The organism is Thalassolituus sp. ST750PaO-4 (assembly GCF_020320405.1).
Taxonomy (GTDB): Bacteria; Pseudomonadota; Gammaproteobacteria; order Pseudomonadales; family Oceanobacteraceae; genus Venatoribacter; species Venatoribacter alkanivorans.
Window position 1 is genome coordinate 791803 of the sequence record NZ_JABVCB010000013.1, and the last position, 57671, is coordinate 849473.

General features: G+C 50.7%; 48 protein-coding genes (2 of these 48 only partly in view). 45 read left to right on the plus strand and 3 right to left on the minus strand.

Annotated elements, in window-relative coordinates; genetic code table 11:
* From HUF18_RS19060 to HUF18_RS19145, 18 genes are all read left to right on the plus strand, one after another.
* A protein-coding gene (locus tag HUF18_RS19060) for a flagellar hook-basal body complex protein (RefSeq protein ID WP_225693474.1) crosses the window boundary here: on the plus strand, nt 1-2207 show its 3' portion. Its footprint begins 1429 nt before the window's first position; only the last 2207 of its 3636 coding nucleotides appear in the window; its start codon lies beyond the left edge, outside the window; it ends in the stop codon at nt 2205-2207.
* A 204-nt stretch (nt 2208-2411) separates the two neighbouring features.
* The gene (flgF, locus tag HUF18_RS19065) at nt 2412-3158 is read left to right on the plus strand and encodes a flagellar basal-body rod protein FlgF (RefSeq protein WP_145465833.1); all 747 of its coding nucleotides are present in this window, start codon (nt 2412-2414) and stop codon (nt 3156-3158) included.
* A gap of 13 nt (nt 3159-3171) precedes the next feature.
* Entirely contained in the window at nt 3172-3957 is a 786-nt protein-coding gene (gene flgG / locus HUF18_RS19070; RefSeq protein WP_225693476.1) for a flagellar basal-body rod protein FlgG, read from the plus strand.
* Between the two features lie 10 nt (nt 3958-3967).
* On the plus strand, nt 3968-4666 hold the full coding sequence (gene flgH / locus HUF18_RS19075) for a flagellar basal body L-ring protein FlgH (RefSeq protein ID WP_225693478.1): 699 nt from the start codon (nt 3968-3970) through the stop codon (nt 4664-4666).
* 20 nt (nt 4667-4686) lie between these two features.
* Nucleotides 4687-5784: a flagellar basal body P-ring protein FlgI gene (locus HUF18_RS19080; RefSeq protein ID WP_225693480.1), complete on the plus strand. Its 1098-nt coding sequence runs from the start codon at nt 4687-4689 to the stop codon at nt 5782-5784.
* 28 nt (nt 5785-5812) lie between these two features.
* The gene (locus HUF18_RS19085) at nt 5813-6112 is read left to right on the plus strand and encodes a hypothetical protein (protein WP_145465829.1); all 300 of its coding nucleotides are present in this window, start codon (nt 5813-5815) and stop codon (nt 6110-6112) included.
* A 291-nt stretch (nt 6113-6403) separates the two neighbouring features.
* A complete protein-coding gene (gene flgJ / locus HUF18_RS19090; protein WP_225693482.1) occupies nt 6404-7486 on the plus strand; it encodes a flagellar assembly peptidoglycan hydrolase FlgJ in 1083 nt (360 codons plus the stop codon).
* Entirely contained in the window at nt 7479-10460 is a 2982-nt protein-coding gene (gene flgK, locus HUF18_RS19095) for a flagellar hook-associated protein FlgK (RefSeq protein WP_225693484.1), read from the plus strand. Before flgJ ends, flgK begins: the two co-directional genes overlap by 8 nt.
* A 21-nt stretch (nt 10461-10481) precedes the next feature.
* The gene (gene flgL / locus HUF18_RS19100; protein ID WP_225693486.1) at nt 10482-11720 is read left to right on the plus strand and encodes a flagellar hook-associated protein FlgL; all 1239 of its coding nucleotides are present in this window, start codon (nt 10482-10484) and stop codon (nt 11718-11720) included.
* A gap of 53 nt (nt 11721-11773) precedes the next feature.
* Nucleotides 11774-12772, plus strand: coding sequence for a UDP-N-acetylglucosamine 4,6-dehydratase (inverting) (pseB, locus tag HUF18_RS19105; protein WP_225693488.1), 999 nt, complete (start codon nt 11774-11776; stop codon nt 12770-12772).
* Between the two features lie 2 nt (nt 12773-12774).
* Entirely contained in the window at nt 12775-13932 is a 1158-nt protein-coding gene (gene pseC, locus HUF18_RS19110) for a UDP-4-amino-4,6-dideoxy-N-acetyl-beta-L-altrosamine transaminase (protein ID WP_225693571.1), read from the plus strand.
* Complete coding sequence (gene pseF, locus HUF18_RS19115; protein ID WP_225693490.1) at nt 13929-14642, plus strand: pseudaminic acid cytidylyltransferase; 714 nt, start codon at nt 13929-13931, stop codon at nt 14640-14642. The genes pseC and pseF overlap by 4 nt, the downstream gene beginning before the upstream one ends.
* Nucleotides 14643-14686: 44 nt before the next feature.
* The gene (pseG, locus tag HUF18_RS19120; protein ID WP_225693573.1) at nt 14687-16171 is read left to right on the plus strand and encodes a UDP-2,4-diacetamido-2,4,6-trideoxy-beta-L-altropyranose hydrolase; all 1485 of its coding nucleotides are present in this window, start codon (nt 14687-14689) and stop codon (nt 16169-16171) included.
* Nucleotides 16155-17069, plus strand: a complete 915-nt coding sequence (locus HUF18_RS19125) for an ATP-grasp domain-containing protein (RefSeq protein WP_225693492.1) — start codon at nt 16155-16157, stop codon at nt 17067-17069. The genes pseG and HUF18_RS19125 overlap by 17 nt, the downstream gene beginning before the upstream one ends.
* Entirely contained in the window at nt 17059-17694 is a 636-nt protein-coding gene (locus HUF18_RS19130) for an HAD family hydrolase (RefSeq protein WP_225693494.1), read from the plus strand. The genes HUF18_RS19125 and HUF18_RS19130 overlap by 11 nt, the downstream gene beginning before the upstream one ends.
* A complete protein-coding gene (gene pseI / locus HUF18_RS19135) occupies nt 17684-18715 on the plus strand; it encodes a pseudaminic acid synthase (RefSeq protein WP_225693495.1) in 1032 nt (343 codons plus the stop codon). Before HUF18_RS19130 ends, pseI begins: the two co-directional genes overlap by 11 nt.
* Before the next feature lie 5 nt (nt 18716-18720).
* Nucleotides 18721-19389, plus strand: a complete 669-nt coding sequence (locus HUF18_RS19140) for a PIG-L deacetylase family protein (protein WP_225693497.1) — start codon at nt 18721-18723, stop codon at nt 19387-19389.
* Between the two features lie 2 nt (nt 19390-19391).
* On the plus strand, nt 19392-20561 hold the full coding sequence (locus tag HUF18_RS19145; protein ID WP_225693499.1) for a class I SAM-dependent methyltransferase: 1170 nt from the start codon (nt 19392-19394) through the stop codon (nt 20559-20561).
* Between the two features lie 43 nt (nt 20562-20604).
* Here the strand turns inward: HUF18_RS19145 and HUF18_RS19150 are convergent, their stop codons facing one another.
* Entirely contained in the window at nt 20605-22635 is a 2031-nt protein-coding gene (locus HUF18_RS19150) for a motility associated factor glycosyltransferase family protein (RefSeq protein WP_225693501.1), read from the minus strand.
* Nucleotides 22636-22954: 319 nt separating this feature from the next.
* Between HUF18_RS19150 and HUF18_RS19155 the strand changes: the two genes are divergently transcribed.
* From HUF18_RS19155 to HUF18_RS19170, 4 genes are all read left to right on the plus strand, one after another.
* Nucleotides 22955-25828: a flagellin N-terminal helical domain-containing protein gene (locus tag HUF18_RS19155; protein ID WP_145465815.1), complete on the plus strand. Its 2874-nt coding sequence runs from the start codon at nt 22955-22957 to the stop codon at nt 25826-25828.
* A gap of 65 nt (nt 25829-25893) precedes the next feature.
* The gene (locus tag HUF18_RS19160) at nt 25894-26277 is read left to right on the plus strand and encodes a flagellar protein FlaG (protein WP_145465814.1); all 384 of its coding nucleotides are present in this window, start codon (nt 25894-25896) and stop codon (nt 26275-26277) included.
* 137 nt (nt 26278-26414) lie between these two features.
* Nucleotides 26415-30365: a flagellar filament capping protein FliD gene (gene fliD, locus HUF18_RS19165; RefSeq protein WP_225693503.1), complete on the plus strand. Its 3951-nt coding sequence runs from the start codon at nt 26415-26417 to the stop codon at nt 30363-30365.
* A gap of 166 nt (nt 30366-30531) precedes the next feature.
* Entirely contained in the window at nt 30532-30969 is a 438-nt protein-coding gene (locus HUF18_RS19170) for an ester cyclase (RefSeq protein ID WP_225693505.1), read from the plus strand.
* Nucleotides 30970-31057: 88 nt separating this feature from the next.
* Here HUF18_RS19170 and HUF18_RS19175 read toward each other — a convergent pair whose 3' ends face one another.
* The gene (locus tag HUF18_RS19175) at nt 31058-31252 is read right to left on the minus strand and encodes a (2Fe-2S)-binding protein (RefSeq protein WP_145465811.1); all 195 of its coding nucleotides are present in this window, start codon (nt 31250-31252) and stop codon (nt 31058-31060) included.
* Nucleotides 31253-31576: 324 nt separating this feature from the next.
* On the opposite strand from HUF18_RS19175, the gene prfB reads away from it, so the two are divergent.
* The 3 genes from prfB (at nt 31577) to ung (ending at nt 35028) form a co-directional block, all read left to right on the plus strand.
* Nucleotides 31577-32672 (plus strand): peptide chain release factor 2 gene (gene prfB, locus HUF18_RS19180; protein ID WP_145465810.1). Its coding sequence is split into 2 segments (ribosomal slippage): nt 31577-31648 and nt 31650-32672, totalling 1095 coding nucleotides; the frame shifts between segments, so codons are not numbered across the junction.
* Between the two features lie 38 nt (nt 32673-32710).
* Nucleotides 32711-34243 (plus strand): lysine--tRNA ligase, encoded by a 1533-nt coding sequence (gene lysS, locus HUF18_RS19185; protein WP_225693507.1) that lies wholly within the window; start codon nt 32711-32713, stop codon nt 34241-34243.
* Nucleotides 34244-34350: 107 nt separating this feature from the next.
* Entirely contained in the window at nt 34351-35028 is a 678-nt protein-coding gene (ung, locus tag HUF18_RS19190; protein WP_145465809.1) for a uracil-DNA glycosylase, read from the plus strand.
* 76 nt (nt 35029-35104) lie between these two features.
* Here ung and HUF18_RS19195 read toward each other — a convergent pair whose 3' ends face one another.
* Nucleotides 35105-37123: a class I SAM-dependent methyltransferase gene (locus tag HUF18_RS19195; RefSeq protein ID WP_225693509.1), complete on the minus strand. Its 2019-nt coding sequence runs from the start codon at nt 37121-37123 to the stop codon at nt 35105-35107.
* Between the two features lie 266 nt (nt 37124-37389).
* Between HUF18_RS19195 and fliS the strand changes: the two genes are divergently transcribed.
* The 20 genes from fliS to HUF18_RS19300 all read left to right on the plus strand — a co-directional run.
* On the plus strand, nt 37390-37854 hold the full coding sequence (gene fliS / locus HUF18_RS19200) for a flagellar export chaperone FliS (protein WP_145465807.1): 465 nt from the start codon (nt 37390-37392) through the stop codon (nt 37852-37854).
* Between the two features lie 250 nt (nt 37855-38104).
* A complete protein-coding gene (locus tag HUF18_RS19205; protein WP_145465806.1) occupies nt 38105-39565 on the plus strand; it encodes a sigma-54 dependent transcriptional regulator in 1461 nt (486 codons plus the stop codon).
* Between the two features lie 203 nt (nt 39566-39768).
* Nucleotides 39769-40971 carry a sensor histidine kinase gene (locus tag HUF18_RS19210; RefSeq protein WP_225693511.1) on the plus strand — a complete coding sequence of 401 codons (1203 nt, stop codon included), beginning with the start codon at nt 39769-39771 and terminating at the stop codon, nt 40969-40971.
* A 24-nt stretch (nt 40972-40995) separates the two neighbouring features.
* Nucleotides 40996-42360 carry a sigma-54-dependent transcriptional regulator gene (locus HUF18_RS19215; RefSeq protein WP_274704276.1) on the plus strand — a complete coding sequence of 455 codons (1365 nt, stop codon included), beginning with the start codon at nt 40996-40998 and terminating at the stop codon, nt 42358-42360.
* A gap of 121 nt (nt 42361-42481) precedes the next feature.
* Nucleotides 42482-42880 carry a flagellar hook-basal body complex protein FliE gene (gene fliE / locus HUF18_RS19220; RefSeq protein ID WP_225693512.1) on the plus strand — a complete coding sequence of 133 codons (399 nt, stop codon included), beginning with the start codon at nt 42482-42484 and terminating at the stop codon, nt 42878-42880.
* Nucleotides 42881-42895: 15 nt separating this feature from the next.
* Complete coding sequence (fliF, locus tag HUF18_RS19225; protein ID WP_225693514.1) at nt 42896-44584, plus strand: flagellar basal-body MS-ring/collar protein FliF; 1689 nt, start codon at nt 42896-42898, stop codon at nt 44582-44584.
* A complete protein-coding gene (gene fliG / locus HUF18_RS19230; RefSeq protein WP_145465801.1) occupies nt 44574-45608 on the plus strand; it encodes a flagellar motor switch protein FliG in 1035 nt (344 codons plus the stop codon). Before fliF ends, fliG begins: the two co-directional genes overlap by 11 nt.
* A 1-nt stretch (nt 45609) precedes the next feature.
* A complete protein-coding gene (locus HUF18_RS19235) occupies nt 45610-46644 on the plus strand; it encodes a FliH/SctL family protein (protein ID WP_225693516.1) in 1035 nt (344 codons plus the stop codon).
* Nucleotides 46631-47968 carry a flagellar protein export ATPase FliI gene (fliI, locus tag HUF18_RS19240; RefSeq protein ID WP_225693518.1) on the plus strand — a complete coding sequence of 446 codons (1338 nt, stop codon included), beginning with the start codon at nt 46631-46633 and terminating at the stop codon, nt 47966-47968. Before HUF18_RS19235 ends, fliI begins: the two co-directional genes overlap by 14 nt.
* A complete protein-coding gene (gene fliJ / locus HUF18_RS19245) occupies nt 47965-48429 on the plus strand; it encodes a flagellar export protein FliJ (RefSeq protein WP_145465798.1) in 465 nt (154 codons plus the stop codon). Before fliI ends, fliJ begins: the two co-directional genes overlap by 4 nt.
* 250 nt (nt 48430-48679) lie before the next feature.
* Nucleotides 48680-48967 carry an STAS domain-containing protein gene (locus HUF18_RS19250; RefSeq protein ID WP_145465797.1) on the plus strand — a complete coding sequence of 96 codons (288 nt, stop codon included), beginning with the start codon at nt 48680-48682 and terminating at the stop codon, nt 48965-48967.
* Nucleotides 48968-49010: 43 nt separating this feature from the next.
* A complete protein-coding gene (locus HUF18_RS19255) occupies nt 49011-49373 on the plus strand; it encodes a response regulator (protein WP_145465796.1) in 363 nt (120 codons plus the stop codon).
* A 5-nt stretch (nt 49374-49378) separates the two neighbouring features.
* Nucleotides 49379-51481, plus strand: coding sequence for a chemotaxis protein CheA (locus HUF18_RS19260; RefSeq protein WP_225693520.1), 2103 nt, complete (start codon nt 49379-49381; stop codon nt 51479-51481).
* Nucleotides 51482-51489: 8 nt separating this feature from the next.
* The gene (locus HUF18_RS19265; RefSeq protein ID WP_145465794.1) at nt 51490-52017 is read left to right on the plus strand and encodes a chemotaxis protein CheW; all 528 of its coding nucleotides are present in this window, start codon (nt 51490-51492) and stop codon (nt 52015-52017) included.
* Between the two features lie 126 nt (nt 52018-52143).
* Nucleotides 52144-54444: a methyl-accepting chemotaxis protein gene (locus HUF18_RS19735; protein WP_274704277.1), complete on the plus strand. Its 2301-nt coding sequence runs from the start codon at nt 52144-52146 to the stop codon at nt 54442-54444.
* Complete coding sequence (locus HUF18_RS19280) at nt 54429-55313, plus strand: CheR family methyltransferase (RefSeq protein WP_225693522.1); 885 nt, start codon at nt 54429-54431, stop codon at nt 55311-55313. Before HUF18_RS19735 ends, HUF18_RS19280 begins: the two co-directional genes overlap by 16 nt.
* Nucleotides 55310-55963 carry a chemoreceptor glutamine deamidase CheD gene (cheD, locus tag HUF18_RS19285; RefSeq protein ID WP_145465792.1) on the plus strand — a complete coding sequence of 218 codons (654 nt, stop codon included), beginning with the start codon at nt 55310-55312 and terminating at the stop codon, nt 55961-55963. Before HUF18_RS19280 ends, cheD begins: the two co-directional genes overlap by 4 nt.
* A gap of 8 nt (nt 55964-55971) precedes the next feature.
* Complete coding sequence (locus HUF18_RS19290) at nt 55972-57009, plus strand: protein-glutamate methylesterase/protein-glutamine glutaminase (protein ID WP_225693523.1); 1038 nt, start codon at nt 55972-55974, stop codon at nt 57007-57009.
* A gap of 212 nt (nt 57010-57221) precedes the next feature.
* Nucleotides 57222-57527 (plus strand): STAS domain-containing protein, encoded by a 306-nt coding sequence (locus HUF18_RS19295; RefSeq protein ID WP_145465790.1) that lies wholly within the window; start codon nt 57222-57224, stop codon nt 57525-57527.
* Between the two features lie 11 nt (nt 57528-57538).
* Nucleotides 57539-57671 carry the beginning of an ATP-binding SpoIIE family protein phosphatase gene (locus tag HUF18_RS19300; RefSeq protein ID WP_145465789.1) on the plus strand. Its footprint extends 1586 nt past the window's final position, so 133 of the gene's 1719 nt are visible here — the first part of the coding sequence; the start codon lies at nt 57539-57541; its stop codon lies off the right edge, out of view.

The window sequence follows — 57671 nt, forward strand, 5'->3', positions numbered from 1 at the left end:
CCAATAACTCGGTGTCTTCTGTGGGTCTGAGTCTGGACAGCATTGGCTTCCTGACAGGTAACCGCTTCGACAATGGCGTTGAACCGGTTCAGGCCAATAACGTTTTCCAATTGGAAGTCACCAGTACAACCGGTAATGGTGGCGGTCCGTTCAACATTACCATTCCGCCGGCGAATTATGCTTCGCTGGACGATCTGGCAGTGGCCATTCAGCAACAGATTGATGTGTATATCGGTGCCGCGGGTATCGCCGGTAAGGTTACCGTGGATGCGGTGGGCGGTCAGCTGGTGTTCACTAACACCAATGTGGGCTCCGGTGAAGGTATCTCGGTGACACCAACCGTAGCTGAACCGCAGGCGGTTGCAGCACTGGGCTTTGACAGCCTGTTTGTGGTTACCGGTGAAGACGAGGTGGATAAATCCAACAGCTTCCGCATTAACCTGACAGTACCGGCTCCGGATAACGAAAACCGCAGTGGCTCTGTGCTGATTACGCTGGATGAAGAATATCGTTCGGTGCAGCAACTGGCGGCCAGTATTAACCGCCAGCTGAACAGTCAGGATGCCGATGGTTACATCGGTGTGCAGGCGGCTGCGGTCGAAATTGAACCGAATGTGGTGCCGCCACAGTATCAGCTGGAACTTCGTGCCACTGAAGCCGGTGAAGCGTCGATTATTTCGATCAGTAATATCAGTGCCTCAGGCCCGGATATTACCGCCGCCGATCTCTATGGTCTGCTGCAGGCTAACCCGTCTGACGGTACGCTGCTGACTACCGGTATTGAGGGTGTGAATAATGAATATCCGCGTCAGACGGTCGTGCTGACTGATCCGGACGGTGAAGAAACTGAAATCGTTATTCCTGAACGCAGTGAGGCCAATGCCATTGTTGCTCTGTTCAACAAGCAGCCAGGGGTCACGGCATCGGCACTGACCACCATGAATATTCCGCTGTCGGGTTATAACAGCCCTGGCAATGATATGAAGCTGACGCTGAATGGTCAGGTATTAACCTCTACCTCGCTGGAAGATATTGCCGACGAAATTAACTCCTACCGCGGCACGACATTGCCGGGTTTCAACGCCGAAATTACCGCTGCCGGTGATCTGGTCATCACCAATGAAATTGGCCGCGATATCAAGCTCAGTATTTCCAGTCCGGTCACTTCCGATTCGCTGGTGGTGCAGGGCGCCGATAACACCGGTCCGGTGGTACTGGGCGGCAGTACCAGTGCTGACCTGTCTGCGGCAGTGGGTGGTGTGGTGACCTTTATCCTGAACGAGAACTACACCCTGAGTCAGCCTGATCCGGTGGTATCCGGTATTTTCGGTGCGCTGACACCGGATGAGTTTACCCCTTACACCCTGAATGCTTTTGATCCGAAAGATCAGGACACCTACAACCATGCCACCTCAATGAATATCTATGACAGTCTGGGTAATACCCATGTCATGACACAGTATTTCGTTAAGGAGCCGGTTGATCCGAGCCGTCCGAACGAGGCCAACCTGTGGGCAATGTATGTTCAGGTGGATGGCTTCGATGTGGGGGATCCTGATCCGACTCTGCCATTCCCGCAGAATCTGGAGCCAACGCCGGCACGTTTTGAACTGTTCTTTAATCAGGACGGCGGCTTTGATCCGGTATCGACAGGTGATATCTACATCACCAACTGGGACCCTAAGGATGCTGATGGTAATCCGACCGGTGCCCTGAGTTCGGTGAACGTGCTGGAAGGTGGTCTGCCTCTGTCCGATCCGCCAAGCAACTCCAACTTCCAGATTGACCTGAGTGGCTCTACTCAGTTCGGCAGTGCCTTTGCGGTTAACGAAGTGAGCCAGAATGGTTACACCACTGGCCGTCTGACCGGACTGGAAGTGGATCAGGAAGGGATTATCTTCGCCCGCTTTACCAACGGTCAGGCACAGACACTGGGGCAGGTGGCTCTGGCCAACTTCCGCAACCCGGAAGGTCTGACCCCGCTGGGCGACACATCCTGGGCCGAGTCTTTTGAATCGGGTGATCCGACGGTTGGCTCTCCACGTACGGCTTCCTTTGGTCAGGTGCGCTCATCGGCACTGGAAGACTCTAACGTGGATTTATCGGAAGAGCTGGTTGGGCTGATCATTGCCCAGCGTAACTTCCAGGCCAGTGCCAAAACCATTGAAACTACCGATCAGGTCACTCAGACCATTCTGAATATCTGATGACTGCCTGGCGGCAAGCCTCTTCCCCTCTGGCGGAAGAGGCTGCCGTTTTTTCCGCGCTTTTTCCCGTCTGATACCGTCAAAAAATCATAAGTTATTGAAAATAATGACTTTTATGGTTTTGGCACGTCCTCTGCAATGTTTCCTGTAACTCATTCGGTAAGGTGGATTTTCCGTCTTACCCGCAAGAACAGAGGCAGAATTATGGACCGCGCTTTATACATTGCCATGTCAGGTGCCAAGCAAAATACGCTGGGGCAGGCCGCACACGCCAACAACCTGGCCAATGCCAGTACCACAGGCTTCCGCTCCGATTACACCCAGAGCCGGGCGATGGGCGTATTTGGCGATCATTTTCCAACCCGTGCTTATGCCATGACTGAACGCCCGGCCAGTGATTTCCGTCAGGGCCCTCTGATGGAAACCGGCAACCGTATGGACGTGACCATTGAAGGTGATGGCTGGTTTGCGGTGCAGGGACCCGACGGCCAGGAAGCATACACCCGTGCCGGCGATCTGAGCGTCGATGCCGATGGTCGTCTGGTGAATGGCAGTGGTCTGCAGTTGATTGGCGATGGCGGGCCTGTGGTGCTGCCAGAGTTTCAGAGTATTGAAGTCAGCCGCGCCGGTATCGTGACGATCCAGCCTTTGGGGGAAAACCCGGCAGCGGTCGCCGAACCGGTGCAGCTTAAGCTGGTGCGCCCGGATCTGCAGGCGCTGGAAAAAGGCGAAGACGGCCTGTTCCGTTTCCGTGATCCGGCCACACCGCCAGCGGTTGCCGACCCCAATATCACACTGGTTAACGGTTTTGTTGAAGGCAGTAACGTCAATGCGGTGAGCGAGCTGACCAGTTTGATCGCCCTTAACCGCCAGTACGAAATGCAGGTAAAGCTGATGAAACGGGTGGATGAAAATACCGCCGCAACCACACAAATTCTGGCCAACCAGTAACAGGAGCTGACCTATGTTAAATGCACTTTGGGTAAGTAAAACCGGACTGGAAGCACAGGATCTGGCGTTAACCACGGTTTCTAACAACCTGGCCAACGTATCCACCACCGGCTTTAAAAAGGACCGCGCGGTATTCGAAGACCTGCTGTATCAGATCCAGCGCCAGCCCGGTGCCAACTCCTCGGCTGACAGCCGTTTGCCGTCGGGTCTGCAGCTGGGTACCGGTGTACGTACTGCGGGTACGCAAAAGATTTTCACCACAGGTTCCCTGCAGCTGACCGATCAGCCACTGGATATGGCCATTAACGGCCGTGGTTTTTTCCAGATCGCGATGCCGGACGGCACCATCGGTTATACCCGTGACGGTACCTTTCATATCAATAATGAAGGGGTGGTGGTGAACGTGAACGGCTATCCGCTGGAGCCGCAGATAACCATTCCTGAGCAGACCAATAAGCTCACCGTCAGTAAAGACGGGATTGTGCAGGCCACCCTGTTTGGTGATCCGACGCCGCAGGAGCTGGGCCAGATTGAAACCGTCGACTTTATTAATCCGGCCGGTCTGCAGGCAGTGGGTGGTAACGTGTTCTATGAAACCGCCGCCAGTGGTGCACCGCAGGTAGGCGTACCGAATGAAGAAGGCTTTGGTACGGTAGAGCAGGGAGCACTGGAAAACTCTAACGTTGAAGTGGTGGAAGAGCTGGTAAAAATGATTACCGTGCAACGTTCCTACGAAATGAATTCGAAGGTTGTATCCGCCGCCGATCAGATGCTGCAGTTCCTGACGCAGAACGTGTAAGGAGGTTGTTATGAATACGCTGTTTTCATCCCGTTTATCTCTGGCCGCGCTGATGCTTATAACATTGCAGGCCTGTACTTCAGTACCTTTGGAGCCTGAGGTGTATCCGGATGATCCGGATTACGCGCCGGTATCCGCCGAAAGCCTGCAGCCACCACCAATGGCCAATGGTTCTTTATTTCAGGCGCGCTACAGTTTTGGTTTGTACACCGATCAGCAGGCGCGTCGTGTCGGCGATATTATTACGGTGATTTTTGATGAGCAGTATCAGTCATCAAAATCGGCGCAAACCAAGTCGGATAAAACCTCCACCAACAGTATTGTGCCTAACAGTGTGATGGGTACGGTGCCAGGCTGGAAAAATCTGGGTCTGGATTCCGATACCTCGGCTGACCGTAAATTTAACGGCAAGGGTGAAGCTGATCGCTCTAACAGTCTGAGTGGCCAGATATCGGTATCGGTTGCGGAAATTATGCCTAACGGTATTTTACGTATCCGCGGTGAAAAATGGCTGACCCTGAGTGAAGGGGAAGAATATATCCGCATCAGTGGTCTGATCCGCCCGCAGGATATAACGCCGGACAATACCGTTTCATCAAGTAAAGTGGCCGATGCCCGTATTTCCTTCGGTGGTCGCGGTAATCTGAATAATGCGACCAAGCAGGGTTGGTTTGACCGTATTCTTAATTCGCCCTGGTGGCCACTGTAAGCCGGCCGAGGAGAAAAACCATGTTACGTTTTCTGAGTTGTCTGTTTGTGGTGTCGGTTTTTCTGGCACCGGCCGTACAGGCTGAACGGATTAAAGACATCACCAGTATTTCCGGTGTGCGTACCAACCAGCTGGTGGGGTATGGTCTGGTGGTGGGGCTGGATGGTACCGGTGATAAAGCACCGTTCACCACTCAGACTTTCCGCAACATGATGGCCGAATTCGGCATTACCCTGCCGGCCGGTGTCGATCCGAAATTAAAAAATGTGGCGGCGGTATCGGTTACTGCAGAATTACCGGCCTTTGCCAAGCCCGGACAACGGGTGGATGTCACCGTTGCCTCATTAGGTAATGCCAAAAGCCTGCGTGGTGGCGCGCTGATGTTTACTCCGCTCAAAGGTGCCGACGGAAATATTTACGCGGTTGCCCAGGGTAATCTGGTGGTTGGTGGTTTTGGCGCTGAAGGTAATGATGGTTCAAAAATTACCGTGAATGTACCCAGTGTCGGCCGTATTCCTAACGGTGCTTCTGTGGAGCAAACCGTACCCAGCAATTTTTCCCGTGGTGACAGCCTGATTTTTAACCTCGACCAGCCGGACTTTACCACCGCCCGTGCGATGGTTGAGCGCATCAATACCTTACTCGGACCGGGAACCGCTGAAGCGCTGGACGCAACGTCGATCCGCGTCAGTGCACCGCGTGATACCAGTCAGCGCGTCAGTTATTTATCCATTATTGAAAATCTGGAAATTGAAACCGGAAAAGAACGGGCCAAAGTTATTATCAACTCCCGCACCGGTACTATTGTGATCGGGCAGAATGTAATGATTGAGCCGGTGGCGGTTACCCACGGCAGCCTGGTCGTAACCATTACCGAAGATTTTCAGGTTTCCCAGCCCAATGCCCTTGCCGATGGCGAAACCGTCGTCGTACCGCAGACCAATATTAATATCGATAACGGTGGCGATAGCCGCATGTTTAAATTTGGTCCTGGCGTATCCCTCGACAGTATTGTTAAAGCCGTTAACGAAGTAGGGGCTGCGCCCGGTGATTTAATGGCTATTCTTGAAGCAATGAAGCAGGCCGGTGCGTTAAAGGCTGAATTGATTGTTATCTGATACGAATAAACATAAAGAGAACACGAATATGAGTGCTGAATTGTTTGAGCAGGTAAAAAACCTGTCCCTGGAACTCCGCTCGCTGATTCGTCAGGGGGTTCGTGAGGGTGTCGATGAACGGATTCAGCGGCGCAACGAATTACTGCAGCAGTGGTTTGCCCAGATCAGTGAGCTGATTGATATGACCAATGAGCAGCAGGAGTTTCTGGAAGGTTTGCTGCAGGAAGAGCAGCAGTTGCTGGCCGATCTGCAGCAGGAGCAGAAAAGCATTGCCAGCCGTCAGAGCGGCAAGAAAAAGCTTTCCCAATACGAACAGTTGCCGCATTGAAAGCGTACATCTGGCTCCCACGCTCTGCGTGGTAGTCTTTGCTGACACCGTTGCATTCCCACGCAGAGCTTGGGAACGAGAAAAAGAAAAAACCTTCTGAATACGAACAATTGTCACACTGAGGCAATGCCTGTTCAGCTCATCAGACTTTACTGGCAGAAATGGCTCAGATGCTGATGTTATTCAAACTCAAAATCCGGGCTTTTGTCCGGATTTTTTCTTCTCTCTTTACACTCGCTTAATCAGTCAATTGGCAAACATCTTGCAGTTTCCCTAACAAAGGAGATTGCTATGATCCAGACACAACCACAGAGCGCCCAGATTTATACCGACCTGAATGCCCTACAGGGTATTCGTTCGTTGGGAAAAGACGATAAAAACGCCGCACTGATGGAAGTTGCCAAGCAGTTTGAATCGATGTTTCTGAACATGATGATGTCGTCCATGCGTGACGCCAACAAGGTGTTCGAAGAAGACTCGATGTTCAATTCTCCGGAAACCGATTTCTACCGCAAAATGTATGACGATCAGATGGCGCTGTCGCTCTCCGGCCAGCAGGGCATGGGGCTTTCTCAGGTTATCTATCGCCAGCTGATGTCCAGCTACGGTGACAACAATAACGAAGCCAAAGAGCTGGATCAGGGCAAATTATTTGACCGTCGCGCACGTTCACCGCTACCGATGGTTTCTCCCTCTCATGTTACTGCTCTCAATGCGACGATGGATGCCGTTGATACTGAACTGCATCAGCTTCGTCCTCGGCCTCAGGCAGCGGTCACAGCCAGTGAACATTCTGTTGCTGCGGATACAACACCGCTTGTGTCAGCCAGCGGCAGCGGTAATAAAGGGCAACAGTTTGCCACTCCGGCAGAGTTCGTTGCCGCTCTTTATCCGCTGGCAGAAAAAGTCGGCGCTGAGTTGGGGGTCGAACCAAAAGCCATCGTTGCCCAAGCTGCGCTCGAAACGGGCTGGGGAAAATATATGATCAGCGATGATCAGGGCCGTAACAGTTTTAATTTTTTTGGTATTAAAGCCGACAGCCGCTGGCAGGGTGAGCGGGTCGACGTGGTTACCCACGAATACCGCGACGGTCTGGCAGTAAAGGAACGGGCGCCGTTCCGCTCTTACTCGTCGATGGAAGAAGGTGTGCGCGACTATGCCGACTTCCTGCAGGGCGCCGAGCGTTATCAGCAGGCCATTGGTCAGAATCTGGGCGCCGGACACTATGGTTATGCCCTGCAGCAGGCCGGCTATGCCACCGATCCACAATATGGAGCAAAAATTCAGCGTATTTCACAAAGTACAACCCTGAATTCTGCACTGGAGCAACTGCGTTCGTCAGCGCCGCTGACCGGAGATCGCAACGATGGCTAGTATTCTTGAAATTGGTATTTCCGGCCTGCGCGCCAGCCAGACGGCATTAACCATTACCGGCCACAATATTACTAATGCCGGCACAGAGGGTTACAGCCGTCAGGTGATTGGCCAGAGTGCAGTCAGTCCGCAGAATAAAGGCGGTGTCTGGGTAGGTTCAGGCGTTAATGTCGATACCGTTAATCGTGTTTATGATCAGTTTCTGACTGAACAACTCTGGCGTGATACCTCAACCTTTAATGGCTTCGATACGCTGGCTTTAAACGCAGAACAGATTGACAGTTTACTGGCCGATTCCGGCACTGGTGTGCAGCCGGGTCTGGAGCGTATGTTTTCATCCCTGCAGGCGGTGGTGGATGATCCGGCTTCATTGCCGGCACGGGCAGTATTAATTTCAGAGAGTAATGGTCTGGTTGATCGTTTTACCTCGATCAGTGACCGCCTGTACGCACAGAACGATATTATTAATGGCCAGATGGATGTCATGGCCGGGCAGATTACCACCATTGCAGAAGGCATCGCTGAGCTGAATGAGCAGATTCAGTTTGCCACCGCATCGGCCAATGGTATCGAACCCAGCGATTTACTGGATGCCCGTGATAAATTAGTGAAAGACCTTTCCGAGCTGGTAAAAGTAAATGTTGTAGAACAAGACGATTCGGTCTGGAACGTTTTTATCGGCAATGGCCAGGCATTGGTTATTGGTAATGACTACAACGAAGTATTTGCTGATGCCGGTGGCTCTGATCCATCCCGCTCCGATCTGTACTTCCGTAAAGGCGATGTGATTCAGAATGTCACCGACGAAATTGTTGGTGGTCAGCTGGGGGGAACACTGGAGTTCCGTAATGAAGTTCTGGATCCGGTACTCAGTGGGCTGGGACGTCTGGCGCTGGTCATAAATCAGACCTTTAACGAACAGCACAAGCTGGGCATTGATTACGACGGTAAAATGGGCGAGAACTTTTTTACCGATATTAACGCACCGGAAAAAACCTACACACGTGTTCTTGGTGATAGTCAGAATGCCCGCCCGAATGACCGCTTGTTGAGTGTTCATATTAAAGATGCCGGAGCATTAACCACCAGTGAGTATCAGGTGGAATTTCCCGGCCCGGATGATTACACCTACCGTATTAAACGCCTGGATGACGATAAAATCGTCAGCAGCGGAGCATTGACCGGCAGTTTTCCGGATTCCGTAGAGGTCGATGGATTTGAAATCCGCTTTGAAGCCGGTAGTTTTCAGGCGGGCGATGACTTCCGCATCATGCCGACGCGTAATGAGTCGACTAAGGTTCAGGTTAATATCACCCGTCCCGAGCAGGTTGCCGTTGCTTCTCCGATTGTGACCGATTCCGCTATTGGTAATCAGGGAAATGCAGCGATATCTCAGGGTGGTGTTTATGACATTAATACGCCTTATTTTTCCCGTGAAGGTGAACTGACACCACCGCTGTTGATCCGCTTCACTTCGCCAACCACTTACGATGTGCTGGATAACACCGATCCGGGGAAACCTATTCCGCTGTTTCCGCCGCTGATGAATCAGACTTACGTGCCGGGTATCAGTAATTCGATTCTGCCAGCTGATGAAGGTAAAACAGCCTTTACCAGCTTTGGTGGTTATCTGCCGGTTAATACAACCTATCAGGCGCCACCACCGGCCACTAATGTGACACCGAAGAATGGCTTTTTCCCGGAACGCATTGTCATCAGCCATACCGACCCGGTCAGTGGCAAGGTGACTACACAGCCAACATTAATTACCAAGGCAAATGCCTCGGCAAAAGAAATTGCAGAGCAATTGAGCAAGCGTGAAGGGATTGAAGCTCTGGCACGGACAACGGTTGAGCTGAGTGATTTCAGCAGCGATGCGAATCCTTTTCAGCCTATGACGTTCAGCCTGAACGGAATTGTTCTGACCGATACCCTTGGCCCGAATCAGACGAAATACGATGCCAATTACCCGGAAGAAGTACCCGACCCGGTAACGCCGGATTTTATTGCCGACCGTATTAACAGCAATCGTGATTTGCAGGATTTGGGGATCGTTGCGCGCAGTGATGGCAGCAGAGTCGTGATCACCGCACTGAATGGTGACGATATTAATCTGGAAATATCCGGTGACAATGGCGACGGGTTCAACGTCAGTAATGGTCAGGACATTATTCTGCGTGAAACCGGCGAAGCGCCATTTACGCCACTGACTGAGTACGATGGCTATGACTTCAGTGAGGGTGGCCCTTACACCTACGAATTTGATGTACCGGGACAGGGCACCTTTAATATCGAGCTGAATGATACCTATGCAACGGGAGCCGAGGTTGTCGATGCTATCCGTACCCAGCTGGAAAATTCTGGTTTTACTTTTTCCGGCAATCTGGATGTGGATATTGATGAGCGTGGCACCATCAGTTTTCAGCCGCGCCTGCCGATGAATGCCACCGGTGTGCATGGCTCATCCAAAATATCCATGGGCGGACAGATCAAAGTGATTGCCGACCCCGGTTACAGTCTGGATATCGAACCGCCGGGTAATAATTTGTTCGCCGAGAATCCGGTGGGCGAACCAGTACACTTTGGTTTTGATGTTGAAATCAGTGGTCTGGCACAAAGAGGTGACGAATTCACCGTTGGATTTAATACCGATGGTACTTCAGACAGCCGTAATGGTGTGGCTCTGGCGGCACTGCAGAATGAAGACACGGTGGCCGGAAATACCAGTTATTCGGAATCCTACTCCCGGTTGGTCGAAGAAATTGGCTCTGTAACCAGTCGCGCTCAGATTAACCGTGATTCCAGCGAGGTATTGTTACGGAACTCTGAGGGTGCAGTAACCAGCCTGTCTGGCGTTAACCTCGATGAAGAAGCGGCAGCCTTGATTAAATATGAACTGGCCTATAACGCCAGTGCTCAGGTAATTCAGGTTGCACGCAGTATTTTTGATACCTTGATTTCGACCTTCCGTTAAGGCTTTGGCAGGAGATTACTGATGCGTATAGCAACATTGCAGAGTTTTAATACCGGTCTTAATGGCATTCTGGATAACCAGTCTTCGGTTAATAAAACCCAGCAGCAGGTTTCCAGTGGCCGGCGCGTACTGACACCGGCCGACGATCCTATTGCTGCTACAAAAATTCTTCAACTGCAGCAGGACCAGGCATTGCGGGATCAGTATGACCGCAACATGACGGCGGCCGATAACCGCCTGAAACTGGAAGATGCAACTCTTGGGTCTATTACCGATAACCTGACCCGCCTGAAAGAACTCACGGTTAAAGCCGGTGGCGGCTCTCTGACCCTGACTGACCGTCAGGCGATTGCCGCTGAGGTTTATCAGATTCAGGAAGGCCTGGTCGATTTATTCAATACCCGTGATGCCAATGGTGAATTTGTGTTTGCTGGTTTTAAAGGCGGCAATGCGCCTTTTGTTAAAAACGACAGTGGACGCTATGACTACAAAGGTGATGAAGGACAACGCTTTCTGACCATTGGCGCTTCTACCAATGTTGCAACCGGGGATAACGGTAAAAGTCTTTTTGTCGATGTGGAAGCAGCTAAAAATACCTTTACTGCTGAGCTGAATCCGCTCAATAAGGGCACCATGCGCATCAGTCCCGGATTTGTGATTGATGAAGAAAAATATGCCGAGTTTTATCCTGATGACCTGATCATCACTTTTAATCCGGAGTCTGCTGTTACCCCAGCGGGTCCCAATTACACCGTGCGCCGCGCTTCTGATAACCGGGTTGTCGAAGGTATGAGTAATCAGGCATACAGCCCGGGTACCGATGTGGTGGTTGCCGGCCTCACCATTACCCTGAATGGTGACCCGGAACCGGGTGATGAAGTGCTGGCTAATTCGACGCCCAAACAGAGTATCACTGACACTATCTTCCGTCTGACCGCTGGTCTGAATACGCTGGAAGATAATGTGGTGGATTCGGAAACCCTGGATATTCTGATTGAAGATACACTGACCAACCTGGCATTTGCCCAGTCATCGGTGTCAGAAATCCGCAGTCAGGTCGGCGCCCGGCTGAATGTTGTGGATAACACCCGTAACCTGTCGGCGGATGTTGGTCTGGTTAACAAAGAAGTACTGTCAAAACTGTCGGATGTTGATTTTGCTGAGGCGGTAAGCCGCCTGTCGCTGCAGAGCTTTCTGTTGGAAGCGGCGCAGCAAAGCTATACCACTATCTCAAGGTTGTCATTGTTCAATCAGCTGTAGTAGCTTGGTACTTATAGTCACCGGTTCCGCTATAGCGTTCCAGGAGAGTCATAATGTTTGATAACAAGGTATTGCTTGTCACCGGAGGAACGGGGTCGTTTGGCCATGCTTTTGTGCCGATGACTCTGGAAAAATATAACCCGAAAAAGATCATCATCTTTTCCCGTGATGAAATGAAACAATGGGAAATGGCAAAGATGTTTGCCGGTGACAAGCGGGTACGGTTTTTTATCGGTGATGTGCGGGATAAAGACCGGTTATACCGGGCGCTGGATGGTGTTGATTATGTGATTCATGCCGCTGCGACGAAAATTGTACCAACCGCTGAATACAACCCCTTTGAATGCATCAAGACCAATATTAATGGCGCAATGAATGTCATTGATGCCTGTATCGATCATGATATTAAAGGCTGTGTTGCTCTGTCGACTGATAAAGCCAGTTCTCCGATTAATTTATACGGTGCGACCAAACTGGCATCCGATAAATTGTTTGTCGCATCCAATTCCTACTCTGGTGAGCATGGCACGCGGTTTTCCGTGGTCCGGTATGGCAACGTAATGGGGTCCCGTGGCTCAGTGATTCCATTCTTTATGTCTATACGTGATAAGGGAACGCTGCCGGTTACCGACGAACGCATGACACGTTTTATGATTTCTCTGGATGAAGCGGTAAAGCTGGTTTGGCATGCATTCGAAGACATGATTGGTGGTGAAATTTACGTTAAAAAAATTCCGTCAATGAAAGTCACTGATATTGCCAGAGTAGTAGCACCGGAAGCCGATATTGAGTTCGTTGGCATTCGTCCGGGTGAGAAACTGCATGAACAGATGATTGGTGTTGAAGATTCTTACCATACCTATGAGTATGATGAGCACTTTAAAATTTTACCGGCAATCAACGACTGGGATCACTGCCCAAGCCGGATTAAAAATGGCGTTAAAGTGCCTGAAGGTTTTGTCTATGCCAGCGATAATAATCAGGAATGGATGACGGATGAGGAACTCTCCGACTGGATTGATAAACACCGGGATAAAATCGGAAACCTTTGATAATGATTCCATATGGCCGTCAGGATATTAACCAGCAGGACATAGATGCTGTTGTTGATGTTTTACAATCAGATTTTCTGACCCAGGGGCCTAAGGTGCCTCTGTTTGAAAAAGCATTAACTGATTATACCGGTGCTGCTTATGCAGTGGCAGTTAACAGTGCGACTTCGGCGTTGCATCTTGCTTGTCTTGCACTGGATGTTGGCCCAGGGGACTATGTCTGGACATCGCCGGTTACCTTCGTTGCTTCGGCCAACTGTGCTTTATATTGCGGCGCTCAGGTTGATTTTGTCGATATCGATGAAAAAACATACAACCTGTGTCCGCTCGCGCTTGAACAGAAACTGATTCAGGCAGAGCAAAAGGGCATGCTGCCCAAAGCAGTGGTGGCTGTTCATCTCTGTGGTCAACCCTGTGATATGGCTGCAATAAGCCGGCTGGCCGAACGTTATGGCTTCCGGGTAATTGAAGATGCTTCCCATGCCATTGGTGGGCAATACCAGAATCAGCCAATCGGCAGTGGCCGTTACAGTGATATTACGGTTTTCAGTTTCCATCCGGTAAAAATCATTACAACCGCAGAAGGCGGTGCGGCGCTGACCAATTCATCTGTACTGGCAGAAAAATTAATGTTGCTGCGCAGTCACGGTATTACCCGTGATCCGGCGCAAATGACCAGAGAACCGGATGGCCCCTGGTATTATCAGCAGATAGCACTCGGTTTTAACTATCGCATGACTGAGTTGCAGGCTGCTTTGGGAGTCAGCCAGATGCAGCGGCTGAACCAGTTCGTTGCGCGCCGGCACGAACTGGCAAATCGTTACAACGAATTATTGGCTGACCTGCCGCTAACAACGCCCTGGCAAAACCCCGACGGTTATTCCGGGCTGCACCTGTACGTTATTCGATTGCAGTTGGAAAATATCAATAAGACTCATCGACAGATATTTGAAGCATTGCGCGAGCAGGGTATAGGAGTGAACCTGCACTATATACCGGTGCATTTGCAGCCGTTTTATCAGGCCATGGGATTTTGCAACGGAGATTTTCCTCAGGCGGAGCGCTATTATCAGGAGGCGATCAGCCTGCCTATGTATCATACACTGACCGAAGAACAGCAGGATTCTGTTGTTCAGGCCGTTACGGATGCATTGCTATGAAAGTAGCTGTAATTCCTGCCCGTGGTGGCAGCAAGCGGATTGCTAAAAAAAATATCCGGCCATTTTTCGGTAAACCGGTAATGGCCTGGTCTGTTGAGGCGGCGCGTGCCAGTGGCTGCTTTGATCGTATTATTGTGTCGACCGATGATGCAGAAATCGCTGCTGTTGCCAGGGCTCTTGGCGCCGAAGTGCCTTTTACCCGCCCGGAGGAATTGGCAACGGATCAGGCGGCGACCATTCCGGTAGTGGCTCATGCTATTAACTGGCTTAAGCAACAGGGTGAAGAGCCGGAACAGGTTTGCTGTATTTATGCTACCGCGCCTTTTATTTCTGCCACTGACATTCAGCAGGCGGAGAATATTTTACGCGACAGCAGCGTCAGCTATGTGTTTCCTGTTGCCAGTTTTTCCTCTCCGGTACAGCGTGCTCTCCGAATTCTGCCTTCCGGGCGGGGTGAGATGTTTAACCCGGAGTTGTTTGTTAAGCGCTCGCAGGAACTTGAAGAGGCTTATCATGATGCCGCTCAGTTTTACTGGGGAAAAGCAGAAGCCTGGCTGCAGGAAAAAATGATTTTTTCCACCGATTCTGTGCCACTGGTTATTCCCCGCTACCGGGTACAGGACATTGATACCGAGGAAGACTGGCAGAGAGCGGAGTACCTGTTCCGTGCTATGCAGGAAATGCAGACTTTTTCCGGAACGCAGGGTTGAATACGCTGATGAATCCGCCGATGAGTACGCCTGTTACGAGCCGTATGAGAGTATTAATCAGGGCCGATGCTTCTGAGGCCATAGGCCATGGTCACATCATGCGCTGTCTGACTCTGGCCGCTGCTTTAGCCAAAGCCGGAGCTGAATGCCGTTTTATCTGCCGCGAACTACCGGGGCATGCTCAGGCGTTAATCAGCCGCTATGGCTTCCCGGTTAATCTGATTCCGGGTTCTGAGCTTTCTTCTGCTGAAGCCATTGCAGAAGATGCAAAGCTTACACTGCAGTCCGCAGGATTATGGCAACCCCATTGGGTCGTTGTTGATCATTATGAACTGAATACCGAGTGGCAGTCTGCGCTTAAAAGCACTGGTTGTCGTTTGCTGGCTCTGGATGACTGGCCGCACCGGCAGCACCAGAGTGATCTTTTACTGGATCAGAATCTGGCCGCCGATGCAGAGGCTTATTCAGCCTGGACTGACAGCAGTTGCCGGATCTTAACCGGCGCCAGTTTCTCTTTGCTGCGCCCGGAATTTATGCGCAAAAAAGTAAACCGTATTTATTCAGAGAATAATAAGCTGACAATCCTGATTAACCTTGGTGGTGCTGATTTGCCGGGTTACAGCGCCGATATCGTTGAGCAATTGATGCCTCTGGCGCAACGCCTGAATCTGCAGCTGGTTGTTCTGGTCAATCAGCGCTCGGTCTCCTATACGCAGATCGCAGAAAAAATAACCACAGGGTATTACCCCTTCACAGTGCAATTGCAATCTTATTGTCAGGATATGTGTTCGCTCTATGACAGCGTCGATCTGGCGATTGGTGCCGGCGGCAGTTCAACCTGGGAGAGAGCAAGCCGTGGTTTACCAACAGCGCTGGTTGTCATCGCGGATAATCAGCAGGCAACGGCACAGGCTGCGGTCAGTGCGGGAATGGCTGTCAACATCGGTGATTTTACCTGTTCAGCAAAGCTTGACCTTTTTGCACTGGCTGACGTTCTGAAAAATCCGCAGCAGTTACAGCATATGAGTCAGTGTGCAGCTGCATTATTTGATGGCTGTGGGCCAGAGCGCATTGTGCGGGAAATGTTGCGTAAAAGCCGCCAGGATTTGCAATTAACAGCAGCACAACCACAGGATTGCACTCTGTTTTATCAGTGGCAGAAAGAGCCTGGTGCCAGACGCTTTTTCCGTAATCCACAGGTACCGGTCTGGTCTGATCACCGTTCATGGTATCTGAAGGTTTTACGCAGCCGCGCCGTTATTCTTTATAAAATCATGCTGTGCGGAATGGCGGCGGGTTATATCCGTCTGGATATTCATAATCGCCGGGATGCTGAAATATCGGTACTTGTAACGCGCAGGTTTCAGGGACTTGGTCTGGCAGCAATCGCCCTGAATCTTTGTGCCTCTATGCATTCAGAACGCCGTTTATATGCGGCTATAAAAAATGGCAATTATGCATCGCGCCGCAGTTTTCGCCGTGCCGGATTCCGGCCATCAGGAAATGAAATGTATGTCAGACATCAGTAATAAACCCCGTATTCTGATCAGTGCTGCCGCCTCACCTGCCGCCGCCTCGCTGGTGCAGCATCTGCGCTCAAAGGGTTATTACATTATCGGAATGGATGCCAATGAGTATGCTGCGCCTTTGGGGGTTGCTATGTGCGATGATTTTGTACTTTCGCCCATGGCGACAGACAGTGGTTATCTGCCATTTCTGGTAAAGCAGCTTGATCACTGTGATCTTTTCCTGCCGTTTATCGATGAAGAGCTTCTGGCGATTGTCAATGCCGGCGCCGGACGGATTCAGAAGAGCAAAATAATGCTGTCTGCCGATCAGAGCATGAACATTTGTCTGGATAAACTGAATTTTCAGACCTTCTGTGAGAATAATGATTTAGCCATTGCTCCGCGGGCCATTGGTGTTCCGGCGATATATAAGCCACGTAACGGTCGTGGCGGAAAAGGTGTGATGCTGGTTGATGATGAGGCTGTTTTTGCACTTCTTTCTGCAAAAGAGCAGGGTATTCTGCAGCAGCAGCTTAAAGGCGTTGAGTACACTGTTGATTGTCTGTTCGGCAAGGACTCGGCACTGTTGTCTGCGGTTGCCCGCCAGCGTCTTCTGGCTGCTGGCGTGTCGACCATTGGCCGTATTGATCAGAATCCACAGGTACTTGAATTAGTGACCGCTGTCAGTAAGAAGCTGAATTTCCGTGGGCTGGTGAATATTCAGATTATGCTGACAGATGCAGGACCTAAGCTGATCGAAATTAATCCGCGCTTATCCGGAAGTCTGATGTTTACCATACTGGCCGGCGCTGATTTGGCAGATGCCGCTATCCGTCTCTGGCTGAATGATGAACAACCACCGGCATTTACTCTCTCCGAAAAAACCTTCTGCCGTTACTGGAGTGAGTATGTCTACTGATCTTGCCGATAATATCAGGCAGTTATTTATACATTTGGAGCCTTATCAGGAATGGTTGTTTGATCTTGATAATACCCTGTACGCGCAGGCGGAGTACGACCATTGCATCTTTACTGCGCTGGAGCACTGGCTCAGGCAACAGGGAGAGGTGGTTTCCGGACTGGCCAGAAAAATGTCCGCCGAAAAATTACGATTAGGGCCGAGCTACCCGCATCTTTTCGATGACGTTTTCGCCGGTTTTAATCTCAGTCCGGATATTGTCAGCCGGGCGATTGAGTTTTACCGTGATGAGCGACCGGCCTTCGTCAGCAAACATAACCTGATTGCACAGATCAGGGCTAACTTACAGGGGCGGCCTTTGTTTATCGTAACCAACGGACACACGGCACTACAGCAGCATAAAGTGAAGTGTCTTGGTCTGGATTCTCTGGCCAGCAAAGTTGTTTATTGTGATAAACACAGTCCGGAGCAACTGAAGCCTTCCCGCTGGGCCTGGGACAGGCTGCTTGCGGATTACCAGTTCAGCCATCCGCTGTACGTCGGAGATTCTCCGGCCATAGACGGTGGTTTTGCCCGTAATGCGGGCATCGACTATTACCGCTTTGAGTATTCCTATGAACATTAATAATCAGATCATCGGTGCAGATCATCCGCCCTATATCATTGCGGAAATGTCCAATAATCATATGCAGGATATGGATCGTGCCAAAGCCATCATTGACGCGGCGATGAATGCCGGTGCCGATGCGGTAAAAATTCAGACCTATGATGCCGACAGCCTGACCATCGAGTGTGATCTGGATGATTTTATTATTAAAGATCCGCTTTGGGCCGGGCAGAGTTATTATCAGCTTTATAAAAATATTGCTGCGCCGAAATCCTGGACGCAGGAGTTATTCCGTTACGCCCGCCAGCAGGGCGTAACCCTGTTCAGTTCACCTTTTGATAAAGAAGCCGTGCGGATTCTTGAAGAGGTTAACTGCCCAGCTTATAAAATTGCCTCATTTGAAGCGCAGGACCCTGAGCTGCTTGGGCATGTCGCCAGAACCGGAAAACCGGTGCTGGTATCGACCGGGGTCAGCAACTGGAATGAAATTCAGGAAACGCTGCTTTGGCTCAGGCAGGCCGGGGCGCAGGATCTGGTATTTCTGCACTGCATCAGCAGTTACCCGGCCAGCGAAGCGGATATGAACCTGAATGTTCTTAAGCGCCTGGCCACTTTACCGGTTATTACCGGTTTATCTGACCACAGTTTGGGTAATACTGCGGTACTCGGTGCTGTTGCTTTAGGGGCGAGAGTCATTGAAAAGCACTTTACCCTGCAGCGCAGCGATGGCGGCCCGGATGCGGAGTTTTCTCTTGAGCCAGAGGAATTTAAATCGATGGCAGTGCAGGCGCGGGCATTATTTCAGGCGCTGGGCAGCGACCGTATTATTGATGCCCCATCCCGTCAGGGCAATCAGCATTCACGTTCGGTTTATTGTGTTAAAGATATTAAAGCCGGTGAGTATATAAGCGCGGATAATGTGCGCGTCATTCGCCCGGGTTTTGGCCTTAAGCCAAAACATTTACCTGATGTGATCGGTAAAAAAGCCCGCGCCGATATTGCGCGTGGTACGGCTATGAGCTGGGAGCTTCTGGAATGACTGGAATGAAACGGATACTGATTATCGCCGCCCATGCCGATGATGAAGTGCTGGGTGCCGGAGGAATAATCCATCGCTGGGTCAGAGAAGGTAAAGACGTTGCCTGTTTATTTCTGGCTGATGGTGAGACATCGCGTGCCGGTGGCGAAGAGCGCATCGGCCAGCGGACCTGTGGTGCAGAGGCGGCCGCTGCTGTACTGGGTCATCAGATTCTGGCAACGCTGAACTTTCCCGATAACCGGCTTGATCAGGTTCCTTTGCTGGATATTGTGCAGGCAATTGAACCTCATATTGCTGCTTATGCACCGGATACGGTACTGACCCATTCTGCCGCCGATCTTAATGCTGATCACCGCCGGGCGCTGGAGGCAACGCTGACAGCTTGTCGGCCTTTACCTGGCCATCCGGTACGGCGAATTGCCAGCTTTGAGGTGGTGAGCGCAACCGGCTGGAATCCGGCCAGTGCTGCTTTTAACCCTAATTGCTATATCTCGCTGAGTGAGCAGGACTGGAATAAAAAACAGGAAGCTCTGCAGTGTTACGATGCGGAAATGCGGGCTTATCCTCATTATCGTTCCTATCAGGCGATCGATGCACTGGCGCAGATGCGCGGAGCCAGTGCGGGGGTTGAACGGGCAGAGGCATTAACTATTTTACGTTGGCTGGAGAACTGAGTATGACGGATCAAAAAACTATCTGCCCGGTGTGTTCCGGCGAACAGTCAGAAACTCTGTTAACGCTGAAAAAATTTCCGGTGTATCAGCATCCGGTTCCGGCAGGGGCGGCGCTGGAGCCTCCTTTTGAGGTCGATATTGAATATGGCTTATGCCGTGATTGCGGTCAGGCTTATCAGCGGCATTATGACAAATCTGTGCTGGAAAACCTGTATAAACAGCATTACTACACGCCACGACCAGGCCATATAGGAACAAAATTTACTCAGGATTTTGTCGGCTTTTTCAAGGAATGTGTCGCCGGGCAGGAGCAACGCTTTCAGAGCGTGCTGGAAATCGGCTGTTCTGCTGCAGAGGTGCTGGGTGAGATTCGCACACTGTATCCGCAGATGGAGTATCTGGGCATCGAGCCAAATGATGAAACACGGGAGCAAGCCGAGGGGCAGGGGTTCTGCGTTTATAACAGTTTTTTCAACCGCTCATTTGCAGAAGCACTGGGGCGGAAAGTGGATATTATTTACAGCCGCCATGTGATTGAACACGTCTTTGACTTTGATGAATATATTGCTTCAGCATCCATGCTGTTGAATCCCGACGGGGCAATGTTTATTGAAACTCCGGGTCTGGATTGGGCAATCGAACATGAAAGCCGGGCGCCTTTTCATGTTGAACATGTAAGCCTGTTTTGCAAGCATTCGCTGCAGGTTCTGCTGGCCCGGCATGGCTGGTTTATTCAGAAATATCAGGTTTCCGATGTTGGTAACCTGATTGCATTCTGTACCCGTGACCGTGAGCAGGCACTGAGTTTTTCGGTGCCAGAGAATATTGGTCATTTTCAGCAGGGGATTGATGCACAGAAGCAACGGCTGGCGGAGCAGATTTCCGGACGGAAGATTGCAATGTGGGGAGCGGGTGCCGGTGGCCGGGCATTAATGAGTTTTCTGGACTTTGTCCCGGACGTTATTCTTGATGGTAACCCGAATAAATCAGAAAGAATTTTTGCCGGTTATGAGCAGTGCCGGATTCAATCAGCCGAAGAATGGATCGCTCAGAACAAAGACGACGCCAGCCAGTGGATTATGGTGGTCGCGTCGTCCTTCTATGATGAAATTGCACAGTCATTACAGGCTTATGGCTGGCATGGCGATGCAACTTATCCTTATCGTTATTAATACTTATGCTGGAATAGTTCATCTGTGAACCATAGCCCGGTGGCTATGGTTCATATTCCGGACAATCCGGATCATCAATCGCGGTATGAATCCATGGATCTGAGTCGTTAAATTCTTTGCTGACGACGTTGTGTACATGATCCGGTACGGTATTAATAAAGTGACGGAAATTGGTTTCCCAGCGCTCTATATATTCAGCCATTTTTTCCGGTGAATTCTGCAGTTTAAGGGCAACAGAGGCACCGGCATGCAGGTAATGCCATATGGCTCCGCGGATTAAGAACTGCAGAGCACCATAGCGGCTCAGGCCAAAGGACAGATACTGACCGACGATATGCAGATTCTGATAATGCTGCGTCAGGGTTTTCTGGCCACTGCCCATCATGTTCAGAATATCATCGGCGATCTTTCTCAGATTACTTTCCAGTTCATCAGTCCGTTGCTGCAGGAATTCCGGTGAAAAGACGGCCCTTCTCCTGCCTGACATAAGCTGAAGATCGTTTTCCTTTTTCGCGGCCGATGACTCCATCAGCGAACAGAATCGGGACTGCTCCATGTGCTCAGCGTTTTCGATTTTTGCACCATTAGCGCAGTTATAAACTTCAATCGCCCTGTTTTTCAGGAAATAACTGATGTCTGATTCAAGCCGGCGTCTCGAGGCGTTATAAATCATGGTTGTCTGCATTGGTAAGCCATCAACCGATTCAATCTCAATCAGATCCTGCTGCTGGTAATTGGTGGATTGCTTCACCAGATCAGAGCGCTGCTCACTGTAATAAATCGAATTCTTGGAGTGGTGTGAACCGGTATTACGGAAACCGTAGTCCGTACCAAACAGGAATACCTGTTGGTGGTTCAGGTGATAGCAGATAGCCAGCGCGGCGTTGGTGCAGGTCGGGGTTGTGCCACGGATCTGGTCGGTTAAGTCTTTGCTCAGCTCGTGAATGGCAGTGGAGTCTTTGGTAAAAAGCATTACCCTGCCAAACATCGGCGGAATTTTCGGCGTTGTCTGCGCCGAGCAGATCAGGGTGATATCCTGCAGATATTCCGGGTCATTAATTTCACTGATCACCCGGAAAGGCTCATAGTGTGATTCAATTTCGATATGGAAATCCGGCTTAATGCCCTGTTTGTATAATGCGCGCAGTGCTGTCCCGGCCGAATAGAGTACGGCTTTGCCCTGATATTTGCGGATATCTTCGATGCGGTCATCGAGGGATGGCCCAGAACCTATGATAAAAGCCGGGCAGTTCATGGCTTGTTTATCGGCCAGTGGCAGCAGTTCGTTCCCTGCGCGGAAATTATGCAGGGCGTTATTCATCTGATTGATTTCGTCGTCGTAATACCCCCAGAGCGAGAGATACACCTTCAGATCTTTCTGGATTTTTTTGATGACCTTGCGGTACTTATCCTGGTTGCGGTGATTATATAAATAGGTACACAGGGAAAAGCTGGGCGGATGATCAATCAGCTGATTCCAGAGCACCGCATACTGATCGGTGGCCAGCTTAAAGTCACCAATGACCAGCTGGATGGATTTTCCGCGCTCGCTGAATTTCAGGAAAATGGCTTCCCAGTCGATGCAGTACAGAGAGGTGACAAATTCTTCCGGATCGGTTTCGTAAATAATCAGGGCGAGTATTTCCCGCCGGTTGACCAGCTCTTCTATATGGAAACCGGCGCCAATCCCCATGATGGCCACCAGAGCGAGGAAGTCCGGGATCTGGTAATCCTCGCTCTGATCAACCTGTGTGTCCTGGTACAGGCGGGTGATTGAGCGGGAGAAATAGCGTTGTGCCTTAAAGGCGTTCGCGCCATGGGGCCTGAGACCATGGATGGCATTACCCGGAGCGACGATAGTGTTGAACTGTTCGGCCTCTTGCCGGGCGAACGCTCTGGCATCACCGTTATAAAAGTAAGCATTACCGCTGTGAATATCGACCCGGCCATGATCGTCCATATCCAGCGTCAGCTTCCGCAGGGGCGTGTTCTGCGCCAGATTGTAGAGATAGGGGTAGTGCTGCTGCAGGTAAGCGATGTTCTTGTTGAATCTGATTTCGGCAGGGTGCGTCATAAAAGCCTCTCTTTTCATTGAACAAAGCAATATACATGCCTGTGAAGCCCCGGGAGCCATCGTTGCGGGAGTGATGTGTCGCTGTTTTTATTCTGGCTGATTTTTTGTCGTTTTTTTGACATTCAGAATAATTTCCAATGGTTTCAAGCGTTTAAGAATTCCGTGTTGATTGGAATTGTGTCGTGATATTGGCGCAAAAAAAATTCTAAAGATCCTGCCGGGTGTGCCGTTAAAAGGTATGACAAAGACAGAGGGAGTGCAGCAACGTTGCTACTACAGCACAGCGCTGGCTCTGTAACGCAGGTACAGGAGAAACACCATGCCTCAAATTATTAATACCAACATTGCCTCTATTAACGCGCAGCGCAATCTGGATAAATCCCAGTCTGCCAACCAACAGGCTCTGCAACGTTTATCTTCTGGTCTGCGTATTAACAGTGCCAAAGATGACGCCGCGGGTCTGGCGATTTCTACCCGTTTCACATCTCAGATCAAAGGTCTGAATGTGGCCGTGCGTAACGCCGGTGACGGTATCGCACTGGCTCAGACGGCTGAAGGTGCGCTGGGTTCTATGAACGACAACCTGCAGCGTATCCGTGAACTGGCGGTACAGTCTGCTAACGCCACCAACTCCGACGTTGACCGTGAAGCTCTTCAGGCTGAGGTTGATCAGCTGGTTGCTGAAATTTCACGTACTGCTGATGAAACCGACTTCAACGGCCGTAAACTGCTGGACGGTTCTTTCAAAGCAACCTTCCAAATCGGTGCTAACGCTGGTCAGACTGTGGACGTATCCATTGCCGAACTGACTGCCAGCAAGCTGGGTTCCAGCAAAGAAAGCGGTATCAGTGCCATCGGTACTGACAACGCGCTGGCTAACGGCGACCTGATCATTAACGGTGTAGCGATTACCGCTTCCCGTGCAGAAGATGATTCTGCTTCCACCAGTGGTGCGGATGCTTCCGCTATCTCCAAAGCGGCTGCAGTAAACCGTCACTCCGCAGAGACCGGTGTGTCTGCGCAGGTGAATGAAAACACTGTTTCCGGTTCTGAAATGACGGCTTCTGCTGCCAGCGGAACCATCAGCCTGAACGGTGTGAACATTGATATTCAAACCTCTAACGATGGCTCTACTACCCGTGCCTCGGTACTCGAAGCGATTAACGCTGTGTCTGATCAGACCGGTGTTGTTGCGGTTGATACCGGCTTCGATAAAGGTGGTGTGCAGCTGGTTGCCGCTGATGGCCGTAACGTTGACATCAATCTGGGCACTCTGAGTGCCGCTCAGACTGGTCTGGCTGCTACGGGCGTGTACGAAGGTGGTTTCACTCTGATCGCCGATGGTGACGTGAAAGAAATCGTGATCGAAGGTGGTAACGGTACCGGTAACGGTGACCTGTCCAATGCTGGTCTGGTTGCAGGTACTTATGAATCAGGTCAGGCCAGTGTGGTCAGCGATGCCCAGACTCAGGATATCTCTGCCGCGAACGCAACCCCTGCCGGTACTTTCGTCAGTGTTGCCAGCGCAGCAGCATCCGGTTTCGATACCACCACTTCTATCGGCTATGAAGTAACCGTTAACGGTGCTACTTCCATCGGTACTATGGCCAGTGGTGGTTTCGTGAACAACCTGGCAGCAGCCATCTCCAATGTGGCCGGTGTGACCGCTTATGAAAGCGTCAAACTGACTGTCACTATGGCAACTACCGCGACAGCCATTGAGCTGGGTACCGGTACCAGTGGTGCAATGATCAGCTTCACTGCGGGTTCAACCGCAACCGTTGCTGCACAGAATGCTGCTGATGCAATCAACGCCCGTGACTTCTCTGCTGAGAATCTGGATGTAAGCGCTACCGTAAACTCTGCCGGTGCACTGGTTCTGGATGTGAAGAACTTCTCCACAACCACAGCAGGCTCTGCGGGTCTGGTGGTGTTCGATACTTCAGGCGCGATTGGTAACGTTGCGGTGGGCACTAACGCTGCTGCTGCATTCCAGGCTTCCGGTACTAACAATATTGTACAGGGCTCTCTGGCCTTCCAGTCTGACGACGGTACTAAAGTGACTGTTGCTCTGTCTGATCCGGATGATGCCGGCCAGTTACTGGCATCAGGCACCACCAGTGTGACCACTGCTTATGATGGTGTGAACGGTCTGAAAGACGGTGACCTGACCATTAACGGCGTGAGTATCAAAGCTGCAGAAACCAGCGAAGATAAGGCGAGTGCCGAGTTTGCATCTGACGGTTCCCGTATCCTGTCGTCCAACAAAACCTTGTCCGGTATCGCTGTCGCGGCCGCGATCAATGAAGTATCGGATGAGACCGGTGTGCAGGCGACTGTGAATCCAACCGAAGTTGTTGGTGGTACTGCAGTGACCCAGGCAGAGGCGAATGCCTTCGAGAATGGTGATCAGGCGGGTATCTACATCAACGGTGTGTCTCTTGGTTCGGTAACCCTGCAGACTGATTCCGGCGGTAACATTGATTACGCTAAATCCCGTGCTGATGCGATTGCACTGATCAATCAGAGCGCAGGTCAGACCGGTGTTACTGCAATCGATAACGGTGAGTCTATCTCTCTGACCGCTGCCGATGGCCGCAACATCTCGATTGCGATTGATGATAAGTCTGGTTCTTCATCTTCAATCGGTCGTGTATTCGGTCTGGACTCTGCGGTAGAGGGTATCGGTGAAGCGACCTTTGGTCAGGGTGGTACAAGTACTAAGTCTTCTGTTGAAGCAGATACTTACGAAACTACTTACTCAACCGTGAAACTGACTTCTGCGAAAGAAATTGAAGTCAACGTCGGCAGCAACGGTAATACCGAGCTTGAAGCTCTGGGCTTCAACACCGGTACTTACGGTGGTGGCGAAAACGGTCAGTTCCTGACAGAGATCGATATTTCGACCTTCGAAGGTGCTACTGCTGCGATCACTGCGATCGACAACGCGATTGGTCAGGTGGCCAGCCAGCGTGCCGACCTCGGTGCGATCCAGAACCGTATGAGCTCTACTGTAAGTAACCTGCAGGTGACCTCTGAGAACCTGAACTCTGCGAACTCACGGATTCAGGATGCGGACTTCGCGGCTGAAACCGCCGAGCTGTCCCGTACTCAGGTACTGCAGCAGGCAGGTATCTCGGTTCTGGCTCAGGCGAACGCTGCCGGTCAGCAGGTTCTGTCTCTTCTGGGATAATAGCGGACTGATGGGGAAGGCCAGCCTTCCCCAGGCTGCTTAACCAAGAACCTGAGAGGTGACTTATGAACGAGCTGAAATTGAATGTGGTAGACCATACAGCTGTATCACCCTCAGCTACAGCCGGAAAGAAAGCTTACGCCAAGGCGGCAAGTGATCCGGTTGCAGGTTCCGATAGCGGCAAGTCTTTGCCGGTTGGAACTGAGAAAGTTGCGGAACTGAATAAGGACCAGGTCAGAGAAGCAATTTCCCGTATCAATGAGTATGTACAGCAAACTGAAAGAACACTGGATTTCCAGCTGGACGAAGATAGCGGCAAGACCATTATCCGCGTCTATGACCGGGCGTCATCGGAACTGATCCGACAGATTCCCAGTGAGCTGGCTCTGGAACTGGCGCAGAAATTGAATGATGAAGAACCATCTTTATTGTTCAGCGCACAAGTTTAGGTGATCAGTGTATGGGTTAGGTAAACAACCCTTCAGAAAACCCTGCATTGGCCGATAAAGCCAGTACAGGGTTTTTTGTTTCAGGGCCATCTACGCTTGATACAGACCGGATGGTTCGGTAACACGGGGGAACAGGTATGGCGTCCATAGAATCACTGGGATTAGGGTCTGGAGTTCTGACCACTGATCTGGTGGAAAAAATCATCAGTGCAGAGAAAGAAGCGACCTCGCTGCGTCTGGATAGCCGTCAGCAGCTGGTGGAAGCCAAAATCACCGCCTATGGTGAGATTCAGTCGATGATGGCGAAGGTACAGTCTGCGGCCAACAGCTTATCCAGCCCGAGTCTGGTAAGTTCAACCACGGCAACTTCGTCTGATGAAGATATTCTGACCGCAACAACCTCCAGTCTGTCTGAGCCGGGCACCTATAACGTCGAAGTGCTGAACACGGCTAAATCCCATTCCCTGGCAACACAAACCTACAGCAGCTTTGACGAAATTATTGGTACCGGAAAACTGGTATTCACCTTTGGTGATATCACCTATGGCGCCGGTGGCAATTTTGTCAGCCAGGACCTGAATCCGGATCGTCTCGGCAAAACCATTACCATCGACGACTCCAACCGCACCCTCAGTGGTATCCGCGACGCGATCAATAATGCCGATATGGGTGTAACCGCCAGTATCATCAACGATGGCAGCGGCTATCGTCTGCTGATGACCTCGGAAGAAACCGGGGCTGAAAATGCCATGCGTATTGTCGCGCTGGACGAGTCCGGCGCCATGCTCAGTGGCGGGCTGGGAGCGCTGGCATTTAATGAAAACCAGAACACTGCTGCCAATATGAGCCAGACCAGCCGCGGCGAAGACGCCCAGCTGAATGTTAACGGCCTGACCATTACCCGCAGCAGTAACTCCGTAGATGAAGTGATTAAAGGGGTGACCCTTAATCTTAAAAATGCCGATGTCGGTAAAAACATCAGCGTTACAGTCAGTGCCGATACCGATAAATTAGCTGAAAGTATCCAGGGCTTTGTCGATGCCTATAACGAGCTGAAAAGCTTTGTCGATGATTTGTCCGGTTATGATGCTGATAAACGACAGGCGGGCCTGTTGCTGGGGGATTCGACGATTCGCAGCATGATGTCGCAGATCCGCGCCATGATCAGTGAGCCCATTGTTGGCTTAACCGGTAAATACCGTTCGCTGACTGAGCTTGGGGTTGATACCAACCGGGATAATGACTACCAGCTGGATTTTAATACCACCAAATTCAAAAAAGCGATGGCCGAAGACCGGGCGTCGATTGTGGGCCTGCTGGCTAAATCCGGTACCACCACCGACAGCCAGATTACTTACGTTAACGACTCAATCAATACCAAGCCGGGCACCTATGACGTCAACATTACTCAGTTAGCGAGTCAGGCTAAATACGTTGGTGGATCACTGTCTTCGCTGGATTTTTCTTCACCGGTTGTGATTGACGAAAGCAACGATAATTTCCGTATTAACGTAAATGGCCAGACGGCCAGTATTGAACTTACCCATGGCAGTTACAGCTCTGGTGAGGATCTGGCTAAGCAATTGGCGCTGCAGATTAACAGCAGTGAAACCCTGTCTAAATATGGGCACAGTGTTTCGGTTGATTACAATGCCACGGATAAAAACTTTTCCATTACCTCAAACAAATACGGCTCTGAGTCTCAGGTGTATTTTGCGGCTGTCGATCCTAATCTGGCCAACACACTGGGCTTTAATAAGCTCGGTCAGGGGACCTATAAAGGCGTCGAACTGACCACACTGAATGCCGAAGCTTTTAATGGCAAAGGCGCCACGACTCAGATCGGCAATACGTCAGTGTCAGCCAGTACCGGAATCAATTTTTCGGTCAGTAACGCGAGCTTTTCTCTCGACGTTGATGGTAATGGTCCGGTAGCGGTCGTGGTTAATCAGAATGCCAATGGCCAGGATCTGAATGGTGACGGGGTATTTGGTGACAGAAAAGATACCCTGCAGGCTATCCAGACTGCCATCGATGCGACAGCCCTGAATGGTCAGGTAACGGCGTCGTTTGATGATAACGGTTATCTGATTTTTGAGACCGTTGCTGAGGGCACTGCACGCAGTATTGAGCTGACCGCTGTTGGCTCTAATACCACGGATGTACAGCTGGGTCTTAATGGTACTCAGGGCGTACAGACTAACGGTAAAGATCCGGGCCTGACCTTTGGCTCACCGGTTGAATTTAATGTACAGGTCGATGGGATCGAAAGTGCTACCAAGGTTTCTGTGCCGGCCGGTACCTATGCAACAGGCGATGCCTTAGCAGCAGAAATTCAGAATCAGTTAAATATTACGCTGGCCGGTGATGCTAATTTTGCCGGTGCGGTTAAAGGTGCGGAAACTGCAACGGCAACCCGTGATATCAGCACCAATATTGATTTTTCCACAACTAATGCCGGCTTTCGTCTGAATGTGTCGGGTGTGGAAAAAGATGTGCTGGTTAACAGCGATTCCGGTGACAATATCGTGGATATTCAGACCGCACTGGATAATGCTTTTGGTGCTGGAGTGGTCAGTGCCAGTCTGGATGGAACCGGGCTGAAATTAACTACGGTAGCAACCGGGCACGAAGAATATATTGAAGTTGTCAGCGACGGCCGCGGCGCGCAAAGCAGCAGCTTTGCTGATATTTCTGCCGGTATTGATTTCAGTGGCGGGCAGAATGCAACCTTCACCCTGACGCTGGATGGCGTCGATATCAATGTGGATGTAAACGGCGATGGCACAACCGGCAGTAATAATGCCGACTCCAATCTGATCGTTATCCAGCAGGCGCTGGATACTGCACTGGCTGCGACCGGGCAATTTGCTGCCGGAGATGTGAAAGCCCGTGTTGATGGCAGTGGCCAGCTGTACTTTGAAACCCAGAGTAAAGACGGTGTTAAAACCGCGGCGACCTTTGGCTCCGGAGCTGCTCTGGAAATTAAAAATCTGGGTGGCACCGCCGTAAGCTCACTGGGTCTTGCGGCTGAAACTGTCAGCAATGGTTATGATGGACTTGGCCTGACCGACACCTCCAGAACCTTTGGCTACGATCTGGATGCAGTGGTTGATTATGTTTACGATCCGGAATCAGATCTTGGCTCCCTGAATATCACCATTGGTGGTCAGGGCACAGCCGTTGGTTTTACCGGACTGGACAGTTCGTCGATTGCTTTCCTCGGTCTGCAGGATGTCAGCCAGTACTCGCCCTCAACGGCTAAAGGCAAAGACGTTGCCGGTACCATTAACGGCATAGAAGCAACGGGTAATGGCCAGTTCCTGCGAGCCGTTGATGGTAATGTGAAAGCCAGTAACGGTTATTACATCGGTAATGAAGCGGCGGACTTTTCGACCCCGGTGAATATCGATGCAACCAATAACACTTTTAAGATCAAGATCGATGGTGTTGAAGCCGAGGTGACATTAAATCAGCCTGCGACTTATAACAGTGGCGCAACGCTGGCGCAGGCATTGCAACAGGCGATTAATGATACCGCGGCATTTAAAGATGAAAGCATTGCCGTCAAAGTGGAATTCACCAGCGATCCGGCATCCTTTGCAAATAATAAATTCGGCATTATTTCAGCTTCAACCGGTGCATCGTCATCTGTTGAAATGACGGATTTCTCCAATGAAGCGGCGGCCATTTTTGGTTTTGTTCGCGGTGCCGGGGATGGTGAGCCGGGTAAAGATCAGGTGGGTACGATCGATGATGCTTCCGGTCTGCGTCTGAAAATTACCGGTGGCAATATCGGCGAGCGCGGTAGCGTTACCTATATCACCGGTTTTGGCGATCAGCTGAAAGATATTATGGACAGTTTCCTTAATGGCCAGAAAAGCGTCATCGGGGTTAAACAGTCGGGGCTGGATGATGAACTGGAAGCGGTGGATAAAGACCGTGAGCGGATGGAAGCACGTATTTCTGCGCAGGAAGCCAGACTTAAAGCCCAGTTCCTGTACAACGATTCCATCATTCAGACGCTCAATACCACGCTGGATTATGTGAAGCAGCAGTTTGAAGCAATGAATAACTCCAAGAAATAACCCCTGACCCGGACAGGGACGTCGCGGACTATAGCTGAATGTGAGATATATCGCACATAAGATTAGATTGGCAAATTGCGCCACCCTGGTACAGAATGCCTGAGTACTTAGTTGAACCGGTCACATCGGTTCGGCAGGAGTTCCACTTTTAGGGCAGGGATGTGCCATGTCAGACCATAATAAACAACTCGTAGAGCATTTTATTAATCTGTCCTGGAATACCGGACGTTTCAGTCTGTTGCGTCAGATTGCCACCCCCGATTTTGTTTACCATACGACGTTTGCTGAAGGGTTTAAGGACATTGATTCCTTCGTCGAATACGTCAAACAAATTCGCACTTCCATCGTCGATCTTGATGTCTCCATTGAAGAAATCATGGCGGAAGGTGATCGCGTTATAACGATATCGACATTCAGTGGATCTTTTCAGAAGCCACTGTTTGGTTTTCCCCCAAATAATAAAGTTATTGGCTTCAGTGCGGTGTCTACCTGGGACATTCGCCGGGGAAGAGTCTGCAGCCAGAATACACTGGTCGATCTGGCCGGGCTGCAGCGTCAGATGGCTCAGGACTGGGGAAGCGGCCCGGTACGGGCAGCCGGATAAAAGCTTTGTGTCGTAACTCTTGATCAATATGTCAGCCAATAAAAAAGAGCGCCGGAGCGCTCTTTTTTGCATCTGGATGGCTGTTTTCTCAGCTGGCTACTGCGAACTCGCAGGGTGGCAGGCGGGATGTATGCTCACGGATCATCTGCTTAGCGCTCTGACCGCAGCAGCCGCAGTCGGTACCAACGCCCAGCTTCTGACGGATTTGGGCATAACTGTCGCCTTGCTCGACAGCCTGCTCAATCTGTTGCTGGGTAACGGCTTTGCACAAACATACGTACATGGTAATCAAATCCGGATGCGAATCACTTTGATTTGTAATTTAATCTTAATGCGAAGGATTTGCAATAGCCTTATTAGATATTTCCTATCTACGTCATAAGCAGTAGCAACATCCAGAGCAGCCATGGTTTCAATCACCACCTGTAGCCGCTGTGCTCTTCAGGCCCCGGCTGAGCTGTCTTGCTGCGCGGTCTCAGCCTGAAACACACTCGCATCCGGCGCCTGACTTCTGTAAAATGCTGCCTCTTTTTTGTCGCCAGCGCCCTGAGCGCCGGCCGTACTGACTCCGACCGGCCTGTCTGCCGGATGACAACAGGGTATTACATTGGAAATTAATCCGATCCTCGAAACCATCAAAGACCTGAAAGCGCGCACCGACGTGCTTAGGGGGTATCTTTGACTACGCCAACAAGCTTGAGCGTCTGGAAGAAGTAGAACAGGAACTGTCACAGGGCGACGTCTGGGATAACCCGGAACGTGCGCAGGAGCTGGGCAAAGAACGCTCAGCTCTGGAAAATGTGGTCAAAACCATTGATACCCTGGATACCGGCCTGAGTGACGCCCGTGACCTGCTGGACATGGCTGTTGAGGAAAATGACGAAAACTCGGTAGAAGATATCCGCGCCGAACTTGCTGCCTTGCAGAAAGAACTGGAAGTGCTGGAATTCCGCCGTATGTTCTCCGGCGAACTGGACCCGAACAACTGCTACGTTGAAATCCAGTCCGGCTCCGGCGGCACTGAAGCCCAGGATTGGGCGAATATGATGCTGCGTATGTACCTGCGCTGGATCGAAGCACATGGCTTCAAAGGCGAGCTGATGGAAGTGTCTGAAGGCGAAGTCGCGGGCATCAAAGGCGCCACTATCCGCGTCGAAGGTGAGTATGCCTACGGCTGGTTACGTACCGAAACCGGTGTACACCGTCTGGTGCGTAAGAGCCCGTTTGACTCCGGCAACCGTCGCCATACGTCGTTCTCATCGGTGTTCGTATCTCCGGAAGTGGACGATAACATTGACATCGAGATTAACCCGGCCGACCTGCGTATCGACGTTTACCGCGCCTCCGGTGCCGGTGGTCAGCACGTTAACCGGACAGAATCTGCAGTGCGTATTACTCACTTGCCGACCAATATTGTGACTCAGTGTCAGAACGACCGTTCGCAGCACAAGAACAAAGACCAGGCGATGAAACAGCTGAAAGCCAAGCTGTATGAGCTGGAAATGCAGAAACGTAATGCTGAGGCTCAGGCGCTGGAAGATACCAAGTCGGATATCGGCTGGGGCAGCCAGATCCGTTCTTACGTGCTTGACGATGCCCGTATCAAAGACCTGCGTACCGGGGTTGAAACCCGCAATACCCAGGCGGTACTGGACGGCGACCTTGACCAGTTTATCGAAGCGAGCCTGAAGAAAGGCCTGTAACCACACGCTTCGTATCATCTAATTTTTAGGGTAACACCATGACAGACAACAAAGTGACCGAGCAGCCAGCTCAGGATGAGAACAAACTGATCGCCGAGCGCCGCGCCAAGCTCGAACAGCTGCGCAGCAACTGCAAATCGAATGCTCACCCGAACGATTTCCGTCGTGAACATCTGGCCGGTGAACTGAAAGCCGAACACGGCAGCAAGAGTCAGGAAGAACTGGCCGCTGCCGGTATCCGTGTTGCTGTTGCCGGTCGAGTGATGCGTCGCGGTGGTCCTTTTGTGGGGATTCAGGACAGCACCGGCTCGATCCAGATTTACATGGCCAAAGGCATGCAGAAAGAAAGCGAAGCCTGGCAGGTTCTGGATCTGGGCGACATCGTTGCCGGTTCGGGTACGTTACACCTGTCCGGTAAAGGCGAGCTGTATGTCGATATCGACGAGCTCAGCAACTTCCGCATCCTGACCAAGGCACTGCGTCCGCTGCCGGATAAATTCCACGGTCTGGCCGACCAGGAAATGAAATACCGTCAGCGTTATGTTGACCTGATCATTAACGAAGATACCCGTCGTACCTTCCTGATCCGCTCAAAAATTATTGAAGGTATCCGTTACTTCCTGTCGCAGCGCGGCTTTATGGAAGTGGAAACCCCGATGCTGCAAACCATTCCCGGTGGCGCTTCGGCCAAGCCGTTTGAAACTCACCACAATGCACTGGGCATCGATATGTTCCTGCGTATTGCGCCGGAGCTGTATCTGAAGCGTCTGGTGGTGGGCGGTTTTGACCGCGTGTTCGAGATTAACCGTAACTTCCGTAACGAAGGTCTGAGCACCCGTCACAATCCTGAATTCACCATGATCGAGTTCTATCAGGCCTATGCCGATTACCGCGACATGATGGATACCACCGAAGCCATGCTGCGCTTTCTGGCGGAAAGCGTGCTCGGTACCACCACGCTGGAATACGGTGATGCGACCTACGACTTTGCCCAGCCATTTACCCGTATGAGCATGGTCGATGCCATCCTCAAATATAATCCGGAAATGGACGCGGCTGTTCTGCGCGATGCTGAAAACAACATCGAAACCCTGAAAGAGTATGCCCGCAGTGTAGGTATTCATCTGGGGCCGAAAGAAGCAGGCTGGGGTGCCGGTAAGCTGGTATGTGAAATCTTTGAAGCCACCGCCGAAGAGAAGCTGGATCAGCCGACCTTTATTACCGAATATCCGTGGGAAGTGTCACCACTGGCGCGTCGCAATGACGACAACCCGTTTGTGACCGACCGCTTTGAATTCTTTGTTGGCGGACGTGAGCTGGCCAATGGCTTCTCCGAGCTTAACGATGCCGAAGATCAGGCTGCCCGTTTCCGTAAGCAGGTTGAAGAAAAAGACGCCGGCGATGATGAAGCGATGCACTACGACGAAGACTACGTACGCGCGCTGGAATACGGTCTGCCACCAACGGCTGGTGAAGGTATTGGTATCGACCGTCTGGTGATGCTGTTTACCAACAGCCACACCATTAAAGACGTTATTCTGTTCCCGCACATGAAGCCTCTGGCGGACTAACGCTGAGCAGACGATAAAAAACAGGCAGCTTCGGCTGCCTGTTTTGTTAGGGCCTGTTGCCACAGATAACCCGGACAGTTAACAGACAGTTTTTAAGGATATTAATCATGGGAAAAGCCGGAGAATTACATCCATCCTGGCAGGCAGTGCTTGGTTCTGAACTGGAGCAGCCTTATATGCATAATCTGCGCGAATTTCTCAAGGCAGAGAAAGCGGCGGGTAAGGTTATCTTCCCTCCGGGTCCACAGATTTTTAATGCCTTCAATCACACGCCGTTTCAGCAGGTGCGTGTGGTGATTATTGGCCAGGACCCGTACCACGGTCCGGGGCAGGCTCATGGTTTAAGTTTTTCGGTACAGCCCGGGGTAAAAATTCCACCGTCACTGGTGAATATTTTTAAAGAAATTGAAGGTGATCTGGGGCTGCGTATGAGCGGCAGTGGTGATCTGACACCATGGGCTGATCAGGGCGTTTTATTATTGAATGCAACGCTGACGGTGGAGCAGGCCAATGCCGGTTCGCATCAGGGTAAGGGCTGGGAGCAGTTTACAGATGCGGCTATCCGCGCGCTGAATGAACAGCGTGAAGGGCTGGTATTTGTCCTCTGGGGCAGTTATGCGCAGAAAAAAGGTGCCGTGATTGATCCGCAGAAACACCTGGTGCTGAAGTCGGTGCATCCTTCACCGTTATCTGCGCACCGCGGCTTTTTTGGTAATCGCCAGTTCTCACGTATTAACGATTACCTTATTTCCCGTGGTGAGGCACCGATACAGTGGCAGCTTTAAGCGCAGGAAAATAAAGAGCAGGATTTATGGAGCGCGGCCAGATGGCAGCTCAGGTTCCGCTGTCATCTGGCCGTTTTTATGGTTTACGCGCATAAAACTGATACATACCGGCAAATAACTGCGGATTATTCTGCTCCAGTGTGTGCCATTCTGCGGCGGTAATCCGGCTGCTGTGTTTACCTGTAAGGCTGAGTAATTCCTGCGATTCAGGGGGCGGCAGCATGCCAATCCATTCCAGTCCGGCACTGGCCAGAAAATCTTCTAATTCCAGTACATCAAACACATGCTCCTGCTCATGAAACAGCAGGTCGCGACAGGCGCTCAGACTGTAAAAGTCCGGTGAGTTATAGATCTCAGTCCAGTCACCTTCAATCGAACTTTGTAATAAAGCTTCACGTACCAGACGCATTTCTGCAGGTTTTCCTGGTTGTTTATTTCCCCAGAGTTTACGCAATTCACTGATCTGCCGGCGTGCAGTTGCGCTGTACAGGGCAAGCTTAATAACGCCACCGGATTTCAGTTTCCGTGTCAGTGCCTGCAGGCCAGTGACAGGAGAGTGCATATGATGCAAAACGCCGGAACATTCAATTACATCAAAGGTTTCGTGGAGCTTATCAAGCTGCAGAATATCCCCCTGAATAAACTGAATATTACGTTTGTGGCGCTTTTCTGCCTGATATTTCGCATAAGCCAGTGCGCTGTAACTCAGATCCAGTGCGCAGACTTTTACCTGCGTGAAATATTGTGCAAGACGGATGGCATGGCGGCCAGTGCCGCAGCCAGCAACCAGAATATCAAGGGAGCCGCCGTCAGCTTGAGCGAGCAGTCCGTGCTCAGGGAATGCTGCCTGTAACGCCGCCCGGTAATTACCCGGTTGGCTGTACCCTATGTCTGTCCAGCGGGGATAGGGGTTTTGATTGTACTGCTGTTGCACTTTTCGTGAGGTGTTGTCGGCACTTTCCCCTAACGCCGGAATACTGTTAATAATGCTGTTCAGATTCTGTTGCTCAGTAATCGCCTGACGTATAAGGCTATCCATTACTTTTGGCCACTGCAGTTTTTTACTGCTTAACGCCGGGAAAAATTCGCACTGAATTAATGGTTTATACATTTGCAGCAGCAAAAGAGCCGGATAGATGTCATCTGCTGTCAGCTCATCAATACTCAGCATCTTTGTGCACAGTATTTCCAGTTGCTGTACCAGAGCTTCTTCCTGTGAGGTTATATACCAGACAGATTCATTTAATGAGCATTGGTATGCCAATGCTGAGACCAGTGGCAGCAGATCTTTTTTAATGGCAAGGTTGCTGCTGCAGGACAGTAACAAAGACTTTCTCAGAGTCAGCAGCAAGCGCTCAATTAATGGATCGCAAAAATAAAAGCGTGTCAGTGCCTGTAGTAATAGGTTGTCGTTGGCAATGGTTTCCAGTTCAAGCGGGCACCCGGCTTCAGATAATCGTAATTTATGTTTCAGCAGTGATGTGGTCAGACTGCGTAACTGGCTGTGATCACTATCGGTAAAATCGAAGTAGCGTAACAGATCCTGTTCCAGCTCCTCTGAATAAAAGTCCGCTATAACGTGGGAAGCAGACTCAAATAATTTACTGCGGATCTGCTTGTCGCGTGACTGGGTTTTGATCAGTTCACGGTAATGGCGGAAAGCTTCAACATAATCTCCCTGCAGTAATTTTACGTGGGCGAGGAAATTAGCTGCTTTAGTGGCCACCCGCGATATACGACAGGAGCGGGTAAAATAATCTTCGGCTTTATCGAGCTGATGTTGGTTCAGGGCGATATGGCCAGCGCTGTACAGCAGGCTGGCACTGTCAGGCTTTATGCTCAGGCCGCGATTAACCCAGTACTCTGCAGCGCCGACATGCTGACGCTGTAATTCAATACGGGCAAGAAGGTTTAATCCGGCAAGGTTGTCAGGCCGCAGCTGCTGTGCTGCTTCAGCCAGAGCACAGGCTTCCTGCAGCAGGTGCTCATCCTGCTGTGCAACAGCATCGCTGTACAGCTTGCTCGCCAGTTCGTACAGGTGGCGGTGTTCCCCTGTACCACTGCGGGCGACGGTCTGTAGTTGTGCGCTAGCCATAATTAAAGCCTCATTAAAAAATGCACTGACAATTTCTCTGTCAGCATAATGTGTGCCATTTTGTAAGTAGTTGAATAATAAGGGTTTTGTCGATTTTTATAGCGGCAACAATGGGTGGCTATGGTTGCCGTCCGGCGAGGCATTGCCGTTTTTATGGAATACTGGATTGGCTCTGTTGGTGTGTAAGGAATGAAACAGAGGCTAAAGATATTCTCCATGCGGCCGTAACATTGGTAACAGGCTTTTGCGAATTCAGGAGACGTGACATGTATAAGAGCGGTGCTAAGCAATATCAGCAGGTTAATGTGACTTCCGAAGTATTGGATGCCGACCCTCATCGCCTGATTCAATTGCTGATGGAGGCAGCGCTGACGCGTATGTCACAGGCGAAAGGAGCGATTGAGCGTAAAGAGATGGATACCAAAGCCAATCTGCTGGGACGGGTAATGGAAATTATCCAGACTCTGCAGGGCAGTCTGGACCACTCGGCCGGCGGTGAACTGGCGCAGAATCTTGACCGTCTTTATGACTATATGAATCGCCGACTATTGGAAGCCACCAGTCAGAACAACCTGGCGATGATTGATGAAGTTATGAGCCTGTTGCTGGAAGTTAAACAGGGCTGGGATGGTATCCGTCAGGAATATCTGCAAAGTCTGAATGGCACAACTGCATCACCTTCTGTTAATTCTGTCAGCGATGTTCGCCTGGAAAGCCATATTTCTGTCTGAAATTTAATCATTTCCCTTCGGAATCCCGGCGCAATTTGTTCACGGTGGACAGATTGTGCCTTGTCTTTTGACGACACCTTCAGCTATAAATGCCCCCAGCGTGAACGCTTAACAACAAATTATTATTTAACGTCAGAAGTTTGACTTGCTTATGGATTGCTACTTAACTTACGTAGTTCCAGTCAATCTTATGACGTTATAAAAAGAAGAATTGACCGATAGTCACATTGGGAAGGAAAGGCTGACCACCATGTGGAGAGAAATTAAAGTACTGCTGGTAGACGATGATGCGCAGCGGCGACACGACATGAAAGTCATTCTTGATTTTCTTGGCGAAGAAGCAATTGTTGCTCAGACCACCGACTGGCGCAGGGAGGTGGAAGGTAAAATCGAAGACAGTACAGAAATCAGCGCCGTCCTTCTTGGTGACAGTAGTTCCATTGCGCTGGAAGATGTAATAGAAGGTTTACTGAGTTGGGATAAAGGCATCCCGATTCTTTTTATGGGCGACAGCTCATTGCCAGACAGTATGCCTGAACATATTCACCGTGCTTTATTAGCTAATGTGGAGATGCCTCCGAGCTACAACAAATTGCTCGACAGCCTGCATCGCTGCCAGGTATATCGCGAACAATATACGCATAACCGCAGTCGCGGAGAGCGCCGAGAGGTACAGCTGTTCCGCAGTCTGGTGGGCACCAGCCGTCAGGTTCAGCATGTCCGTGAACTGATTATGCAGGTTGCGGATAAAGACGTCAGCGTGATGATTCAGGGGGAATCCGGCACCGGTAAAGAAGTGGTTGCGCGCAATCTGCATTACCATTCCCATCGTCGAAATAAACCTTTTGTGCCGGTTAACTGTGGCGCTATTCCTGCTGAATTGCTGGAAAGTGAACTGTTCGGTCATGAAAAAGGCGCCTTTACCGGGGCCATTAACAGCCGCCCCGGGCGTTTCGAAATGGCTGAAGGCGGTACGCTCTTTCTCGATGAAATCGGCGATATGCCGCTGAATATGCAGGTAAAAATACTGCGTGTTCTGCAGGAGCATACGTTTGAGCGGGTGGGCAGCAATAAAACCATCGAGACAAATGTGCGCATCATTGCGGCTACCCATAAAAACCTCGAACAAATGATTGAAGATGGTACTTTCCGTGAGGATTTGTACTACCGTCTCAATGTATTCCCGATTGATATGCCTTCTCTGCGTGAGCGCGTCGAAGATCTGCCGTTATTGCTGAATGAGCTGATTTCCCGCCTGGAAAACGAAAAACGCGGTTCTATCCGCTTTAATTCTGCTGCCATTATGTCTCTCTGCCGTCATGACTGGCACGGTAACGTTCGGGAACTGGCCAATCTGGTGGAACGGCTGGCGATTCTGCATCCCTATGGCGTGATCGGGGTTAATGAACTGCCGAAGAAATTCCGCCATGTGGATGACAATGATGAAAGCCTGTCGGTGCCGGTTATTGCTGATGTAACCCAGAATGATGGCCGCCTGGCGGGTATCGACTCTCCGGCATTACTGCCGGTTAATGGTCTGGATTTACGTGAATATCTGCAGGATCTTGAGTGTTCATTAATTCAGCAGGCGCTGGATGATGCTAACGGCATCGTTGCCCGCGCTGCTGAGAAATTAAATATCCGGCGTACGACTTTGGTCGAAAAAATGCGCAAATATAATCTGCAGCGCAAAGAAAAAGATTTCGCCTGAGAGCGTCTTCTTTTTTGATCAGCCCACTGAAACGCCGCGCTTTGCGCGGCGTTTCTTTTTCTCTCTGTATTCCGTTCTGCTTTTCTGCCTGTTTTGTTGACGCTTTTCTTAGTGGTTGGCGCTAGAAAAACGGCACGCTAATTGCTCAACCCCTGTTCAGACTGTTTTTTTTGTCGGTTTTTCGACAAACAACTGAGGTGGACATGGCAAATGCAGCATTGAGTCAGGTAAGAGAGCATCTTCCTCCAGCGTCAGGGCATATGGATCAGGCAGAGTTACGCCAGGCCTTTGTACTGTTCAGTGAAATGTCTCAGCAACTGACGGATTCATACAGCTTTCTGGAAAATAAAGTTGAGCAGCTCAGTGGTGAATTAGCCAATGTCTCGGCGCAGCGTATGCAGGAGCTGGCGGAAAAAGAACGGCTCGCGCATCGTCTGGAAAGCCTGTTGCAGTTATTACCAGCCGGCGTTTTGCTATTGGATAAAAACGGCTATGTCCGTCAGAGCAATCCCGCCGCGGACGAGCTGTTATTGGCCGCTTCCGGAGCCGCGTCTCTGTGCGGTCAGCGCTGGCGCACGTTAATTCAGAAGTGTTTTAAGCCCCGCCGGGATGATGGCCATGAGATTTCTCTGGTCGATGGCCGCCGTGTGCATCTGCGTACAGCACCAATGGCCAATGAGCCGGGGCAATTGATTCTGTTAACGGATATGACCGAAACCCGTGCCCTGCAGGCGCAGCTGAGTCAGCATGAACGTTTGTCTGCGATGGGAAAGATGGTGGCATCGCTGGCCCATCAGATCCGTACGCCACTGGCTGCAGCCACGCTGTACGCCGGGCATCTGGCCGGTGAGCAGATCGCCGAAGATACCCGTATCCGCTTTGCCGGAAAGCTGCAGGAGCGTCTGCGTCACCTGGAAAACCAGGTGCGCGACATGCTGATTTTTGCCCGTGGCGAAGCCCCGCTGAACGATGAAGTGACCCTTGAGCAACTGATGCAGGGTGTCGCCGCTGCTATGGAGGTGCCACTGGCGAATTTTGCTGCGACCTGCCATATCGACAATCAGATTCCGCATGTCCGCATTATCTGCAACCGTGATGCATTAATCAGCTCGCTGATGAACCTTGTGAACAACGCGCTGGAATCCAGCAGCAGTCCTGTGCATCTGGAAATTCTGGTCAGCGCCACCCGCGAAGGCCGTGTCCGTATTCAGGTAATGGATAACGGTCCGGGTATGAGCGCGGAGCAGAAGCAGAAAATTATGGAGCCTTTTTATACCACTAAAGCCAATGGTACAGGTCTTGGCCTGGCTGTCGTTCAGGCAGTTGCCCGTGCCCATCGGGCAGACTTTTTATTAACTGACAGTCCGGCCGGTGGCGTGTCGGCGGAATTAATTTTGCCGGTTTAAGCCGTCAGAACGGAGGAAATGATTATGCGTTTATTGGTAGTGGAAGATGATCCGCGTCTGCGCGAAGCCATTGTTGATACCCTGATGCTGAAAGGCCACGAGGTGTGTGAAGCGCCGAATGGTGTTGAGGCGATTGCCATTGTCCGCAGTCAGAATCTTGACCTGGTCCTGTCGGATATCAATATGCCGGGCATGGATGGACTGGAATTACTGCAGACCATTAAGCAGGAGCATCCCTGGTTGCCGGTGGTACTGATGACCGCCTATGGCGATGTTGGTCAGGCAGTTAAAGCCATGCAGCGTGGTGCCAATGATTATTTAATGAAACCCTTCGAATTACAGGAACTGGATGCTTTGCTGCGTCCGTTTAATAACGATGCGCCGGTGGCCGATGACTCCGAACCGGTATGTGAAGCGCTGGCATCGCAGCAGTTATTCCAGCTGGCGCAGCGGGTTGCGCAGACCGATTCCACAGTATTAATCAGTGGAGAAAGCGGAACCGGTAAAGAAGTTCTGGCACGTTATATTCACCAGCAATCAGACCGTCGTCACCAGCCTTTTATTGCCATTAACTGTGCCGCGATTCCGGAAAACATGCTGGAAGCCATGCTGTTTGGTTATGAAAAGGGCGCGTTTACCGGCGCTTATAATGCTATGCCGGGTAAATTCGAGCAGGCAGAAGGTGGCACCTTATTGCTTGATGAAATCACGGAAATGGACCTTGGTCTGCAGGCCAAATTATTACGTGTATTACAGGAACGTCAGGTTGAGCGTCTGGGCGGAAAAAAAGTGCTCGATCTGGATGTGCGTATTGTCGCCACCACCAACCGTGAGCTGGCCGACTACGTTGCCGAAGGAAAATTCCGCGAAGATTTATATTACCGCCTGAGTGTCTTCCCACTGCAGTGGCTGCCACTGCGTGAACGTAAAGACGATATCCTGCCACTGGCTGGACGCTTGCTGGCACACCACGCGCGTAAAATGAAACGACCGGTGCCGCGTCTGATGGCAGATGCCGAACAGAAATTGCTGGCGCATCCCTGGCCGGGCAACGTTCGTGAGCTGGATAACACCATGCAGCGTGCACTGATTATGCAAACCGGCCCGCAATTATTCGCCAATGATTTTATTCTGACTCCGGTGCCGAAAAACCGTCAGGAAAATATCAGTGTGGCAACCCCCGTGATGACGGAAGTCATGGTGGATGATGGTGAGCTGGGGAATGATCTGCGCCACCGTGAAGTGGAATTGATTGTGCGTGCTTTAAAAGAAGAGCCAAGCCGTAAAGAAGCAGCTGACCGCCTGGGAATCAGCCCGCGTACTCTGCGTTATAAAATGGCGAAATTGCGTGATGAAGGTGTGGATGTCGAGGCCATGCTGGTTTCCTGATTCTCCTTTGTAAACTGGCAAGGCTATTGCAGTGTCAGTAAAAGGAGTAAGAAAAGTGACTAAAAGCGTCAAATTTCTGAAGTAACAGGCAGACCATCATTGCAGTGCTGAGGGTAAAAACATGGTTGATCGCGTAGATATTAATTCGGTTCTGATGCAGATGCGGCAGGTGAAAAGCCAGCTGCGCAGCCAGAATGCCAATGCACCGCAGTCAGTCAATCCACAAGTCACTCTGAATCAGGTACGGCAGGCAAAGCTGAGTGAGAATGAAACTGCGGTACGGGGTGACAATACTGTACCGGATTTTCAGAGCATGTTTAAAAATGCCATCGACAGCGTGAATGCCAACCAGAAAGTTGCCGGTGACCTGGCAACCCGTTTTGAGCAGGGTGATCCTTCCGTTGATTTACCGGAAGTGATGATTGCTCTGCAAAAATCCAGCGTCTCTTTTCAGGCTATGACCCAGGTACGTAATAAACTGGTCGAAGCCTATAAAGATGTTATGAATATGCCGGTTTAATTCTGGTACTGACTTATGGATAACGCAGCCGCATCAACGACCGACGATCTGGAAGTTTCTCCGCCGGCAAAGCAGGAAACAGCAGAAGCCGGGCATCCGGTTTTATCAGGTTTTAATCGTCTGTCTATCGTTCGTCAGATCGGTGTTATTGCCGGTATTGCTTTGGTTATCGCATTGGCGATTGCCATTTTAATGTGGTCGCGCGAACCAACCTATAAGCCACTGATCCATCGTCTGCAGGATCACAATGCGCAGGATATTATCGAAGTTCTGCAGCGTGAAAGTATTCCCTTCGAAATTGATCCCACTACCCAGATATTAATGGTGCAGGCCGGGGATCTGCATGAAGCCAGAATGAAACTGGCCGCCGCCAGCTTAATTGACGATAAAACCGTTGGTCTTGAAGTGCTGGATAAAGACAGCACGCTGGGGACCAGCCAGTTTATTGAAAATGCCCGTTACCGCCGTGGCCTGGAAGGTGAGCTGGCGCGCACTATTGCCAGTGTGAAATCGGTGCGTAATGCCCGTGTACATCTGGCATTGCCCAAACAATCGGTTTTTGTCCGCGACCAGCGCAAGCCACGGGCGTCGGTGTTTATTGAATTATATGCCGGCCGTGATTTATCCCGCGATCAGGTGGAAGCCATTATTAATCTGGTGGCATCCAGTGTCAGCGAAATGGACCGGGCTGATGTGTCGGTGGTTGATCAGCAGGGTAATCTGCTGTCAAAAATAGAAGAGCAGAGCGGCGAAATGCTGGCTCATAAACAGCTCGAATATACCGAAAAAGTTCAGAGTTCTATTACCCAGGCCGTGAATAATATTCTTAAACCGGTATTGGGCAGCGAAAACTATAAGGCAGAAGTCTCGGCCGATGTCGATTTCACTGTACAGGAACAGAGTGAAGAACTGTACAACCCGGACTTAATTGCCCTGCGCAGCGAGCAATTACTCAACGAAGAAAATGCCGATAAAACCAATGGCGGAATTCCGGGAGCATTGTCCAATCAGCCGCCGGCTGCGGCGAATGCACCGGAAGTGGCTAACGGTGGTGCCGGAGGCGCTGGTGCAGGTGTTAACCGCCGCTCGGAATCGACCCGTAATTACGAAATTGACCGCACTCTGAGTTATAAACAACAGCAGATTGGCCGTATCCGCCGTCTGACCGTTGCGGTGGTGGTGAATGATCGCGCCAGTGTGAATGCCGAAGGCGAAACGGTCTATACCCCCTGGACGGATAACGACCTGCAACGCCTGGAAGTACTGGTAAAAGATGCCGTTGGTTTTAATGCCTCCCGTGGCGACAGCGTCAACGTTATCAACTCACCCTTTATGGGCAAAGGCGAGATTGAACTGGGTGATCCGGATTTCTGGACCCAGCCATGGTTCTGGGAAATCATGAAACAAATTCTTGCCGGCCTGTTTATTCTGGTGCTGATCTTTGGTGTGATCAGGCCTACTATCAAGAGTATTGCCAACCGTGGCCGCGACGAAGCTTCGATCCTGCTGGATGAGCTGGAAGACGCTGAAGCCGGTCTGGACGATGACAAAGTAACCCTGGCGGGTATGGATGAATTCCTGCTGCCGGGGGCGTCAGAAAGTTTTGAGCGCCAGCTGGATGCACTGAAAGGGCTGATTGCCGAAGATCCGGCGCGGGTAGCTCAGGTCGTAATCAAGTGGGTGAACGAAGATCATGGCAAATGAGAACACACCAGCGGAAGCTGATGGCGGCCTGACCAAACTCAGCCGGCTGGAACGTGCCGCCGTATTGCTGATGAGTCTGGGTGAAAAAGATGCGGCCGAAATCCTGAAACATATGGGCCCGAAAGAAGTACAGCGCGTCGGTACCGCGATGGCGACCCTGAATAACATTAACCAAACCCAGGTAGAGGGTGTGGTGGCCGAGTTTCTCGAAGCGGTGAGCGGCCAGACCGGTATGGGGCTGGGCTCGGATAATTACATCCGCAATATGCTGACTCAGGCACTGGGTAATGATAAAGCCGGTGCGCTTATCGACCGTATCCTGCTGGGCGGCAATACCACTGGTCTGGATTCGCTGAAGTGGATGGAGCCGCGCCAGGTGGCTGACCTGATCCGTCACGAGCACCCGCAGATTCAGGCCATTGTTGTCTCGTATCTGGATGCCGATCAGTCGGCAGAAATCCTCTCCAATTTTGATGAAAAAGTACGCCTCGATATCATCATGCGTGTTGCCGCACTGGAAGCGGTACAGCCAGCAGCGCTGCACGAACTGAACGATATTCTTGAGCGTCAGTTCTCCGGCAAAGCGGGCGCACAGACCACCAGTATTGGTGGTGTCAAAGTGGCGGCCAATATCGTCAACTTCGTCGACAGTACTATGGCCAGTGATCTGCTTGAGCAGATCAAAGAAGTGGACGAAGATCTGGGCATTCAGATTCAGGACCTTATGTTCGTGTTCGACAACCTGGTGGATGTCGACGACCGTGGTATCCAGGCGCTGATGCGCGAAGTTTCTACCGATCTGTTGGTGGTCGCGCTGAAAGGCGCCGACCCGCTGGTACAGGAAAAAATCTTCAAAAATATGTCCAAGCGTGCAGCCGAGCTGCTGCGTGATGACCTTGAGGCTAAAGGGCCGGTTAAAGTCAGCGAAGTGGAAGGCGCACAGAAAGAAATTCTCACCATCGCCCGTCGTCTGGCCGATGCCGGCGAAATCGTGCTGGGCGGTGGCGGTGAGGCCATGATGTAACATGACAGAACTTCATCAGAAGCATCATCTGCCGCCCATTCCTGCCAAAGAAGCCAGGGAGGTAAAACCCTGGCGCCTGCCATTCTGGACCGAGCCTCCGGCCTGGCTGGTGGAGAAAGAAGCCGCTGAAAAAACAGCGGCAGAACAGTCCTCTGACGAGGGCGATGATATTGCTGATGTCAGCCTGCCGACGGCTGAAGAGCTGGAGAATATCCGCCGCGATGCCTATAACGCGGGTCTTGAGCAGGGGCTGATCGAAGGGCGCCAGCAGGGGCAGCGCGAAGGTTATGACGCCGGACATGCCGAAGGTTATAAAGCGGCTTTTGATCAGGGCCATACCGAAGGCCGGGAAGAAGGGTTCGGCGCCGGTGAAGCCGATGGCAAACGCAAAGGTCAGGCGGATATCAATGCCGTGGTCGGGCGTCTTGAACGGGTTGTGAAACAACTGCAGAGCGGATTGATTGAACGTGACCAGCAGCTGCCGGAAGTTCTGGCAGCGTTAGTCGCGGGAATCTGTGAGCGGGTCATCGGTACACAGCTTGCCGATGGCGCCGTGAATATTCACCGCTTTGTGCAGCATGCGCTCGCCGAATTACCGTCAGGTGAGGAAGAGGTCAAAGTGTTTGTTGGTCCGGATGATGCCCGCCATCTGCAGGCCAGTCTGGAAGTCAGCGGCCAGGAATTGCACTACAGCGTTGACGATAAACTTCCGGCGGGCAATTGCCGTATCGAGAGTGAACACTCACTGGTCGAGTATTCATCGGCCGAATATCTGAATCAGTTGTTGGATAGCGTGCTGCCGCAACTGATGCATCAGGCCGCCAGTTTCCCGGATGAGGATGAGCAGGCCGGGTGGCAGGAACCCGAATCCGTTGTCAGTGCTGCGGTTATGGATATCGATTCGCCAGCAGATTCTGCGGCTGAATTTGCCCCTGCTGAGTCTGACAATGAAGCTCCGGTACCCGATTCACTTCCGATAGATAAGGACGAGACGGATAACGTTTGGTCTGAGGGCGACGGACATGAGCCTGAGTGAGCGCTGGCAACACATCCAGTTACCGGATAAACCCTATCAGCCGAAAGTCGCCGGACGGCTTGTCCGGATGGTCGGCCTGACCCTGGAAGCGGTCGGGCTGAGTGTGCGGGTGGGTGACCGCTGTATGGTTGAACGCAAGCAGGCGGAGGATATCGAGGCCGAAGTTGTTGGCTTTGACCGTGAACGTATTTTTCTGATGCCGATTGAGCAGGTCGATGGTCTGCGCGCCGGAGCACGGGTATGGCCTCTGTCGGTTGCTGCTGATGTTCCGGTGGGCTTTAACCTGCTTGGCCGCGTGCTGGATGGCACAGGGCGGCCACTGGATCAGAAAGGACCGCTGCAGGATGTTGATCAGGGCAACCTGCAGGGCCGCCCGATAAACCCTCTGCACCGCGCGCCTATTCGCGAGACCCTGGACGTTGGTATCCGTGCTATCAACGCCTTGCTGACCGTTGGCCGGGGCCAGCGTATCGGTTTATTTGCCGGTTCCGGCGTCGGTAAAAGCGTGTTGCTCGGTATGATGACGCGCTTTACTCAGGCCGACATTATTGTGGTCGGCCTGATCGGTGAACGTGGCCGTGAGGTGAAAGAATTCATTGACGAAATTCTTGGTGAAGAAGGCCTGAGCCGCTCGGTCGTGGTGGCTTCTCCGGCGGATGATTCGCCATTAATGCGCTTACGTGCCGCGCAGTATTGCACTTCCGTTGCCGAATATTTTCGTGATCAGGGGCAGAACGTTCTGCTGCTGATGGATTCGCTTACCCGCTATGCCCAGGCACAACGTGAGATTGCCCTGGCGGTAGGCGAGCCGCCAGCGACCAAAGGCTATCCACCGTCGGTGTTTAATAAATTACCTAAATTGGTTGAACGCACTGGTAATGGTCAGGAAGGCGGCGGTTCTATTACTGCGTTTTATACCGTACTGAGTGAAGGCGATGATATGCAGGACCCGATCGCCGATGCCAGCCGGGCAATTCTTGACGGCCATATTGTGCTGTCGCGTAAGCTGGCTGAAGAAGGCCATTATCCCGCCATTGATGTTGAAGCATCGGTCAGCCGGGTTATGCCACAGATTGTCAGTGAGCAATGGCTGCGTAAGGCGCAATTGTGTAAACAGCTGATGTCGCATTACCGCCAGAACCAGGATCTGATCAGTGTTGGCGCCTATCAGCCCGGCAGTGATAACCTGCTCGATGTGGCGATTGAACGGCTGCCAAAAATCAAGGCGATGCTGCGTCAGAGTCTGCACGAAGGTGCTGACATGGCGGCGAGCGAAAAGCAGCTGAACGATTTATTCCCGTCCCCGCCCCAGGCTAAGTCATGAGAAAACACCCGCGTGCGCGCCGTTTGCAGGTACTGCTGGATATGGCTGAAAAAGCCGAGCAACAGGCGCTGCAGGAGTGGGGAAAACTGCAACAGAAATTGCAACAGGAAGAGCAGCAACGGGCGCAACTTACGGGTTATGCCAATGAATACCAACAGCAGCTTTCATCCCCCACGGATAAGGCTCTGAGTTCTGGCTTTCTGCATAACACGTTGGGCTTTATTGGCCAGATAGAAGCTGCGCTGCAGACTCAGAATGAGCAGATCAAATTGCTGCAGGAGCGTGTAGCGACGGCCCGTAGTCATTATCTTGAGCATCATGGCAAGGTTAAAGCACTATCCGGGTTGATGGACCGGCTGGATCATGAGCACGATCAGCAAGCTGATAAAGAACTGCAGAAGCAGTCTGATGAGTGGGCTAACCGTGCCGCCTTTCAAAATTCCCGCAGCAACCAGAAGTAATTTCATTTAAGCGCATAAATGGCGTGTACTGATACTAAAGTCTGATAATTTTACGATTCCCCTCTCCGTGTTCCTGCAGACCGGTGTTTTTACCTGCGGGTTTATACGAATCATCCTGTCGTACTTGCCCCCAATCAATTCCTGAATCGCGCAACATATAAACGCTGAACGGGTTGTTATTCACAGATTCTCTAGCAGCTTTGTAATCAGCGTCTAATCTTAGTTATCAGACATTAAACAGGGCTTTGCTATGACTGATAACGTCATTATTGACTGCGGAGAACGGCTCAGTATTGAGCAGGTAGAAAAGCTATATGCCAGTGCAGAGCAGGCGCTGGCCACCGCAGGAGATATCAGTCTGGTCGCGGGTCAGGTTCAGTATTGTGACAGTGCCGGCCTGCAGCTGGTTCTGGCTTTGCAAAAAACACTGGAAAAAACCGGCCACAGAATTTACTGGCAAAGTGTCAGTGATTCGGTGCGGGAAATATCCGGTTATCTTGGCCTGACACAAGCATTAAATCTTAGTGAACAAGATTAATCAGCCCGATAACGAGCTATTTTAAACAACAGGAGCTGTAAATATGGCGAGTATTTTAGCTGTCGATGACTCTGCATCCATGCGACAGATGGTGTCTTTCACACTGCGTGGTGCCGGGCATGATGTACAGGAGGCCTGTGATGGCGTTCAGGCCCTTGAATTTGCCGGTCAAAAAAAATACGACCTTGTACTGTCCGATGTGAACATGCCCAACATGAATGGCATCGAATTAGTTAAGGAATTGCGCCAACTGGCCGATTACAAGTTTGTGCCTGTGCTTATGCTGACAACTGAATCTGCAGGCGATGTAAAAGCACAGGGAAAGCAGGCCGGAGCAACAGGGTGGATCGTCAAGCCTTTTAATCCGGAGCAGCTTCTGAGCACGATTAAACGCGTTCTGGGGTAACCGGTATGAGCATCGATCTTTCGCAGTTTCATCAGATATTCTTCGAAGAAAGTTTCGAAGGCCTTGATGTGATGGAGAGCCAGTTACTCGACCTGCAGCCGCAGGAGGTCGATGCAGAAAGTGTGAATACTATTTTCCGTGCTGCCCATTCAATCAAAGGCGGTGCCGGTACCTTTGGTTTTATGCAGGTATCGGAATTTACCCATGTAGTGGAAACCCTGCTGGATGAAATCCGCAGTGGTACCCGCAGTATGCAGCGCAACTATATCGATCTGTTTCTGCAATCTGTTGATTGTCTGAGAGCCATGCTTGGCAGTCTGCAATCCGGTTCAGAACCTGATGGTGAACGTGCGGCGACCTTAAAAGCCAGCTTTGAAGAAATTCTGCAGCAATCAGCCGATAGCGATTCCCAGGTGACAGAAGAAAAAACCACTGTTGCTGATGAGGGCTGCAGTAACGGCTGGCGTATAACCTTTCGTCCGGCAGAAGATATTCTGCAAACCGGTAACGAACCATTCCGCATGTTCCGTGAGCTGCAGGAACTGGTCGGTGCTGACAACCTGACCGTTATCCCGTTAACCGATAACCTTCCGGAATTTACCAGCCTGCATCCTGAAAACTGTTACCTCAGCTGGGTGCTGGAAGTCCGCAGTGATGTGAATCGTGATGATATTGCTGCTGTATTTGAGTGGGTAGCTGACGATTGCGATATCGATTATCAACCATTAGCTGTTGCTGCTGCTCCTGACATCCCGACTGCTGATATTACAGTGACAGAGGTGGCTGAATCTGCAGTCAGTACCGAGCCGGTTTCTGCTGTTATACCGGATAAAGTTTCAGAAGCACTCAGCGCATCGGCCGCGCAGCAAGCCAAGCCGGCCGCCCGTACAGCAGGAAAATCTAACGAGCCCTCTTCTATCCGGGTGTCGATCGATAAAGTCGATAGTCTGATCAATATGGTTGGCGAATTAGTAATTACGCAATCCATGCTTGGCCAGCTTGGGCAGGACTTTGATATGAGTCGTCTTGCCCGCTTGCAGGAAGGACTGACACAGTTAGAACAGAATACCCGCGAGCTGCAGGAAAGCGTGATGAAAATCCGCATGATGCCGATCAGCTTTGCCTTCAGTCGATTTCCTCGTCTTGTCCGGGATCTGGGAGGACAGCTGGGCAAACAGGTAAATCTGGTCATGCTGGGTGAAAATACCGAGCTGGATAAAACTGTGATGGAGAAAATCGGTGATCCGTTAGTGCACCTGGTGCGTAATTCTCTGGATCATGGTCTGGAAACAACGGAACAGCGTCTGGCTGCAGGTAAGCCGGGAGAGGGTACCATCACTCTGAATGCCTATCATCAGGGCGGCAATATTGTGATCGAAGTTAAAGATGATGGTGCCGGCCTCAATGAAGAACGGATTCTGAACAAAGCCAGACAAAAAGGCCTGGTGCCTGAAACTCAGGAACTCAGCAGCGAAGAAATTCACCAGCTGATTTTTCTTCCCGGATTTTCCACCGCCGATGTGGTCAGTGATATTTCCGGCCGCGGTGTAGGGATGGATGTTGTCCGCCGTAATATTGCCGAACTTAATGGCAGCATCGAAGTTAAATCCAAACGCGGCAAAGGTTCTACTTTTATCATCCGTCTGCCACTGACGCTGGCTATTCTCGATGGACAGTTGGTTAAGGTTAAGGACGAAACCTATATTTTCCCGCTGGTTTCTATTGTCGAATCTATTCAGCTGCAGAAACGCTCACTGAATCATGTAACGGGAAGCCAGTACGTTATGAAATTGCGGGACGAGTACATTCCTATTGTCCGTCTTGACGAGCTGTTTAACCTGCGTGCAAGTGATGATGAATTTGAAAATCCAATGCTGGTCGTGGTTGAAGGCGATAATGAAAAAGTCGGCATCGTTGTTGACGATCTTCTTGGCCAGCAGCAGGTCGTAATTAAAAGTCTGGAACAGAACTATAAACGTGTTACCGGAATATCGGGCGCAACTATTCTTGGTGATGGAACCGTTGCACTCATTATTGATGTTTCAGATGTTGGTAAAAATCTGGACAAATCTGCAAAAGGCCAGTCCCGATCAGATCAGGCTGCATAGGAAATCTTATGGATGCTCTAGCAATTGAAGAAAAAAAAGAACCGGGTAGTTCAGATGATCAGCAATATCTGACATTTATGATGTCTGATGAAGAATATGGGGTCGATATTCTTGCTGTACAGGAAATCCGTGGCTGGGAAGAGTCGACTTTGATACCCAATGCTCCTGATTATATCCGGGGAGTGATTAATCTTCGCGGTACTATTGTTCCTATTATGGATTTACGTATCCGCTTTGGCCTTAAGCGTGTGGAATACAGCCCTGTTACCGTTGTTATTATTCTTAAAGTAGAGCGTGAAAATGGTGAGCGGGTTATGGGGATTGTAGTTGATGCAGTCTCTGATGTTTATACCATTGCCGATGCATCCACACGGAAACCGCCGGAACTTACCGAAGATAAAAACTCCGGATTTATTAAGGGGCTGGTTAATGTTAACGAAAAAATGGTCATTCTTCTTGATGTGGATGATCTGCTGAATATTTCTGAAGATAAATATCATTCAGGTTTTACAGATAATCAGAGCCTGTTTAATTAATATCAACAGGCCACCAATAATAATTCTTCATTGTCAGGACTGAGTCCGGGCAGTGCAGAAAAGGAGAGTGAGATGAGTATTTTGAATAATATCTTTAGTTCCGGAAGCTCCGCAAGAGCGCGTGAAATGGAATCAACACTAAAGGCGCTCGATTCCAGTATGGCAAGAATCGAGTTTTCTATGGATGGTGTTATTCTTAATGCTAACAGTAACTTTCTTGATTTGCTCGGATACCGGCTGGATGAAGTTGTTGGCAAACATCACCGGATATTTGTCACTCCGGAGTATCGTGAAAGTGATGAATACCGTGACTTCTGGACTATTTTGAATCAGGGGAAGTTTCACCAGGAAGACTACCTGAGAATCAGGAAAGATGGCAGTGAAGTCTGGATTCAGGCCACTTATAACCCGGTTATGGACGATAGTGGCAAGCCATTTAAAGTCGTTAAGTATGCCACTGATATAACCGAGCGTGTTAAGAAAGACCGGGAAAATAAAGTTAATGCAAACATGGCCGGTGCACTGGGGATATGCCAGGCAAATGTTATGTTGGCCGATAACGATATGAAAATAACGTACATTAATCAAAGCCTGAGAGAGATGCTTGAAGAAAGGGAAGAAGAAATCAGAAAGGAACTTCCCGATTTTAATATGAGTTCTCTGGTCGGGACTAATGTTGATGTCTTTCACAAGAAACCGGGTCATCAGCGTAAGATGATTGCTGCTCTGAATGAGCCTTATAAAACCAACATCAAAGTTTCTGATCTTACGTTTTCATTAACTGCAACTCCCTGGCTGGACGTTTCCGGAAAGCGGATTGGTACAGTTGTCGAATGGTTTGATAAAACTAACGAACTGGCTCATGAAAAACGAGAACGTGATATCAGCAATGCTAATGCCAGGGTTAAGCAGGCTCTTGATGTCGTCACTACCAATGCCATGATTGCAGATAATGACCTTCGTATCGTGTATATGAACCAGGCCGTGAAGGACATGATGAAACACGCGGAGGCAGACCTTCGCCGGGATATTCCCGGCTTTGATGCCAGCCGTCTGGAAGGACAGAATATTGATGTATTCCACAAACGGCCAGAGCACCAGCGCACTATGCTTGCTGCCTTACAGAATACGTATAAAACCCAGATCACTGTTGGTGGCCGCACTTTTGGCCTCATCGCTAACCCCATTTTCAATGATGAAAAAGAACGCATCGGCACCATTGTCGAGTGGAAAGACCGTACTGATGAGGTATCAGCGGAACAGGAAATTGATCGTATTGTAGAAGCTGCAGCTTCCGGTGATTTGTCCCGGCGTATTGATCTGAGCGGCAAAGAAGGGTTCTTCCTGAATCTTGGTCAGGGGCTGAATCGTCTGCTGACCATCGCCGATAGTGTTATCAGCGATACAATCCGTGTATTTGATGCACTTGCGCACGGTAATTTAACGCGAAAAATTGACGATGATTATCAGGGCGCATTCGATAAGCTCAAACAGGATGCTAACGCCACGGTTGATCGTCTGACCGATATTATTACGCGTATCCGTGAAGCGGCATCAACGGTCTCAACCGGTGCCAGTGAAATCGCTCAGGGTAATGCCGATCTGAGTAAGCGGACAGAATCGCAGGCATCCAGCCTGGAAGAAACCGCTTCCAGCATGGAAGAGATGACCAGTGCGGTAAAACAAACCAGCGAAAATTCAGTGCATGCCAATGAGCTGGCCAGTTCTGCGAAACAAAAAGCTCAGGTGGGAGGCGACGTTGTCAGCAAGGCCGTGGTTGCAATGGACGAAATTAATGCAGCCAGTAAGAAGATTGCAGACATTATCAGTGTGATTGATGAAATTGCCTTCCAGACTAATCTGCTTGCCTTGAATGCTGCCGTTGAGGCCGCCCGGGCCGGAGAGCAGGGCCGGGGGTTTGCTGTTGTTGCAGGCGAAGTCCGTAATCTGGCGCAGCGCTCAGCCGGTGCTGCCAGAGAGATTAAGGATCTGATCCGTGACAGCGTTGATAAAGTTGATGCAGGTACATCGCTGGTTAACGAATCAGGGAAAACACTGAATGAAATTATCCAGGCTGTGGATCGGGTGTCGGTGATGATTCAGGAAATCAGCACGGCAGCCAGAGAGCAATCGTCCGGTATTGAACAGGTTAACAGTGCTGTTGCACAAATGGACGAAATGACTCAGCAAAATGCCGCATTGGTTGAAGAAGCCTCTGCAGCAGGGGAGGCAATGGCCGAGCAGGCTCAGTCGATGCTGCAGATGATGGAGTTTTTCAGTATCGATGGTCATCAGCGCCAGTCAGCGCCTGTGCTTTCCTCTGTTCCTGCAGCCAAGCCTGCCGCGAAAAGCAGTGGGCACAGCCACGGGCAGAAAAGTACCGGCTTATCGGTGAAGGATGATGACGATGAATGGGCAGAGTTCTGATTTCTACCGATATGACAACTCCAACGGTATCGGCCGATAAAGATAGTGAAGTCCGCGAATTTTTGATGACGGATGAAGATTTTGCACAGATTGCTCATCTGGCAGGAGATCTGACCGGCATTGTTTTGGGGAATCATAAGCGGAATATGGTTTACAGCCGTATCGCCCGTCGTGTCCGGGCGCATGGTTACTCGACCTTCCGTCAGTATCTGGACTATCTTGAAAATAATCTGGAGGCAGAATCCACAGAGTTTATTAATTCACTGACAACCAATCTGACTTCGTTTTTCCGTGAAGGACATCACTTCAGTTTTTTAAAGGATACGCTCTTCCCGCAACTGAGGTTTGCCAATAAAGACCGCAAGCGCCTACGTATATGGTCGGCGGGTTGCTCTATTGGTCAGGAAGCATATTCGATTGCGATTACTCTGCGTCAGGTCGGTTTTCCATCCGATTGGGATGTGAAAATCCTGGCTACGGATCTGGACTCCAGTGTTCTGGATACCGGACGGGCCGGAATTTATCCGGCCTCTCATGTTGAGGGGCTGGAACCGTCAGTAGTGAAGCGTTTCTTTTTGCGCAGCCGTGATGAACGTTCTGTTCAGGTGAAGGATGAACTCCGGGATCTTGTCTATTTTAAACGTCTTAATCTGTTAGAAAGCTGGCCTTTAAAAGGTCCGTTCGATGTGATTTTCTGCCGTAATGTTGTGATCTACTTTAACAAGGATACACAGCGGATTCTGTTTGACCGGTACGCCGACCTTCTGCCTGTCGGAGGACATCTTATGATCGGGCATTCAGAAAACATATCCGGAATAACGGATCGGTTTGAATCGTTGGGAAATACCATATACAGGAAGGTTAAATGAGCATTATCCAGCCTGGACGTCCTGTACAGCCCCCTCCCAGCTCAGGTTTTGAACACGTTAACCGCTACTGGGATAATGTTCATCAGACCTGGGCTGCAAAAATTTTGCCGGGAGAATTTTATGTCTCCACGCATGGGGAAATGATCGTCACCGTACTTGGCTCCTGCATTGCAGCCTGCATTCGTGATCGTGTCCGCGGTATTGGTGGTATGAACCACTTCATGTTGCCGGAGCAGGGCGAGCATTCATCCGACGTCTGGGGTAGCAACCCCTCGACCCATGCCTCACGTTATGGCAACTGGGCAATGGAATATTTGATTAACGAAATTCTGAAACGCGGGGGGCGGCGTGAAAATCTGGAAGTAAAACTGTTTGGTGGCGGGCAGATGATTGCATCGATGAGTGACATTGGGCAGCGTAATATATTGTTTGCTTACAGTTATCTCGCCAATGAAAAAATCACCGTGGCAGCCGCGGATGTCGGTGATGTATTCGCCCGTAAGGTGCTTTATTTCCCCGATACCGGTTCAGTGAAAGTTCGCCGCATTAAACAGTTGCAGAACGATACATTGATTGCTCGTGAAGAGGCGTATCAAAAAGCGGTATCTCAACCAGCAGTATCTGACGCTGGTTCTATTGATCTGTTCTGAGAGGAATTATGAGCGCTAAGATCAGATTGTTAATCATTGATGATTCTGTACTCATCAGAAAAATGCTTAAGGAAGTGTTTGACTCTACCGCTGATATTGAAGTAATCGGTATGGCAGCAGACCCTTTTATTGCCCGGGACAAAATTAAGCAGCTGAATCCGGATGTACTGACACTGGATGTTGAAATGCCACGCATGAATGGCCTGCAGTTCCTGAATAATCTGATGCGGCTGCGGCCAATGCCGGTTGTCATGGTGTCAACGCTGACAGAGGCTGGAGCACCGGCTACATTGGATGCTTTGGAAATGGGAGCGGTTGATTACATCGCCAAACCTCAGGCTCAGAATGAACAAAGTTTTCTGGCGTTTGCTGCCGCGCTGACAGAAAAGGTACGGATGGCCGCTAATGCCAGAGTGCAGCCTCTGAAAAGCACGAAAATGTTGCGGCCTTTACCGGTAGTCGAGGCCTCGGTCAGTTACCGCCGCTGGATTGCTATTGGCTCCTCGACCGGTGGGACAGAAGCAATAAGAGAAGTTCTGAGCCGCTTGCCGGCTCATTGTCCGCCCATTGTGATCACCCAGCACATACCTGCAGTATTCAGTGCTTCACTGGCGATGCGTCTTGATCGTACTCTGGCAATTGAAGTTCGTGAGGCTTGTAACGGTCTTGAGGTCCGACCTGGCCGCGCAATTATTGCCCATGGAGACTATCACCTGCGTTTCCGCCGCGAAGGCCAGAGCTATTATTGTGTGCTGGATGACGGAGAAAAAGTAAACCGGCACCGGCCGTCGGTTGAAGTGATGTTTGATGATCTGGCAGAAAAGCTGGACAGCAAGTATCTGGTTGCAGTGATGTTGACCGGTATGGGCGCAGATGGCGCCAGAGCTATGCAACGATTACATGATGCGGGTGCTTATACGCTGGCCCAGGATGAGGCCAGCAGTGTCGTTTGGGGAATGCCGAAAGCAGCGGTTGATCTTGGAGCGGTTGATAAAATAGCTCCTTTGGGACGGATTGCTGAGCTGATGCTGGAAGCTGCTGTGTGATAGATTGCGGGCAGATGGCAACAATGACAAAAGACATCTTTGTGCTAAACCTATTGAAGGACTGACAGGATAACGACAGAATCAGAAAGTCCTGTAAATTGTAGTTAAGTAAGGTTTGCAGGCACTCAGAGAAAACTCTCTTGGTGCACGACCAAAAACGGAATCGTCCCGTTTGGTTGAAGGAATAATTATTATCCGGTGGAGAAGAACAGATGACTGTACAAGCATCTCTCGCAGGGAATGGGCGGGAACTGACGATTAAAGTAGATGGGCGGTTTGATTTCAGTGCGCATCAGGAATTCCGCGATGCCTATGAAAGCATGGCTGCAGATGTTCAGAGCTACGTTGTGGATCTGGGTGGAACCTCTTACCTTGATAGTTCGGCATTGGGAATGTTGCTGCTGCTGAGAGATCACGCCGGTGGCGATGGGGCCGATGTCCGGATTGTTAACTGTAATCAGGATGTCCGGAAAATACTGACCATTTCTAACTTCGAACAGTTGTTCAAGATACAGTAAGCCAATACTGCATGGATGCCATTAAAGTTCTGATTGCGGATGATAATCAGATTGACCGGATGGTGCTGTCACGCATAGTGCGCAATCAGGGCTATCAGGTACTGGAAGCTGAGAATGGTGTAGAGGCTGTTCGTGCTTTCGACC

Coding starts and splice junctions, on each gene's coding strand:
- flgF (WP_145465833.1), top strand. CDS start 2,412: ATGGACCGCGCTTTATACATTGCCATGTCAGGTGCCAAGCAAAATACG.
- flgG (WP_225693476.1), top strand. CDS start 3,172: ATGTTAAATGCACTTTGGGTAAGTAAAACCGGACTGGAAGCACAGGAT.
- flgH (WP_225693478.1), top strand. CDS start 3,968: ATGAATACGCTGTTTTCATCCCGTTTATCTCTGGCCGCGCTGATGCTT.
- HUF18_RS19080 (WP_225693480.1), top strand. CDS start 4,687: ATGTTACGTTTTCTGAGTTGTCTGTTTGTGGTGTCGGTTTTTCTGGCA.
- HUF18_RS19085 (WP_145465829.1), top strand. CDS start 5,813: ATGAGTGCTGAATTGTTTGAGCAGGTAAAAAACCTGTCCCTGGAACTC.
- flgJ (WP_225693482.1), top strand. CDS start 6,404: ATGATCCAGACACAACCACAGAGCGCCCAGATTTATACCGACCTGAAT.
- flgK (WP_225693484.1), top strand. CDS start 7,479: ATGGCTAGTATTCTTGAAATTGGTATTTCCGGCCTGCGCGCCAGCCAG.
- flgL (WP_225693486.1), top strand. CDS start 10,482: ATGCGTATAGCAACATTGCAGAGTTTTAATACCGGTCTTAATGGCATT.
- pseB (WP_225693488.1), top strand. CDS start 11,774: ATGTTTGATAACAAGGTATTGCTTGTCACCGGAGGAACGGGGTCGTTT.
- pseC (WP_225693571.1), top strand. CDS start 12,775: ATGATTCCATATGGCCGTCAGGATATTAACCAGCAGGACATAGATGCT.
- pseF (WP_225693490.1), top strand. CDS start 13,929: ATGAAAGTAGCTGTAATTCCTGCCCGTGGTGGCAGCAAGCGGATTGCT.
- pseG (WP_225693573.1), top strand. CDS start 14,687: ATGAGAGTATTAATCAGGGCCGATGCTTCTGAGGCCATAGGCCATGGT.
- HUF18_RS19125 (WP_225693492.1), top strand. CDS start 16,155: ATGTCAGACATCAGTAATAAACCCCGTATTCTGATCAGTGCTGCCGCC.
- HUF18_RS19130 (WP_225693494.1), top strand. CDS start 17,059: ATGTCTACTGATCTTGCCGATAATATCAGGCAGTTATTTATACATTTG.
- pseI (WP_225693495.1), top strand. CDS start 17,684: ATGAACATTAATAATCAGATCATCGGTGCAGATCATCCGCCCTATATC.
- HUF18_RS19140 (WP_225693497.1), top strand. CDS start 18,721: ATGAAACGGATACTGATTATCGCCGCCCATGCCGATGATGAAGTGCTG.
- HUF18_RS19145 (WP_225693499.1), top strand. CDS start 19,392: ATGACGGATCAAAAAACTATCTGCCCGGTGTGTTCCGGCGAACAGTCA.
- HUF18_RS19150 (WP_225693501.1), bottom strand. CDS start 22,635: ATGACGCACCCTGCCGAAATCAGATTCAACAAGAACATCGCTTACCTG.
- HUF18_RS19155 (WP_145465815.1), top strand. CDS start 22,955: ATGCCTCAAATTATTAATACCAACATTGCCTCTATTAACGCGCAGCGC.
- HUF18_RS19160 (WP_145465814.1), top strand. CDS start 25,894: ATGAACGAGCTGAAATTGAATGTGGTAGACCATACAGCTGTATCACCC.
- fliD (WP_225693503.1), top strand. CDS start 26,415: ATGGCGTCCATAGAATCACTGGGATTAGGGTCTGGAGTTCTGACCACT.
- HUF18_RS19170 (WP_225693505.1), top strand. CDS start 30,532: ATGTCAGACCATAATAAACAACTCGTAGAGCATTTTATTAATCTGTCC.
- HUF18_RS19175 (WP_145465811.1), bottom strand. CDS start 31,252: ATGTACGTATGTTTGTGCAAAGCCGTTACCCAGCAACAGATTGAGCAG.
- lysS (WP_225693507.1), top strand. CDS start 32,711: ATGACAGACAACAAAGTGACCGAGCAGCCAGCTCAGGATGAGAACAAA.
- ung (WP_145465809.1), top strand. CDS start 34,351: ATGGGAAAAGCCGGAGAATTACATCCATCCTGGCAGGCAGTGCTTGGT.
- HUF18_RS19195 (WP_225693509.1), bottom strand. CDS start 37,123: ATGGCTAGCGCACAACTACAGACCGTCGCCCGCAGTGGTACAGGGGAA.
- fliS (WP_145465807.1), top strand. CDS start 37,390: ATGTATAAGAGCGGTGCTAAGCAATATCAGCAGGTTAATGTGACTTCC.
- HUF18_RS19205 (WP_145465806.1), top strand. CDS start 38,105: ATGTGGAGAGAAATTAAAGTACTGCTGGTAGACGATGATGCGCAGCGG.
- HUF18_RS19210 (WP_225693511.1), top strand. CDS start 39,769: ATGGCAAATGCAGCATTGAGTCAGGTAAGAGAGCATCTTCCTCCAGCG.
- HUF18_RS19215 (WP_274704276.1), top strand. CDS start 40,996: ATGCGTTTATTGGTAGTGGAAGATGATCCGCGTCTGCGCGAAGCCATT.
- fliE (WP_225693512.1), top strand. CDS start 42,482: ATGGTTGATCGCGTAGATATTAATTCGGTTCTGATGCAGATGCGGCAG.
- fliF (WP_225693514.1), top strand. CDS start 42,896: ATGGATAACGCAGCCGCATCAACGACCGACGATCTGGAAGTTTCTCCG.
- fliG (WP_145465801.1), top strand. CDS start 44,574: ATGGCAAATGAGAACACACCAGCGGAAGCTGATGGCGGCCTGACCAAA.
- HUF18_RS19235 (WP_225693516.1), top strand. CDS start 45,610: ATGACAGAACTTCATCAGAAGCATCATCTGCCGCCCATTCCTGCCAAA.
- fliI (WP_225693518.1), top strand. CDS start 46,631: ATGAGCCTGAGTGAGCGCTGGCAACACATCCAGTTACCGGATAAACCC.
- fliJ (WP_145465798.1), top strand. CDS start 47,965: ATGAGAAAACACCCGCGTGCGCGCCGTTTGCAGGTACTGCTGGATATG.
- HUF18_RS19250 (WP_145465797.1), top strand. CDS start 48,680: ATGACTGATAACGTCATTATTGACTGCGGAGAACGGCTCAGTATTGAG.
- HUF18_RS19255 (WP_145465796.1), top strand. CDS start 49,011: ATGGCGAGTATTTTAGCTGTCGATGACTCTGCATCCATGCGACAGATG.
- HUF18_RS19260 (WP_225693520.1), top strand. CDS start 49,379: ATGAGCATCGATCTTTCGCAGTTTCATCAGATATTCTTCGAAGAAAGT.
- HUF18_RS19265 (WP_145465794.1), top strand. CDS start 51,490: ATGGATGCTCTAGCAATTGAAGAAAAAAAAGAACCGGGTAGTTCAGAT.
- HUF18_RS19735 (WP_274704277.1), top strand. CDS start 52,144: ATGGAATCAACACTAAAGGCGCTCGATTCCAGTATGGCAAGAATCGAG.
- HUF18_RS19280 (WP_225693522.1), top strand. CDS start 54,429: ATGGGCAGAGTTCTGATTTCTACCGATATGACAACTCCAACGGTATCG.
- cheD (WP_145465792.1), top strand. CDS start 55,310: ATGAGCATTATCCAGCCTGGACGTCCTGTACAGCCCCCTCCCAGCTCA.
- HUF18_RS19290 (WP_225693523.1), top strand. CDS start 55,972: ATGAGCGCTAAGATCAGATTGTTAATCATTGATGATTCTGTACTCATC.
- HUF18_RS19295 (WP_145465790.1), top strand. CDS start 57,222: ATGACTGTACAAGCATCTCTCGCAGGGAATGGGCGGGAACTGACGATT.